We start from the raw sequence: 56026 nt of genomic DNA, 5'->3' as shown, positions 1-56026 counted from the left end.
CCGGGCCGGCGCCATAGAGGTCCGCGCGCGTCAGCGGCAGGCCGGACGGTCCCTTGCGCCGCTTCGAGACCAGCGTCTGGTTGACCAGCGCGCCGCCGCGCTCGAAGGCGAGCGAGCAGCCGGCGAGATAGAGCAGCCACATCCGCGTCCGCTCCGGGCCGATCTCGGCCTCCGCCCTCTCCTTGTTGGCGTCGAGCCGCTCCCACCACAGCCGGGTCGTGCGCTGATAGTGTTCGCGCCAGCCCTCGACATCATGGACCTCGAAGCCATGGCGCTCGAGATTGGCGATCGACATACCGAGATGGTCGAGCTCGCCGCCGGGGAAGATGTAGCGCACCAGCGCGCGATACTCCGCCGGCATCTTGTTGAAGGCCTTCTCAGTCTTCTTGGCCCGGCGCGAGATGCAATGATGCAGATAGAGCCCGCGCGGCCGCAGCAGCCGGTTCACCGCCCGGAAATAGGACGGGTGATTGCGGATGCCGACATGCTCGAACATGCCGATCGAGGAGATCTTGTCGAATTCCCCCTCCATCTGGGTGAAGTCCTTGAGATGAAGCGTGACCTTGCCCTGAAGCCCGAGCTTCTCGACCTTCTCGCGCGCCAAGGCTAGCTGCTCCTCGGCCAGCGTCACGCCATGGGCCTCGACGCCGTAGTAGCGCGCGGCATGGCAGACCAGCGCGCCCCAACCGCAGCCGATGTCGAGGAAGCGGTCGCCGGGCTTCAGGCGCAGCTTCCGGCAGATCATGTCGAGCTTGTCGCGCTGGGCCCGCGCGAGGTCGCCATGGACCTCGGTGAAATAGGCGCAGGTGTAGACCATCTCCTCGTCGAGGAAGAGCCGGTAGAAATCATTCGAGACGTCGTAGTGATAGGCGATGTTGGCCTTGTTGGTCGCCGGGGCCCCGTCGCGCGCGATCTCGTCGCCCTTGCGATGATCGACGGCCTCGGCCGCCTTGCCGGGCGCGAAGATGAAGCGGCGCATCACGTCGAAGATCGCGCTCTTCGGGATGTTGCGCGCGAGCCTGCCCACCTTGCCGTCAGGCCGGGCCGCCGCGAGATCGAAGATCGAGCCGTTCCGGATCGAGATGCGGTCGGTGACATGCAGGTTGAGGAGCGTGTCGAGCTTGGGCTTGCGGATCAGGGCGGCCGGAACGCCGGCATCGGCGATGGCGATGGCGAGCCCGTCGGCAGGCCAGGAGGCGGGCACCGAACTGCCGTCCCAAAGCCGGAAGCCGAGCTTCAGCCCGAGCTTGTCATGCGCCTCCTCCAGAAGGCGGCGCAGGGCGGCGAGCCGCTTGTCATCGTTCGTCATGATCGGCTCCTATTGGCTGCCTCCCTCTGGCAGCCGAAAGCAGTTGGCAATCGCCGCCACCTGCAAACGGACCCGACATAAACCATAACGCCGTGAAGTCATGAGGTTTTCGTATCGGCGCTGCTAGAAGAGATGCGTTCGAGAGGAAGGTGCCATGAAGCCGAAACTGTTTCTCACGCTCATCATAGCGGCCTCATGCTATCTCGTGCAGAATCTCGACGTTTGGGCGCAAACGCCGAACCCCAGCTCACCCCTTGCCGCTCAGTCGGTCGGACGCGGGCAGCCCACACGAATCAACGTCAACTTTCGCATTGAGATCGATGGCGAAACCGGAGACCTGGCGGCCACCGAAAAGGCAAGAAAAACACTTTACAGCCAGGCGGCGCGGGAATGCTCGGTGCTCACCGCGAGCTTCTCTGGCACGAGTTGCCTCATGGAAAACCTGAGCGTCATGTTTCAGAGGGACGGCTCGGTGAACCGGGGTTCGGCATTCCTGAACGGCAACGCCGTTTATCAGCTTCGCGCCGATTGAGACGACAGACATTCCCTTTCACGGTTTCGTCTCAGAAATCGCTGGCGATGCCCTTCACCTCCCAGTCGTCGTAGCGCACCGGTTCAAGCCCGCCGCGCCCGTTGACCTCGCGCTGGCCGGCGACTTCGGCGGCATGGGCATCGATGGCCGCGCGGCGTGCCTCGGCCTCGGCCAGAGCGCGCTTGGCCGCTGGCGAGAGCACCTTCTCCGTCACGGCAGGTGCGGGCGTGGCATCGCTGGCTTTTTCCGGCATGCGGAACATCTCCACGTTTTTGCCTTTTCGCATTTTCGTCACGCGAACCGGCGTCCACTTCGCTCGAAAATGCTCTTGGCCCGGACTTGCAGGATCGGGCCGATGCCCACCACATAGGGCAGGAAACCGGCAATCGCGAGGGTAATCCGCCCTTTTTTCGTACCGGCAAGCGAAGGGAATACGATGAACTACGTCAGGACCGGCATGCTGATGGCGGGTTTGACCGCGCTGTTTCTCAGCGTCGGCTACCTGCTGGGCGGGAGCAGCGGCATGCTGATCGCGCTGATCTTCGCCGCCGGCACCAATCTCTTCAGTTACTGGAATTCCGACCGGCTGGCGCTTGCCGCCCATCATGCCCAGGAGGTCGATGAGCGCAGCGCGCCCGAACTCTATGGCATGGTCCGCGACCTCGCCGCCCGCGCCAACATGCCGATGCCGCGGGTCTATCTGATCCAGGAGGACCAGCCCAACGCCTTCGCCACCGGCCGCAATCCCGAGAATGCGGCCGTCGCCGCGACGACCGGCATCCTGCGCACGCTGACCTATGAGGAACTGGCCGGCGTGATGGCGCATGAGCTCGCGCATATCAAGAACCACGACACGCTGACCATGACGATCACCGCGACCTTCGCCGGTGCGATCTCCTCGCTCGTCACCTTCGGCATGTTCTTCGGCTCGCGCGACAACCGCCCGAATGTCATCGTCCAGATCCTGCTCTCGATCCTCGCCCCGATGGCGGCGGCGCTGATCCAGATGGCGATCTCGCGCTCGCGCGAATACGAGGCGGACCGCCTCGGCGGCGAAATCGCCGGCAATCCCATCTGGCTCGCCGACGCGCTCGCCAAGATCGCGGCCGGCGTCCAGCACATTCCCAGCGAGACAGCCGAGGCCAGGCCTGCTACGGCGCACATGTTCATCATCAATCCCTTGACCGGCGGCGGCATGGATAATCTCTTCTCGACCCATCCCGACACCGGCAATCGTATCGCCGCGCTGATGGAGCAGGCCCGCGCCATGGGCCTCGGCCGCGCCCCGGCGGCGCCGAGCTTCACCGGCCAGGCCTCCGGCAGCCCTTGGGGTTCCGCGCCGCGCCAGCCCGGCCCCTGGGGCTGAGACATGGCCGATCGCATCCCACCCCGCCGCGGGCACCAGCCGCCTGCAGCCGTCGCCGAATCCGACGCGCCGGGCCTGCCGGCACGCCGGCTCGCCGCGACCGTGATCGACGAGGTGCTGCGCGCCCGCGTCGCGCTCGACGAGACGCTGGATCACCTCGTCCCGGATTCCGGGCTCGACGCCGCCGATGCCGGGCTTGCCCGCGCCATCGCGGTCACCGCCTTCCGCCGGCTCGGCACCATCCAGCACGCCATCAACGAGCGGCTGGAACGCGGCAGCCCGCGTCATTCCGGCCTGTTCGAGCCGATCCTGGCCGCGGCCGCGGCCCAGATCCTCTTCCTCGACGTGCCCGACCATGCCGCCGTCGACCTCGCCATCCGCCATCTGCACGAGGATCCGCGCTCGGCCCGCTACACCGCGCTCGGCAACGCCCTGCTGCGCCGTGTCGTGCGCGAGCGCGACGCGATCCTCGCGGATGCCGAGGCCAACCCCTTCCGCGACACGCCGGATTGGCTCGCCGCGAGCTGGCGCGCCGCCTATGGCGAGGAGGCCGCCACCGCGATCGCCTTGAGCCATCGCGAGGAGCCGCCGCTCGACGTCACCGCCAAGGCCGATCCGGCTGTTTGGGCCGAGAAGCTCGGCGGCATCCTGCTGCCGACAGGCTCGATCCGCCTGCGCGAGCGGCAGGCCATCGCGACCTTGCCGGGATATCAGGAAGGCGCCTGGTGGGTGCAGGACGCCGCTGCCGCCCTGCCGGTGAAGCTGATCTCGCCGGCGCCGGGCGAGCGCATCGTCGATCTCTGTGCCGCGCCGGGCGGCAAGACGGCCCAGATCGCGGCGGCCGGCGCCCAGGTCACGGCGCTCGACCGCTCCGGGCCGCGCCTGCGCCGGCTCAAGGCCAATCTCGAGCGCCTCGGCCTCACGGCCGAGGTCGTGACGGCCGATGCGACGAGCTGGCAGGCGGAACCCTTCGATGCCGTCCTGCTCGATGCGCCCTGCAGCGCCACCGGCACGATCCGCCGCCATCCCGACGTCGCCTGGACCAAGTCGGAGGAGGATCGCGACCGGCTCGTCGCCCTGCAGGCCAAGCTGCTCGATGCCGCCGCCGCCTTGACCAAACCCGGCGGCCAGCTCGTCTACTGCACCTGCTCGCTGGAGCCGGAGGAGGGCGAGGCGCAGATTTCGGCCTTCCTTACGCGTCATCCCCAGTTTCGTCGCGCCGGCGCGAGCCCTGCCGAAATCGGCGGTTTGGACGCCGTCATCGACGCAAACGGCGATATCCGCACCTTGCCGCAGCATTTGCCCGGGGAAACGCCGCGCCTATCGGGATGGGCGGGATTTTACGCAAGTCGCCTGATCAGGCTATGATGGAAGCGGGATTCGCGCGGTGGGGACGCCGCGCCTCTTCCGGCATGGTCTGCGCGGCCTCGAGCTGCGCCGGGAACGGAGCTTTCGGGGGATTTGAGCGCCTGGTCTGAGCGTCGGGGATTGGCCCAGGCCGCGATCGGACGGGCGGCGCGGCGCACCCGTGGTCAGCTCGTCGGCGCGACGCGCAGGCTCTGGCCCTTCGGTCGCAAGCCCTCCTCCCGCCTGCTCTTCGCCCCGCACGACCTGCGCACGGCCGACCCGACCACGGCCGGCGATTTCTACGCGGGCTATTACGCCTTCGCCGGCCGCACCGTCCGCACCCACGGTGAATCGCCCTTCGACATCGCGCCGCCGACCGAGGCCTGGGCCGAGGCGCTCTACGGCTTCGGCTGGCTGCGCCATATGCGTGCCGCCGACACCGCCATCGCCCGCGCCAATGCCCGCAGCCTGGTCGAGGATTTCATTGCCCGGCGCCGCGACCGCAACGATATCGCGCGCCGGCCCGCCGTGGCCGCGCGCCGGCTGATTTCCCTGCTCTCCCACTCGCCGCTCCTGCTGGAAGGCGCCGATCACGCCTTCTACGAGCGCTTCCTGCGCCATGTCTCGCGGCTGACCGATCGGGTCAGCCTCGCGCTCGCCGGCGCGGTCGAGGGGGCCGACCGGATCAACGGGCTGATCGCCATCACCCTCGCAGCTGTCTGCCTGGACGGTCAGGATGCCCGCCGCAAGCGGGCGGAGACCTTGCTCTCCGACGAGCTCGACGACCAGATCCTGCCCGATGGCGGCCATCTCTCGCGCAATCCGCGCCTGCTGATCGACTTCCTGCTCGACCTCCTGCCGCTGCGGGAAACCTTCGCCGCCCGTGGGCTGGAGCCGCCGCGCGGCCTGCTGACCGCGATCGAGCGGATGATGCCGCATCTGCGCCTGTTTCGGCACGGCGACGGCGCGCTGGCCCTGTTCAACGGCATGGGCACGACCCCGCCGGACCTGATGGCGACGCTTGCCGCCTATGACGACGCGCGCGGGCGCCCGACCGAACACGCCGCCTATTCCGGCTACAGCCGGCTCTCCGCCGAGCGCAGCGTCGTGATCGTCGATGCCGGCGCGCCGCCGCGCGGTGGCTATTCCACCGAGGCCCATGCCGGCTGCCTCGCCTTCGAATTCTCCAGCGGCGCGCAACGCATCATCGTCAATTGCGGCGCGAGCCGCTTCGGCCCGCTCGAGCTTCGGCTGGCGGCGCGCAGCACCGCCGCCCATTCGACCCTCGTGCTCGACGATCGCTCCAGCGCGAATTTCGGTATGGTGCTCGGCGAGATGCGGGTCGTCTCCGGTCCGGCCGATGTCCGCGTCGCCCGGCAGGACGGCGCGGATGGGCCGGAATGGGTCGCCAGCCATGACGGCTATCGCCGCATCGGCGCGACCCATACTCGCCGCCTGCTGCTCGCCCGCGACGGTGCCTCGCTGGGCGGTGAGGATGAGGTGGCCCTCACCGGCACGCAGACGGCCCTGCCCGCCGCCGCCCGCTTCCATCTGCATCCGCATGTCCGCGCCAGCCTCGTCCGCGAGGGCACCGGCGCCCTGCTCGCCCTGGCTTCCGGCGAGGTCTGGAGCTTCGAGGCCGGCGGCATGACCATCGCGATCGAGGAAAGCCTCTTCCTCGCCGCCGCCGATGGCCGCCGCAAGACCGAGCAGCTCGTCGTCCTCTTCGATGCTGTCGCGACGCCACGGATCGCCTGGCGGCTCAGCCGCATCAGCGCCGCCAATCCCCGCGCCGGCCAGACGCTCGCCGCGGCTCTGGCCGAGCGGCAGGGAACCCTGATCGATCCCGATCACGATCCCGAAGCGTAACGTTCCGGACGGCATTTTTTGCCTTTCGCGGCGCAGCATGATAGCTCGCGCGCGTCTGTCCAAACAGTCGACTGCCTGCTCCTGTCATTACAGCCGGACCTGATCCCGATGCCGAATGAGCTTCGCCGCGTCGAACGCGCGCTCCTTTCCGTTTCCGACAAGACGGGCCTGATCGATTTCGCGCGCGCCCTCCACAAGCTCGGCATCGCGCTGGTCTCGACCGGCGGCACTGCCAAGGCCATCGCCGAGGCCGGGCTGCCCGTCAGCGACGTTTCCGATCTCACCGGCTTTCCCGAGATGATGGACGGCCGGGTCAAGACGCTGCATCCCAAGGTCCATGGCGGCCTGCTCGCCATCCGCTCGCATCCCGAGCACCAGGCTTCAATGATCGGCCACGGCATCCAGCCGATCGACCTGCTCGTCGTGAACCTCTACCCCTTCGAGGCGACGGTCGCGGCTGGCAAGGCCTATGACGACTGCATCGAGAACATCGATATCGGCGGGCCCGCGATGATCCGCGCCGCCGCCAAGAACCACCACGACGTCGCCGTCGTGGTCGAGGCGGCCGATTACCCCTCCGTCCTCGCCGATCTCGAGGCGCAGAAGGGCGCGACCACGCTGACCTTGCGCCGCAAGCTCGCCCAGAAGGCCTATGCCCGCACCGCGGCCTATGACGCGGCGATCTCGAACTGGTTCGCCAATGAGCTGGGCGACACCGGCCCGGCCTTCCGCGCGCTCGGCGGCGCGCTCGCCGAGACCATGCGCTATGGCGAGAACCCGCATCAATGGGCGGCCTTCTACCGCACGCCGGAGAACCGCCCGGGCGTCTCGACCGCACGCCAGGTCCAGGGCAAGCAGCTCTCCTACAACAACATCAACGACACCGACGCCGCCTTCGAATGCGTCGCCGAGTTCGATCCCGCGGCTTCGGCCGCCTGCGTCATCGTCAAGCACGCCAATCCCTGCGGCGTCGCGGCTGGCGGCTCGCTGATCGAGGCCTATGAGCTCGCCTTGCGCTGCGACCCCGTCTCCGCCTTCGGCGGCATCGTCGCGCTGAACCGCAGGCTCGACGCCGAGGCTGCGAAGAAGATCGTCGAGGTCTTCACCGAGGTCATCATCGCCCCGGATGCCGACGAGGAGGCGATCGCCCTGATCGCCGCCAAGAAGAACCTGCGCCTGCTGCTGACCGGCGGCCTGCCGGATGTGCGCGCGCCGGGCCTGTCCCTGCGCACCGTCGCTGGCGGCTTCCTCGCCCAGTCCCGCGACAATGCCGTCGTCGATGACATGGAGCTCAAGGTCGTGACCAAGCGCCAGCCGAGCGAGCGCGAGCTCGCCGATCTGCGCTTCGCCTTCCGCGTCGCCAAGCACGTCAAGTCGAACGCCATCGTCTATGCGAAGGATCTCGCCACGGTCGGCATCGGCGCCGGCCAGATGAGCCGCGTCGATTCCTCGCGCATCGCCGCCTGGAAGGCGGCCGAGGCAGCGAAAGCCGCCGGCCTGCCCGAGAGCCTTGCCAAGGGTTCGGTCGTCGCCTCCGACGCCTTCTTCCCCTTCGCCGACGGCCTGCTCGCGGCGGCGGAAGCCGGTGCCACGGCGGTGATCCAGCCCGGTGGCTCGATGCGCGACGACCTTGTCATCCAGGCTGCGGACGAAGCCGGCCTCGCCATGGTCTTCACTGGGCACCGCCACTTCCGCCATTGACGGCGGGGCAGGCCGCAGGACAGGCTACCCCGGTCGGAGCCTTCCAGAATCCAGCGCTGTCATCCCGGGCGAAGCGAAGCGCAGACCCGGGATCCATGCCTGACCCTCTCTCGGAAGCGCTCCGGCATGGATCCCGGATCGGCGCCGCTTAGCGGCTTGTCCGGGATGACGGCGCGCTTGGGATCGACGGTTGGGCGAGGCATGAGATGACGCGAAATCCCAAGCCCGGCGCGCTGCTCAGGGAGCGCGTCGAACACCAGCATGCACGAGTCTCCTACGTCGAGCTCTTCTTCGACCTGGTCTTCGTCTTCGCGATTACGCAGATCTCGCACACGCTGCTCGAGCATTTCAGCGTGCTCGGGCTGGCCCAGGCCGCCTTCCTGCTCGGTGCCGTCTGGTGGATCTGGATCTATACGAGCTGGGTGACGAACTGGCTCGACCCCGAACGCCCGCCGGTCCGGATCCTGCTCTTCGTCCTGATGTTCCTCGGGCTGGTGATGTCCTGCGCGCTGCCGGAGGCCTTCGGTGCGACCGGCCTCGCCTTCGCCGGCGCCTATGTCACGGCCCAGCTCGTCCGCTCGGTCTTCACGATGGTGAGCCTCAGGGACGCCTCACCCGCGAACTATCGCAACTTCCAGCGCATCACGATCTGGCTGGTCTGCTCGGGCATCTTCTGGATCGCCGGCGGCCTGAGCGAGGGACCGTTGCGCTTCGGGCTCTGGCTGATCGCGTTCGGCATCGAATATGTCGGGCCTGCCGTCGGCTTCCGTGTGCTCGGCCTCGGCCGCTCGCTGACCAGCGACTGGAATGTCGAAGGCGGCCATCTCGCCGAGCGCTGCGCCCTCTTCATCATCATCGCGCTGGGTGAATCCGTGATCATGACCGGCGCGACCGCAGCAAAACTGCCGCCGACGGCCGTCAATCTCACCGCCTTCCTCAATGCCTTCCTGAGCACGGTCGCGATGTGGTGGGTCTATTTCCATATCGGCGCCGAGCGGGCGAGCCAGCATATCGCCCATTCGGAAGACCCCGGCCGGATCGCGCGGATTGCCTATACCTATCTCCACGTCCTGCTGATCGCCGGCATCATTCTCGTTGCCGTCGGCGACGAACTGGTGATCGCGCATCCCACCGGCCATACCGACGGCAGAACGGCCATCGCAGTACTCGCCGGCCCGGCCTTCTATCTGCTCGGGAATCTGCTGTTCAAACGGATCACGGCCGGCTGGTATCCCCTCTCCCATCTCGTCGGCCTCGGCCTGCTCGCGGTGCTCACCCCGGCCTGGACCGTGCTGCCGCCGCTCGGCTTCAGCCTGGCCGCGACCGCGATCCTGATCCTGGTTGCGGCCTGGGAAGCGATCTCGCTGCGGCCGAAGGAAGCCTGACCCATGCATACCATCAAGGTCATCGGCGTCGGCTTCGCGCTGCTCGGCATCCTGCTCGTCCTGGCGCCGCGCCTTTCGATCTCGGCGGGGAGGCCGATTCCCTTCGCGGTGAAGCTGTTCCTGCCGCTCTGGTTCGCAGGCGCGCTGATCAATCTCTGGATCGGCGTTGCTCGGGCAGGCTATACCGTGATGGAGGAAGCGCCGATCTTCCTCATCGTCTTCGGCGTGCCGGCCATCGCCAGCTTGCTGATCCTGTGGCTGACCTCGCGAATTGCCCGATGAGCCTCGAATCCGTCCGCGCCTTCTTCGCCGAGCACGCTCCCGACATCGCCGTCATCGTGACGGCTGAGAGCAGCGCCACCGTCCCGCTCGCCGCTGCCGCTCATGGCGTCGAGCCAGGCCAGATCGCAAAGACGCTCTCGCTGCGCATCGGCGACGAAGTGGTGCTGGTCGTCACCCGCGGCGATGCCCGGCTGGACAACCGCAAGGCCAAGGCCGCGCTCGGCGGCAAGCCGCGCATGCTCGGCCAGGACGAGGTCGAGGCGCTGACCGGCCATCCTGTCGGCGGCGTCTGCCCCTTCGGGCTCGCCACGCCGCTCAAGGTCTATTGCGACATCTCGCTCAAGGCCTTCGACATCGTCGTGCCGGCAGCAGGCTCGACCCATAGCGCACTGCGCATCACGCCTGAGCGCATGGCCGAGCTGACGCAGGCCGAATGGGTCGATGTCTGCCAGGAAGTGGCGCAGGCGGCAGCGGCAGAGTAGAACTCAGCCCATGGTCCGCGCGATCAGCTCCATCGCGGCGGCCGGATTGCGCACCTTGTCGCCGCTGATGACATAGAGAAACACGTCGCGCTTCTCGACCTTGGCCGGTGGGCCAATGGATTCCAGCCCCTCCGGCACGCCGCCTTCCGCCCAGACCCGCGCGGCCTTGGTCCAGCGCGCGAGACCCGCTTCGGAATAGCCCTTCGGCTCGGCCTCCTTCGTCCCCATGATCCGCGCATAGACGAAGGGCGCGGTCACATCGGCGATCTGGGTGTAGTCGGCATCGGCGGAGGTGATCGCAGCGACGCCGTATTCGCGCAGCAGCGCGATGAAGTCAGGCGTCCGGAAGCTGTCATGCCGCACTTCGACCGCATGACGCAGCCTGATACCGTCCAGTTCCTTGGGCAGCAGCTTGAGGAAGGCTTCGAAATCTTCGCGATCGAACTTCTTCGTCGGCATGAACTGCCAGTTGATCGGGCCGAGCTTGTGCCTGAGCTCGGTCAGCCCGCTGGTCAGGAATTTCTCGACCGAAGGCCCGGCCTCGGCCAGGACGCGCCGGTTCGTGCAGAAGCGCGAGCCCTTGAGCGCGAAGACGAAATCGTCAGGCGTCTCCTCGCGCCATTTGGCGAAGCTCTCCGGCTTCTGCGAGCCGTAATAGGTGCCGTTGATCTCGATGGAAGTCAGCTTGCTCGCGGCATATTCGAGTTCGCGCTTCTGCGGCAGGCCGTCCGGGTAGAAAGCCCCGCGCCAGGGCTCGAAGACCCAGCCGCCAATGCCGATATGGATCGCTCCCGCCGCGTTCGCCATGATGTTCCTCCGAAGATGAGCGATTTTGCCTGCGACAGCGGGAGCGCGCCACCCGCTTTCAGACCAGAGCGGATGCTAAGGCGCCAGGCGCGCCAAAGCTGTCAGGATCGGGCGCGTCTGTGGACACCGTCGAGGGATGAGCCATGATCGCTTCATCGCGGATTGGAGCCTTCCGGATGCCGAATGAGGCGGATCGCATCAACCGACATGTCGGCGCTCGGCTCGCGCCGCTGCGGCGCGACGGGCGACACAGGTGTCAACGTGACGGTGTCAGTTCCATCGAATAGTTGGCGTCCAAATGCTTGAGGTAGAGGCTGAACAGCTGCGCCTGGGTGGAGATGTTCAGCTTTTCATAAGCATTCTTGCGGTGCGTCTTCACTGTCGCCAGCGAAATACCGAGTTGGGCGGCTATCGATTCCGATGAGTATCCGCGAAGGACGAACTCCAGCACTTGGCGCTCACGCACGCTGATCTTGCCTTCTCCGAACGCGGCCGGTCCGGCCGAGCTCGTCCGCTGTTCCGAGAGATCATCGCTGGCTCGATTGCGGCGCCAATAGCTGCCAAAGCAAGCGGTCAAGAGGGCCAGCTCGTCCTCGATCGCAATGAGGTCCGCGTCGCTGAAGTCGCCGTTGCTGCGGTAGCGGTATAGCGCGAACTCGACCGTCTCGTCTGGCCCGAGCCGGATGGCGACGTCGATCTCAGCCAGACCTTCCGGCCAATCGCGTGTCACATAGCCGATTTCTTCGTTGCTCGTGACCTTGATCCGGTAGTCATTATAGAACTCGCTTTGGAAGAATATATCGGGCGCGAGATCGCGAATGCGATAGACGCCCGAGGCCAGTCCGTTCCGTTGCGCCTGGAAGAATGGGTTCAGCGCATAGGTCTTCTGCAGATATTCGCGGATGCCCTGCTTGGCCTTGCCGCCCACGAAGTTATCGAAGACGTAGATCGGCGCGAGCTCGCGCCGGTGCACGAAGATCGTCGCGGCATCGAATGCGACACGCTCGCCGAGATGGCTGACCAGCGCTTCTGGAAAATCGCTTCGGTCGATCGCCGTTACGAGCCGGGCCGCACGGTCGTTCATATCCCGCATACGTCTCCATCCGCTCTGCCGACGCTATCCCTCTCTGGGAGGATAGGCGAGATCGAGCCGCTGTCACTAAGAAGCAAGCACGAACGCAAGCCAACCACAGCGGATGACGCACATGAAATATGCACGCATGGTCATCGAGAAGGAAGCGCCGGAGGAGTACGGCTACGACCGGATCCGCTTCAACCTTTCGGAAAGCTCGATCCGCGACCAGAGCCTGCACGAGCTCGGCGCCACCTTCCCGGACCTGACGCTGTTCTACGGCGAACATCGCGGCGAGGCGAGGCTGCGCGAGCTGGTCGCGGGACAGGGCGCGGGGCTGACGCCTGACGATATTCTCATCACGGCCGGCGCGGCCGGCGCGCTTTTCATCATCGCCACGACGCTTCTGTCGCGCGAGGACCATCTCGTCGTTGTGCGCCCGAACTACGCGACGAACATCGAGACGCCCAAGGCGATCGGCTGCGAGATCAGCTATATCGACCTGTCCTTCGAGGACGGCTTCGCACTCGACATCGCACGCGTCGCGGCCGCGATCCGGCCCAATACACGCTATGTCAGCATCACCTGCCCGCATAATCCGACCGGCACCCTGATGCCGGAAGCCGATCTTCGCCGTCTGATCGCGCTCGTCGAGGAGAAGGGCTGCCGCCTCCTCGTCGATGAGACCTATCGCGACCTGTCCTATGGCGAGCAGCTGCCGATCGCAGCCAGCCTGAGCAAGAGCGTGATCAGCGTTTCGTCCCTGTCCAAGGCGTACGGCATCCCGGGCATCCGCATCGGCTGGATCGTCACGCGCGATCCGGCGCTCTACGAGACCTTCCTCGCCGCCAAGGAGCAGATCGGCATCTGCGGCAGCGTCGTCGACGAGTGGCTCGCGCGCACGATGCTGGAAAAGCGCGACGCCTTCCTGGACGCGCTTTCGCCGGTCATGCACCGCCGGCTCGACATCATGCGGGACTGGGCGAAGAACGATCCGCTCATCGAGTGGGTCGAGCCCAAGGGCGGCGTCGTCTGCTTCCCGCGCATGAATGTGGGCGCCGATTTCGACTTCGACGCCTTCTACAAGACTCTGCTGGAGAAGCACGGCACCTATGTCGGGCCCGGTCATTGGTTCGAGATGCCGCGCAGCCATTTCCGGATCGGCTTCCTGTGGCCGCTGGAAGAGGAACTGCGCGGCGGCCTGGCGGCCATCTCGGCCGCCATCCGGGAGACGGCGCCCGGCCTCGTCGCCGCGGCCTGAGAGCCGCCGGCTCGCTGTTCAGGCCACCATCGCCCGCGCCATGGTGGCCAGGACCTCCTCGTGCAGCGTCGGGGTCGCGCAGGCGACGAAACGCGTGCCGGAGGTCAGCCCGAGCGGTCTGCCCTCCCAGTCGCTGATCGCGCCGCCCGCCGCACGGATGATCGGGACGAGCGCGCAATAGTCGAACGGATCATGCCCGCCCTCGATGCCGATGTGGAGCGCACCGCTGGCGAGCCGGGCATAGCCATAGCAGCCCGCACCATAGACGCACCAGGCGACACCCGATCGCACGGCCGCCACCCCGCGACGCTCCCTGTCGTCATAGGGCTCGGGGCTGGAGGTGAACAGCAGGCTCCCTGACAGGGTGCTGCGCTTGGCGGTCGTCACAACCACGCCGTTGCGCAGCGCGGGACTGCCGTCGGCGGCGCTCCAGCGCTCGCCGGTCATGGGATGGTCGATGATGCCGAGCACGGGCATGCCGTTTCGCGTGAGCGCGATCAGCGTCCCGTAGAGCGGAATTCCGGCGATGAATTGCTTGGTTCCGTCGATCGGATCCAGAACCCAGACCCACTCGCTGTCGAGATTCGTGGGCGCGAACTCCTCGCCGAGAATGCCGTGTTCAGGATACTCCGCTGCGATCGCGGCGCGCAGAGCGGTCTCGATCTCGCGATCGATCGCCGTCACTGGGCTGGCGTCGCCCTTGGTGTCGAAAGCGCGGTTCTCGCCCGCGACACGTCGCAGGATCGCGCCGCTGCAATCGGCGAGGCGGTGGGCGAAGGGCAGGAAGTCGGCAGGGTGGGCTTGGGCTGACATGGTCGATCTCGCTGGGCGAAAGACGGTCACCGCTGCGCATAACGACCCAGCCGCGCCTCCAGGCGCGAGACCAGCGTCTGCATCAGGAAGGTCAGGGCCAGATAGATCAGCGCGGCCGCGATGAAGATCTCGTAGGGGGCGAAGGTCTCGGCGACGATAGAGCGGGCGACACCCGTGACATCGAGCAGCGTGACCGTGCTGGCAAGCGCAGTCGATTTCATCAGGCTGACGACCTCGTTGCCATAGGTCGGCAGGCAAAGGCGGGTGACGATCGGCACCGTGACCAGGCGCAGATGGTGGAAGCGGCTCAGGCCCAGCGCCCATGACGCCTCCTTCAGCCCCTTGCCGATGCCCAGCATGCCGCCGCGGATGATCTCGGCGACATAGGCGCCGTTGTTCAGCGACAGCGCCAGGCACATGCACCAGAACGGCTCGCGCAGGAACGGCCACCACGGCCCGCTGCGCACGAACTCTGCCTGAGGCAAGCCGAAATAGATCACGAAGAGCTGCACCAGCAGCGGCGTGCCGCGGAAGAAATAGACATAAGTCTCGGCCGGCCAGCGCAGAAAGCGGGTGGTTCGCGCCCAGCTCGTGACGATGGCGATCACGAGGCCGGAGACCAGCGAGATGCCGAGCAGCTGAAGGGTCATTCCGAGCCCCGCCAGCAGCTGCGGGAAACTCGTCAGCATGAGCGCGATGTCGAAGCTCATCGCGAGACCGTCATGAAATGGTTGGCTCGGCGCTCAAGATGACCGGTACCCAGGGTGATGATCGTCGTGAAGCCGAGATAGATCAGCGCGACCGCGAAATACATGGCGAAGGGCATGGAGTTGGTCGAGGCGGCCATGTCGGCGGTGAACATGATTTCCTGCAGACCGATCACCGAGATCAGGGCCGTGTCCTTGACCAGCGAGTTCATGTGATTGCCGAAGCTCGGCAAGGCGAGGCGCCACATCTGCGGCAGGCGGATCAGGAAGAAGACCTGCAAGCGTCTGAGACCCAGCGCCTGCGCGGCCTCGACTTGCCCGCGATCGACGCCGAGAAAGGCGCCGCGGAAGGTCTCGGTGGCGGCCGCTCCGACGATCAGGCTGATGGCGAAGGCACCGGCCCAGAAGGGCGAGAGATCGACAAAGCGGGTCTGCGGCCAGACGAGCTTTACCAGCGCCGTCAGGGTCACCGCCGAGCCGAAATAGATCAGCAACAGCAAGAGGAATTCCGGCGTGCCGCGGAAAACCACCGTGTAGGCATCGGCGGCGACCTTCGCGGCGCGATTGCCCGACAGCTTGGCGCTTGCCCCCAGCAACCCCCAGATCACGGTCAGGACGAGCGAGACCAGGAAGACGAGGAGGATGACCAGTGTGCCTTGCATGAAGGCCCCGCTCCAGCGCCAGAGCTCCTCGAACATGGTGATCCTCTTGGGTGGCGGGGGCTTGGGATGCTCGGCAGGCGAGCGGCCGCCACAGCAGGCCGGGAGCCGAAAGGCCCAGCTTGCCGTGGCGGGGATCGTCTCAATTGGTCGAGGCGGGCTTCCAGTCGCGCGGATAGATCGGGAACGGGAAGTACTTCTTGCTGAACGTATCCAGCGTGCCGTCCTCGGTCATCGCGGCGATCGCCTTGTCGACCTTGGCGAGCAGCGCTTCGTTGCCTTTGCGCAGGCCGACGCCGGCACCGGCGCCGAACAGCTTGTCGTCGGAGACTTCAGGCCCGACGAAGCCGAAGCCTGCGCCGTCCGGCTTGCTGAGGAAGGCGTCATGCGCCTTCATCGGGTTCGTCATGATGGTGTCGACGCGCCCGGCCTTGATGTCGAGGAACAGCGCTTCAACGGTGTCGTAGCGCATGACGTTGGCGCTCGGCATCTTGGCCTTCAGCCAGTCGTCATAGGTGGTCGAACGCTGCAGGCCGACCTTGATCGACTTGAAGCCTTCCGGGTTGAGCGACCCGTCCGGGTTGAACAAGGCGAGCTTGGCGCCCGTCGGAGCGACGAAGCGGCCGACCGAGATGCGATACGGGCGCGAAAAATCGAGCTTCTTCTGGCGCTCCTCGGTGATGCCCATCGAGGCCACGATGAGATCGAATTTGTTGGCGAGGATCGCCGGGATCATGCCGTCCCATTTCTGGCAGACGAACTCGATCTTGTCGCCGAGGCGCTTGCCGATCTCGTTGGCGACGTCGACGTCGTAACCGGCATAGGCCCCGGTCGAATCGCGATAATTGAACGGGAATGACGTGCACTCGATGCCGACCTTGAGCTCGTCAGCCTGGGCCGTCGTTATCCCCGCCGACAGCCCCATTATCGCTGCGAATAACCATTTGACGCTGATCTTCATGATTGTCCCCTTTTTCTTAGGCGGCAGTCACGGTGCGAAAGTTCGTTTCGAGCTGCAGCCGATACCCGAGACTAATCACCAGATCGGCAATGAACCTATCATCCCAGAGGTTGATGCACTGCAGCAGCCGGGGCACGTCCCGCCACGAGCTCTAGCTTAAGAGGTGTTCGATCCAGTCCGCGAAGACGTGGAGGCGACGCGACAGGCGCCTGCACCTCCGGCGTCGCCCCGGCGACCCTGTACAACGCGATGACAGATTTAGCTTCATCGATCCGTTCGGCACCCGCGCCGCGCCCTGGCCGACGGGTCAATGCCTTGCTCTACGGCATCTTTGCCTGGATCCTCTCAATATCCCCGTGATCGAGGGAGCCTTCTCCGCAACAACGCTTAGCAGTCAAAGCGAACGTTAAGCGTCGCCGTCAGGCCACATCCCTGAGAGCAGGCTGAGCCGGATATCCACGCCGGTGCGCATGTCGCCGGCAGCTGCGGCCGGCGCGTTCATGCCGCTAAGCTTTCAGAGCAGCGCAGGCCGCCGCGATGCGCGCGCAGGCCGCGTGCAGCCGGTCCGTCCCGGTCGCGAAGGAAATCCTGAAATAGGGCTCCAGCCCGAAGGCGACGCCGGGCACGGCCGCGACATTGGCGTCTGAGAGCAGATAGTCCACGAAGTCGGCGTCGTTGGCGATCACCCGCCCATCGGGACGCTTGCGGCCAATCAGCCCGGCGCAGGACGGGTAGAGGTAGAACGCGCCTTCCGGCGTCGCGCAACTCAGCCCCTCGATATGTGAGAAGGCCTCCAGGCAGAGATCGCGGCGTGTCTGAAAGACGGCGTTGCGTTCGGCCAGGAAATCGAGCGGCCCGGTCAGAGCCGCCACGGCCGCCGCCTGCGAGACCGAGCTCGGATTGGTCGTACTCTGCGATTGCAGCGTCGCCATCGCCTTGATGAGTTCTGACGGTCCTCCGGCGAAGCCGATGCGCCAGCCGGTCATGGCATAGGATTTGGAGACGCCATTGACCGTGAGCGTGCGCGAAAACAGGCGGGGCTCGACAGCGGCGATGGTGGCGAACTGCCAGCCATCGTAGCGTAGGTGCTCATACATGTCGTCGGTCAGGACATGCACGGCGGGAAAGTCGAGGAGAACCTCCGCCAGTCCCTTCAGCTCGGCGGCAGAATAGCCCGCCCCGGTCGGGTTGCTTGGCGAGTTCAGGATCAGCCATTTCGTCCGCTGGCTCAGCGCTGCGCGCAGGATGGCGGGGGTGAGCTTGAAGCCGCTAGCCTCGGGGCACAGCGGGATGACCGGCGTCCCGCCTGCCAGCCGCACCATATCCGGATAGGACACCCAATAGGGCGCGGGAACGACCACCTCGTCGCCGGCATCGAGCGTCGCGCACAACGCATTGTAGATCACCTGCTTGCCGCCCGTGCCGACGCTGATCATCGACGCGTCGTAGTTCAGCCCGTTCTCGCGCCTGAACTTGGCAGCGACGGCCGCCTTGAGCTCGGGCGTGCCGTCGACATCGGTGTACTTCGTCGCGCCCTTGTCGATCGCGGCCTTGGCGGCGGCCTTGATATGGTCCGGCGTGTCGAAATCGGGCTCGCCCTGCGACAGGCCGATGATGTCCTTGCCCTGGCGGCGCAGCTCCGCCGCAGTGCGGGTGATGGCGATGGTCGGCGAAGGCTTTACGGCCTTCAGCTTGGAGGAAAGCAGGCTCATCGAAGGCAGTCCTTTGTTGTTTTAAGCGCCGGGCGTCGCGGAACGGACCAGGGCGAGGCGCGGCGGCATGACCGCCGCAGAGCCGCTGCCGATCGTGAACGTCGCGATCAGCGTGTCGAGGCGACGCGTCTCGTCCGCCAGGACGGCGGCGGCGGCCGCGTTCTTCTCGGAGAGCGCGACGTTCTGCTGGGTGATGCCGTCCAGATGGGTGACCGCCTGATTCATCTCCTCGATGCCGTGCGCCTGCTCGTGCGACGCGGTCGAGATTTCGGAGACGGTGTCGGCAACCTGCTTCGAGGCCGCGACGATCTGCTCGAAGGTCGTCCCGGCCGAGCGCACCAGCTGCGCCCCCTGCCCGACCTCCTGCGTCGCCGTCGCGATCAGGCGCCCGATATCCTGGGAGGCCGTGCCGGAGCGCTGGGCCAGGGTGCGGACCTCCGAGGCGACGACGGCAAAACCCTTGCCGGCATCGCCGGCGCGGGCCGCCTCCACGGCGGCGTTGAGCGCCAAGAGATTGGTCTGGAAGGCGATGTCGTCGATCACGCGGCTGATCTTGGCGATCTCCGCGCTGGCCTGCTCGATGCGCTCCATCGCCTGGACCGCATCGCGCACGATCGTGCCGCCCTGGGCCGCGACATTGGCGGCATCGCCGGCGGCGAGCGCGACCGTCGCGGCGAAATTCGCGCTGATCTTCACGGAGGCCGCCAGCTCCTCGGTGGTCGCTGCGGTCTCTTCGAGCGAAGCGGCCTGCTCCTCGGCGCGCCGCGAGAGCTCATCGGCTCCCGCATGGATGTCGCGCGCGGCCGAAGAGACCTGCGCGGTCGAGGACTGGATGCCGGAGAGCACCTGCGACAGGCGTGCGACCATGTCGTCGACCGAGCGGTCGAGTTCGGCGAAACGGCCCTGATGGCGGGTCGCAACAGAGCGCGTCAGGTCGCCCTTGGCGATGGCGGCCAGCGCCTCGGAGAATTCGGACACCACGCGGTCGACGACGGCGTTGATCTCGTTGATGCCGCTGACGAGCTTCTGCATCTCGGCATCGGCATGCTCGATCCTCAGCCGGGCGCTGAAATCGCCGGCCGCGGCGGCGGCGACGACGGCGCCGACATCGTTGACGATGGCGATCATCGATTCCGCGCGGGCCGATCTCTCGGCGGCGGCGGCGCGCTCCTGGGTTTCGAGAGCGCGGACGCGCACGAGATTGTCGCGGAACACCGACAGCGCCGCCGCCATCTCGCCGATCTCGTCCTTGCGCTGCTGCGCCGGGATCGCCGCGTCGAGGTGGCCCTCGGAGATCTCGCCCATCGCCTGGGTGATCTGGCGCACCGGCCGCGCGATCGAGCGGCCGATGCCGAACGAAACCGCGCAGCCGATGAGGATCACGATGGAGACGAGGATCAGTGCGCGGCTGGCCGCGCCAGCCATGGTGCTTTCCATCTCCGGCCCGACGATGGCAGCGCGCTGCTCCAACGCCGCGGCCGAGTGCTTGATCGCGGCGGAGCTGTCTTCGCCAATCTTGAGCAGCGCCTGGGCCGCTTCGGATTGGAGGCCGGCGCCCTTCAGGATCGCGATCTGCGCGATATAGCTGCCGAGCCCCTCATCCAGCGTACCGACCAGGGCCGCGACGCCGCCGATGTCGGCCGCAGCCTTCGCCACCGCGATGCTGGCGAGGCTGGCCTTCGCCGCCGTTTCGGCTTCGTCCAGCTTGCTCGGGTCGAGCGAGAGGCCGAACGCCTCGCCGGCAAGGCGCGCATCGCCGAAGCTGGCCTGCGCTGCGGCAAGCCCCGCCGCGGCGGTGGTGACCGAGCGGTAGCGCTGGAACAGCGCCAGCGAATCGCGGGCCGACGCGATGGCGAACCAGCCCAGCACGGCGGACATCGCCAGAACGAACAGGAATCCGGCGGCGATCCTTGCCTGAAGTGTCACGCGCCCCTGCAATGCCGCCATCTCTATCCCCCGCCCTCATGTCGCCGATGGCGGCGTGACCGCCGCCATCGCAGCCCCCAATGCCGGGCTCAGCCCTTCTTGGTCGCCTCGTAGCGCGCCTTGTTCTCGGCATTGGGCGGATAGAGGCCCGGCAGGGCTGCGCCCTTCTCGACCTCGCTCATGATCCAGCCCTCGAGCCGCTCCTGCTCCGGGGCGAGCTCGACCACCGCGTCGACCAGCGCGGCCGGAATCAGCACGGCGCCGTCATCGTCGACCACGATCAGATCATCCGGATAGACGGCGACGCCGCCGCAGGCGATCGGCTCCTGCCAGTTCACGAAGGTCAGCCCAGCCACGGAAGGCGGCGCCGCGGCCCCCTGGCACCAGACCGGCAGCCCGGTTCCGAGCACGCCGGCAACGTCGCGCACCACGCCGTCCGTGATCAGCGCGGCGACGCCCTTCTTGGCCATGCGCGCGCAGAGGATGTCGCCGAAGATGCCGGCATCGGTCACGCCCATCGCATCGACGACGGCGATGCAGCCTTCCGGCATCGCCTCGATGGCGGCGCGGGTCGATCTCGGCGAGGACCAGGATTCCGGCGTGGCGAGGTCCTCGCGCGCCGGCACGAAGCGCAAGGTGAAGGCGCGGCCGACGAGACGCTTCTGGCCCGGCTTCAGCGGCTTGGTGCCGCGCAGCCAGACATTGCGCAGGCCCTTCTTGAGCAGGATCGTGGTCAGGGTCGCGGTGGTGACCTGCGACAGGATTTCGATGATCTTGGCGTCGTTGGACATGGGGTCGTACTCGCTCGTTGCTTTGCGATGGGATGAAGGGTGATCAGATGCTGGCGATCAGGCCGCCATCGACGCGGATCACGCTGCCGGTGAGGTAGGAGGCCCGCTCGGACGCCAGGAAGGCGACGGTATCGGCATATTCCTCGGGCCGGCCGTAGCGGCCGAGCGGGATCGAGCCGGTGCTCTCCGCCGAGACCTCCTCGACGCTGCGGTTCTCGCGCTTGGCCTTGGCCTCGTCGAGGAAGCGGATGCGGTCCGTGGCGATCCGACCGGGCAGGATGATGTTGCTGGTGATGCCGTCGCGGCCGACCTCGCGCGCCAGCGTCTTCGACCAGCCGACCAGCGAGAGCCTGAGCGCGTTGGAGACGCCGAGATTGGGGATCGGCGCGACCACGCCGGACGAGGTCGAGGTGACGATGCGGCCCCATTGACGTACGCGCATGCCGGGCAGGACCCGATCGGTCAGCGCGATCACCGACAGCACCATGGACTGGAAATGCTTCGCCCAGAGCTCGCTCGGCTGGCCGGAGGCCGGGGTCGGCGGCGGTCCGCCCGTATTGTTGACCAGGATGTCGACCGGGCCGAGCGCCTGCTCGATGAGCGAGACATTGGCGTCGATGACGGAAAGATCCCCGAGATCCCAGAGCAGGGCCTCGGCGGTGCCGCCCACGGCTTCGATCGCATCCGCCGCCCGCTCCAGCGCCGCGGCGTCGATGTCGGCGAGCGCGACCTTCACGCCCTCGCGGGCCAGCGCAAGGCTGATCGCGCCGCCCAGTCCGCCGCCGGCGCCGAGCACCAACGCCGTCTTTCCCGATATGCCGAAATCCATCAGAAACTCCCGATGATGCCGCGTCAGGTCATGCCTGCGCATGGGCGTCGACATAGCCGTCGACGAGATTGAGTCCGAGCAGGAACTCGGAGGTGAAACGGGTGCGGATCAGCGGCTCGACCGGAATCGCGCCCGCCAGGAACGCCTGCTCCTCCGCCCGCGCGGCGACGGCCTCGGCATGCGACACTCTGCGAAAGCACAGGGTGCTGCCCGGCCGGGCCTGCGCCAGGCGACCGAGATCGGGGCCGATGATGGTCGCGATCTTGGGGTAGCCGCCGGTCGACTGCCGGTCCGCCATCAGGATGATGGGCTGTCCTTCGCCGGGCACCTGAATCGCGCCCATGGCGATGCCGTCCGAGGTGATGTTGTAGCCGCGCAGATGGGTCAGCTTCGGCCCTTCGAGGAAGCAGGCCATGCGGTCGCCGCGCGCCGAAACCGTCCAGGGCCCGGCCAGGAAGGAGGCGATCTGGTCGGGGGCGAAGAAATCGTCCTGCGGCCCGAGGATGACGCGGATCGTCTCGGCCGGGCGCTCCAGCAGCGGCGCCTGGATCGCCCCCGCCGCGACCGACACCCTGGCCGGCGTGCCGGTCGCGAGCCTGTCGCCGGCCGCAAGCGCGCGCCCTTCGAGGCCGCCGATGCCTGTGCGCGTATGGGTCGAGGCCGAGCCCAGCACGAGCGGCAGGTCGAGCCCGCCGGCAACCGCGAGATAGCACCAGCACCCGGCCGCCCCGGCCCTGAGCCTCAGCTGGACTCCAGGCTCGAGACGCACAACCACGGCCGGCGGCAGGGCCTGCCCGTCCAGCGTCGCGGAAAAGGCGCCGCCCGCGACCGCGACGGTCAGCGGCGCCTCCTCGGCCGTGATCTCGATGCCGCCCAGCGAGACTTCGATGGCGGCCGCGCCGGCCGGATTGCCCAGCGCCCGGTTCGCGACCGCATGGGCGAGCGGATCCATCGGCCCCGCCCCGGTCACGCCATAGCGCAGATAGCCGTGCCGGCCGCCATCCTGCACGGTGGAGCCCGGGCCTGCCGAGAGGATGCTGAGCGTCCCGGTCATTGCCCCTGCCTCCGGGCCACCACCTCGCCGGCCTCGACGCGCCGGTCGAGCGCGGCGAAGGTCGCGGCATCGATGGGCTCGAAGCGGATGTCGTCGCCGGGCTCCATCAGGAAGGCGCTGGCGCGCTCGGGCGCATAGAGGCGTTCCGGCGTACGCCCGACCACGTACCAGCCGGTCGGCATCGAGAAGGTGGCAATGGCGCTAAGCCCGCCGCCGACGAGCACGACCTTGCTGTCATGCGGCGGGCGCGGCTTCGTCCGCCGCGAGATCGCGATCTCGTCGGGCAGACCGCCCAGATAGGTGAAGCCCGGCGCGAAGCCGTACATATAGGCGCGATAGGTGGCGCCCGCATGGATCTGCGCCGCTTTCTCGGCCGGCATGCCCATGATCTCCGCCATTTCGGCGAGATCCTCGCCATGCGGCGCCTCGTAGCAGCAGGGCACCGTCCACAGCACGGCCTTGCGCGCGCGTGTCTTGGGAGCCGACAGCCGCTCCTCGACCATCCCGACCAGCGCGTCGCGGGTGATCTGCAACGGGTCGTAATGGATCATCAGCGAGCGATAGGTCGGCACCAGCTCGCGCAGACCCGTGGGCGCCGCCTCCGCGAGCGCGGCGTCGAGCGCGAGCACGCGGTCGCTGACTGCCGGGTCGACGCCGCTGCCGAACTCGACGACCAGCGCGGCTTCCCCCGCATCGAGAAAGCGCGGCGTGGCGTCCGAAGCGCTCATGCGAAGGCCGCGAGCGTGATGCCGGCCCGTTCCAGCGCCTTGCGCACATGGCGGGCCATCGTGACCGCATGGCTGGAATCGCCGTGCACGCAGATCGACCTGACCGGCGTCGGCAGGCGCTTGCCCGTCGCGGTGACGATGACGCCTTCGGTGACCATCTCGATGACGCGGGCAGCAGCCTCCTCATGATCGGTGATCATCGCGCCGGGCTTGCTCCGCGCGATCAGCAACCCTTCATCGGTGTAGCCGCGATCGGCGAAGATCTCCTGATAGGTCGTCAGCCCTGCCGCCTCGCCGGCCGCGACCTGCGCGGTCAGCGCCGTCGCCAGCAGGGCGAGGCTGGGATCGACCGCCTTCACCGCTCGCGCGATCGCATCGGCGACCGGGCGCTCCTCGCAGGCGATGTTGCCGAGCGCCCCATGCGGCTTCACATAGCTGATGCGGTGGCCGGCATAGGCCGCCAGCGCCTGCGCCGCGCCGAGCTGATAGGCGACGAGGCGCTCGATCTCTCCGGTCGAGAACGGGATGCGCCGGCGCCCAAAACCCCAGAGATCGGGAAAGCCGGGATGCGCGCCGATCGCCACGCCGCGCTCGCGCGCCACCGTGAACGCCTTCGCCATGATCTCCGGATCGCCCGCATGCAGGCCGCAGGCGACATTCGCCGAGGTGACGATGCCCAGCATGGCCTCGTCGTCGCCGCAGCTATAGGCCCCGAAGCCCTCGCCCAGATCGGCATTGAGATCGACGGACAGCATGGCCCACCCCGCTTGGTTGAATTGCCGAAACCGATGAGGGCGCCGCCGCCTTGCGGCGCCCTCCTTTGCGTCACATGCCGAGATAGGCGCGCCGGATATCCGGGTTGTCGCGCACCTCGACGGCCGTGCCGGAGAGGATCACCCTGCCGGTCTGCAGCACATAGGCACGATCGGCGATCTCCAGGCTCTCGGCCAGGCGCTGCTCGACCAGGAGCACGGTCACGCCGGCCTTGCGGATGGTCTCGACCGCCGCGAAGATCTCGTCGACCAGCTTGGGCATGATGCCCTGCGACGGCTCGTCGAGCATCAGGATGCGCGGGCGTGTCATCAGCGCGCGGCCGATGGCGAGCATCTGCTGCTCGCCGCCCGACAGGGTCGCGGCGCGTTGCGACAGGCGCTCCTTCAGCCGCGGGAACAGGGCGAAGACCTGCTCCAGCGGCTGCTCGCGATCGGCCTTGGCCCGGTGCAGATAGCTGCCGAGCCTCAGATTGTCGGAGACCGAGAGCCGCGGGAACAGCCGCTTGTTCTCGGGAACATAGGCGACGCCACGCTTGGTGATCTCGTGGCCGGGCAGCCCGCTGATCGTTTCGCCGGCGAAGGAGACCGTGCCGGAGCGGGCCTTCTCCATGCCGGAGATGGTCTTCAGCAGGGTCGATTTGCCGGCCCCGTTGGCGCCCGCCACGACGACGATCTCGCCTTCAGCCACCGTCACCGAGATGTCGGAGATCGCGATCAGCCCGTCATAGGCGGTGGTCAGGGAGGAGACTTCAAGCAGCACGGTGTCTCTCCCCCAGATAGGCGGTGATGACGGCGTCGTCGCGCACCACATCCTGCGGTTTGCCTTCTGCCAGCACCTTGCCGAGGTTCAGCACAACGGCGCGGTCGACCAGCGGCATCACGATTTCCATGACGTGCTCGACCATGACGACGGTAACGCCCTGGTCGCGCACCTTGCGCACCAGCTCGACCCCGAGCCGGGCCTCGCTCGGCGTGAGGCCGGTCATCACCTCGTCGAGCAGCAGGAGCTTGGGCTTGGTGGCGAGCGCGCGCGCCACTTCGAGGCGTCGCTTCTCGGGCGGCGTCAGCTCGCCGGCCGGCGCCGGGGCGCGCTGCTGCAGTCCGCAGAAGGCGAGCGTCTCATAGGCGACCCGGCGTGCCGCCGCGCTGCCCGGCTCCTTCGCGAAGGCGCCGACCATGACGTTGTCGAGCACGCTCATCGAGTCGAAGGAGCGCGGCACCTGAAAGGTCCGGGCGATACCGAGCCGGCAACGCGCCGGCCCCGACAGCCTGGCGATGTCCTGCCCTTCGAAGCGGATGCTGCCCTCGTTCGGCGGGAATGCTCCGGCGATGAGGTTGAACAGGGTCGACTTGCCGGCGCCGTTGGGCCCGATCAGGCCGAGGATCTCGCCGCGGCGCACCTCGACCGAGACGTCGGAATTGGCGACCAGACCGCCGAAGCGCCGCGTCACATTCTGGACGTCGAGGAGGATGTCCGTGCTCATGAGCGCGCCTCCGCCTTCTGCCTCTTGCCCTGGAAGAGGCTGAGGATGCCTTCGGGCTTGGCGAGCGCGACGAGCATGATCAGGCCGCCATAGATGATCAGGTCGATGCCCGAGCCGGAGCCGCCGAGATAGGAGCGGGTGATCTCGGTGAGCGGGATCAGGATCGCGGCGCCGACGACGGGTCCCCAGAGCGTGCCGATGCCGCCCAGCACGGCCGGCAGGGCAAAGAGCAGCGAGAAACGGAAGCTCATCACGCTCTCCGGGTCGATATAGGCCAGGAAACTCGCATAGAAGGCGCCGCCGATTGCGGTGAAGAAGGCCGAGACCGCTGCCGCCGCCATCTTCGAGTGGAAGATCTCGACGCCGAGGCTTTCGGCGGCTTCCGGATTATCCTTGACCGCGCGCCACCAATAGCCCCAGCGCGAGCCCTCGATCAGGAAGGTGACGAACCAGGTGATCGCCAGCAAGGCGAGCGCGAGATGGATATAGGGCACCTTGTCGCGCGCGAACTGGAGTGTCGCCCAGCTGTCGGAGCCGAACGGCCACTGGATGCCCAGCGCGCCGCCGACGAAGTCCCAGTTATGGACCAGCAGCAGGCCGATCTCCGCGATGACGATGGTCGCGATCGAAAAGTAATGCCCCTTCAGGCGGAAGCAGGGATAGCCGAGCAGCAGCGCGATGGCGGCCGACAGGATGCCGCCGACCAGCATGCCGCCCCAGGGCACGACGCCATAGGTGACGAAGAGCACCGAGGTGGCATAGGCCCCGATGCCGAAATAGAGCGCATGGCCGAGCGAGATCTGGCCGCAATAGCCGCCGAGGATGTTCCAGCTCTGCGAGACGGCAGCGTAGAGCAGCGTCAGCACGAGTACGTTCTGGAGATAGACGTCCTTGATCGCAAAGGGAGAGACCGCGATCGCCGCGAACACCGCGGCGGCGACGACGAGCTGGTTGCGGCGCCGCGGCAGCATGCCGAAGGCCGGAGGAAGATTCAGGGCTTCGTCCGTCATCGTCACAGCTTTCCGAACAGGCCGCTCGGCCGGATGAAGACGACGCCGAGATAGAGCGCGAAGATGCCGAGGGATTTCATGGCGGGAGGCAGGAACGCCGCGGTGAGCGCCTCGACCAGGCCGACGATGACGCCGGCGACCAGCGCGCCGAAGACGCTGCCGAAGCCGCCGAGCGCCACGGTGACATAGGCGATCAGGCCGAAGGTCGCGCCGACCTGCGGGTGGATGTAATAGAAGATCGCGAGCACCGCGCCGGCAAGGCCGACGAGCGCGGCCCCCAGCCCCCAGCCCAGCGCAAAGACGCGGTTGCGGTCGATGCCGACCAGCGCGACGGCGCCCTGGTCCTCGCGCGTCGCCTCCAGCGCCTTGCCGAAATCGGTTCGCGACATCAGCAGGTAGAGCCCGCCGAAGGCCGCGATCGAAACCAGCCCGCCGAACATCTGCGGCCAGGGCAGGAAGACGCCGCCGAGGTCGAGCGTCTTGCCGCCGAGCCAGGAGTTGCCGATGCTGCGATAGTCGGGCGTCAGGAAGTACTGGGCTGCGCCCTGCAGCAGCGTCGCCAGGCCGAAGGTCGCGAAGATCTGCACCATGCCCTGATTGGCCTTCGCGCGCATCGCGAAGCGGACGATGCCGAGATAGGCCAGCGCGCCGACGCAGAAGAGCACCGCGGCGGCGACAGGGGCGAACAGCACGGGATCGAGCGCGGTGAACAGGAAGAGCCCGAAGACGACATACATCGCCGTCATCAGGAACTCGCCATGGGCGAAGTTCACCACATCCATCAAGCCGAAGATGAGCGAGAGGCCGACTGCGATCAGGGCGTAGATCAGCCCCATGAGCAGGCCGCTCGCAAGCACCTGGAGAAGTGCTTGCGTCGTCATGCCGGATTCCTTCCTGAAGTGAGGGTCAGCCGTTCATCGGCCAGATCGCATCCGCGATCGCGACCTCGCTCGGGAAGATGGTGACGAATTTGTCGCCGAGATATTGCAGCAGAACCGGGCTGGCCTCCGGGTTCTGGCCGTCCGGCCCGTATTTCACGCGCGCCCAGGGCATGATCGTGCTCGTGCCGGGAATGTCGGTGGCGGCGAGCGCGTCGCGGACCTTCGGGCCTTCGAGCGAGCCGGCGCGGTTGATCGCCTCGGCCAGCAGCAGCAGCCCCATGAACTGGCGCGAGGTGTTGTCGTTCAGGTCGCGGGTCGAGCGCGCCTTGAACATGTCGTTGACGGTCTTGATGAACGGGCGCTTCGCCGCGAGATCGAGCGAGAAGCTGGCCCGGGTGATGGCGCCCTTCAGCTTGTCGCCGACGGCATCGTAGGTGACCTGCTCGGAGAAGCCGCTGGCCTGCGCGACGAGGTTCTTCGGCTTGAAGCCGAGCTCCGCCATCGTCTTGACCAGCAGCATCGCGTCGGTGGTGTAGGTCGAGGGCATCAGAACGTCGGGGTCGGCGCTCTTCAGCTGCTGCACCTCGGCCGTCAGGGACGGCGAATTGGTGCGGTATTTGACGTCGGCGGCGATCTTGTAGCCCCGGTCATTGGCGAGCTTGCGCTGCGTGTTCGAGGAATCGACGCCGAAGATCGTGTCCTCGAAGAACAGCCCGACGCTGTCGATCTTCTTGCCCTTCTTCTTCTGCGCGTCGAAGAAGTCAAACATCGCGGCCGAGAACATCTCGTCCTGGGCGGCCGGACGGAAGAAGAACTTCATGTTGCGGCGCTGCAGGCTCGGCGAGGAGGAGTCGGCGCACAGGAAGGGGACGCCGTAGCGCTCGGTGACGGCGCTGACCGTGGCGGAGACGGAGGACTGGTAGCAGCCGATGATGGCCGAGACCTTCTCCTGCGTGATCAGGCGCTCGGCCTCGGCCCTGCCCTTCTGCGGATCGGCCTGGTGATCGGCGAAGACGAGGCGGATCTTGGCCCCGCCCAACGCGGCAAGGCCAGCGCCCTTGGCGGCGACGAGATCGAGCTGGTGGTCGTTGTTGATGATGTCGAGCGCGGTTTCGAAGGCGTTGCGCGCGTCGATGCCAACCTGCGCGCTCGCCCCGGACATCGGGTAGATCACGCCGATGGTGACTTCCTTGGGCGCCTGCGCCCGGGACGTGCCGGGATAGGCCAGCGAGCCGGCGGCGGCAGCGGACACGCCCGCCAGGAGCAATTCTCTACGATTCATGGCTTAAACCCCTCTTTTTTGATGGCTGCGCGGCTCTTTTTCGGCCGGCAGGGTGGTGGTGGTGGAGATCAGATGACGGCGAACTCCGTGTTGCGCCGGTCGGTCACGAGCATGCAGCCGGGCGCATGGGTGATCGCGAAGGGCGGCTTCACTTTGGCGATGACGGATTGCGGGGTCACGCCGCAGGCCCAGAACACCGGCAGCTCGCCGGGCAGCACCTCGACGGCGTCGCCATAATCGGGCTGCGAGACGTCCCTGATGCCGATCAGGGCCGGGTCGCCGATATGCACCGGCGCGCCGTGCACGGCAGGGAAGCGCGAGGTGACCTGGATCGCCCGGATCGCATGGGCCGCCTTGAGCGGGCGCATGGAAACGACCATCGGGCCGCTGAAGGGGCCGGCCGGAACGCAGTCGATGCTGGTCCGGAACATCGGCACGCGCAGGCCGCGCTCGACATGGCGCAGCGGAATGCCTTCGTCGAGCAGCGCTTCCTCGAAGGAGAGCGAGCAGCCGATGACGAAGGAGACGAGGTCGTCGCGCCAATACTGGCCGACATCGCTGGTCTCGGCGACGAGCTCGCCATTCTCCCAGACGCGATAGCCCGGAAAATCGGTGCGGATGTCGAGATCCCGGCCGAGGACCGGCACCAGCGGGCTACCGACATCGGACACGCCGATGATGGGGCAAGGACGCGGATTGGCCTGGCAGAAGCGCAGGAAATCGCCGGCGAGATCGGCCGGCAGGATGGCGAGATTGCCCTGGACGAAGCCGGGAGCCAGGCCCGAGGTCGTTCCCTTCAGAGCTCCGCTGCGACAGGCGAGCCGGACCGACAGGGCCGAGCCGATGTCGAACGCGCCGGCCGCATGCTGCGATGCGGGCATCATCGTCGGCCTGCTCATCGTCTCCGCCATCCCCTCATCCCGTTCGTTGCATCATGGGCGCACCGTCCGGCGCACACGTCCAATCGTGAATCCGTATCGATCGCCATAACAGGCCGTTATGCCGGAAGGCTGGCCGGCTGCCGTCCTTCCGGGCAGACGGGTCCGTGATCGGACAGCCGCGCGGAGGCTCCGCGTCTTGTGCAGCGCATTAAATTTGACGCACCGCGAACAAAATGAAAAATGCGTTTCTCTGCTTTCAGTTTTAAGAAAAACTACAAATGGATACGCGCTTCCTGCAGACCCTGCTGACTGTCGCGGAGACGGGATCGCTCACGCGAACCGCTCGGGCGCTGAACCTGACACCCTCCGCCGTGATGCAGCGGATCAAGGTGCTGGAGGGCGAGATCGGCGCGCCTTTGATCCATCGCTCGGGCAATGCGATGTGCGTGACGGCCGCCTGCGCCGCGATCCTGGAGGATGCCCGCTTCGTCGTCGGCACGGTGTCCCATATCAAGGCAGCAGCGGCGGGGCGCCAGGATGTCGGGCTGCTGCGGGTCGGCGTGATCCACACGGTGCTGAGCGGCCTCATGCCGGATGTGATGCTGGCGCTGCAGCGCAACCGGCCAGGCATCGAGCTTTACATCCTGCCGGGTACGTCGACGGATCTCTATGCCAAGCTGGCCGCCGGTGAGCTCGACACGGCCATCATCGTCCAGCCGGCCTTCGCGATGCCGAAGACCCTGGAATGGACGCAGCTGCGGCAGGAGCCGCTGCTCCTGATCACGCCGCGGGAGACCGCGGAAAGCGACCCCGGGCTGCTGCTCAAGACCGAGCCCTTCATCCGCTACGACCGCAACCATTGGGGCGGCCGCGTCGTCGAGCAATATCTGCGCTCGAAGCGCATCGTGCCGCGCGAATTCCACGAGCTTGATTCGATCGAGGCGATCACCATCCTGGTTCATAGGGGGCTCGGTGTCGCGCTCATCCCGGACTGGCTGCCGCCCTGGCCGCAGGGCGTCGATGTCCGGAAGTTGCCGATCGTGGATGCGCCGAAGCGCTCGATCGGGCTGATCTGGCCGAAGGTTTCGCGGCGTCAGCCCCTTGTCCGGGCCTTTGCCGACGAGGTCCTGTGGGTGGCCGCGCGGCTCGGGATCGACCGAGCTTGAGGCGGGCTGCGAGCTCCGCCTTCAGAAGGCGCGGCTCGCCTCGTAGCTGCGCGCGATGTCCTGGGCGAGCTCGGCCATCGGGCGTGCGAGGCTGCCGCTCAGCGTCAGCGGAAAGGCAGCGGTGAAGACCAGATCCGGCAGGTCCAGCACCGTCTCGACGATACGCAGCCGGCCTTCCTTCAATTCGCGCTGCACCACGACCGGCGGGATCACGCTGACGCCGATCCTGTCGAGCGTCATCTGGACGATGGTCGTCAGAGACGAGTTGCCGAAGATGCGCGGCGGCGGCAGGGACGGATCGTTCAGCGCCTCGCGTAGGCGCGGATAGGGCGCCGTCGCCTTGGGGTAGGTGATCATCGGGAAATTGCGAAGCTCGGCGATGCTGAGCGGCTCCTCGCCGAGCACCATATCCGGGGAGGCGATCACGGCCAGCGAATAGGCGCATAGGTCGCAGCTCGCCATGGTCAGGTCGTCGATCGGGCCGAGCATGAAGGCGAGGTCGAGGTCGCCGCGGGCGAGCAGGTCGCGCATTGCCGGCGACACGTCCACCGTCAGATCGATGACGATGTTGGGATAGACAGCATGCGCGCGCTCCATGAACCGGCTGAGCCAGGTCTGCGCGATGGTCTCCGACACGCCCAGCCTGACGATGCCCTTCATGGCGACAGCCGAGCCGACCTCGGCCAGCATCTCCGTGCGCAGCAGCAGAAAGCGCTCCGCATATTGGACGAGCTTGCGGCCCTGATGGGTCAGGCTGATCGAACGGGCGTTGCGCTCGAACAATTTGACGCCGAGCTCCGCCTCCAGCGCCGCGATCCGCTGCGAGACCGAGGGCTGCGTGGTGTTGGCGCGCTCGGCCGCGCGGCTGAAGCTGTTCAGCTCCGCGACCCAGTAGAACAGCTCGAGGCTGCGGAAATCGGTCATCTCAGGCGGCGCCCCGCTCGCTTGCCGGCCGGCCGATCGCCGCCGGCCGCTCCGGGCAGGCTAGCATGATTGGCCCCTCGCCTGGGACTGCGGCGGCGCTTCACGCATCCGGTTCCAAACATGCGAGGCGATGCCGGACCGCCCCGGTCACTTCACCTGCCGCCAGTCGCCGCGATCGCCCTTCCAGTTGACCGAATGCCCCAGCGCGCGCAGCACCGAGCCCCGCAGGCTGCGCACGAGCCCTTCCCATTCGCGGGCGGAGATGCCGTCGACCGCCGGCTCCGGCGCCATGAACATGCCGTCGACGCCGCCCCCAGCGACGCATTGCTCGATGCAGCGCGTTTCGAGCTCCGGCTCATGGAACACGACCTCGTTCTCCAGCAACCCCGCAAGCGCCGCGATGATGCCGGTCGCGCCCCAGTTCGAGACATTGGAGATCACGAGATGGCTCGCCGCCGTCGCTGCCGCGACGCCGCCCCGGCCGGGAATGCCGCAATCAGCGGCCTTGGGCGAGAAGCCCGGCAGATCCTCGGCAAGCACGCCCATGCCCAGCTCGTTGCCGCCGTCGCCGATACCGATGAAGGGCAGGCCGAGCTCCTTTCCGGTGCGGAACAGATAGTCGAGATCGCCGACCATGCCGTCGAGCGGGCGCCCGCCGAGGCCGTGATAGAGCCCGTTCGCATTGGCGCCGGGGCGCTCGATCGCGATCATCAGGCTCGGCCGCGTCCGCTCCAGCAGATCGTCGCTCACCGCGCGGCAGCCCTCGGCGTCCTTCGGTACCGTGCGGATATAGACCGGGCGCAGGAAGGCGATCGGCTCGATCACGCCCGAGACGGGGAACGGCATCGGGGCGAGGCCGGCGCCGAGGCAGGTCTGGCGCATCATCGCCTCCCAATCCTCGTCGACGACGATGACGCTTTCGACGCCGAGCCCGAGGAACAGCGCTCGCGCCAGCAGCGCCGCGCCGACCGGGCCGTCGGTCTCCGGCACGCCGCCGCCCTCCGGGAAACCGGTGGCGATCAGGACGGGGCCGCCCTTCTCCCTGACCCTGTTCACGATGATCTCGGCCGCGCCCATGCAGATCGGCCCCTGCTGACGCCGTTCGAGCGCGCCGCGGAGATGGTCGATCAGGCCGACGCCAGTCAGGTCGATCGTCATGAAGCGGTCGATCGTGGCGGCGAGGCGACCGTAGAGCGGCGTTTCTTTCGACAGCATGGCGGTTCGGTATCTTTCAGGAACGGAAGGTTTCAGAGCCTCTCTGGACATTCCCTCAACCCTCATCCCGAGCAGCCATTCCGTCAGAAAGGGCGTTCAAAGGAGGCTTGAGGAGGCTCCGGAATCATTTGGAATCATCCTTCGAGAGGCTGCTTTGCAGCTTCTCGGGATGAAAAGTGAGTTTCCAAACAGGAGCTCAGACGGCGATGCACCGGGCGAATGTATCGTGGTCGACATTCCCGCCGCTCAGCACCAGAGCAACGGTCTTGCCGGCGACGTCGAGCTTGCCGGCGAGCGCCGCGGCCAGGGGGGCGACGCCGCCGGGCTCGACCACCAGCTTCAGCAAATCATAGGCGAGCCGCATGGCGCGGCGGACCTCGTCATCGGTGACGGCGACGGCACCGGCCAGCAGCGCCTGGTTGACCGGGAAGGTCACCTCTCCGGGGGTCGCGACCTGCAGCGCGTCGCACAGGCTCCGGGCGCCGGGCGCATTGCTCTCGCGCCGGCCGGACGCGAGCGAGCGGGCGGTGTCGTCGAAACCGGCGGGCTCCACGCAGAACACGCGCGTATCGGGGGAGACGCCGTTCATCGCGATGGCGCAGCCCGCCGCCAGCCCGCCACCGCTGCAGCTCACCGCGAGCATCTCGAGCGAAACGCCGCGCTCGCGAGCCTGCTCGGCGAGTTCCAGCGCGACCGTACCCTGCCCCGCCATGATGTCGGGATCGTCATAGGGTGGGATGATCACGGCGCCGGTGGCGGCCGCGATCTCGGCCCCGATCGTCTCGCGCACTTCCGTCGCGCGATCATAGAGGCGTACCGTACCGCCGAACCGCTCGGCGCCCTCGATCTTGGTGCGCGGCGCGTCCGAGGGCATCAGGATCGTCGCCTTGATGCCGTTGCGGGCGGCGACGGCGGAGATCGCCAGCGCATGGTTGCCCGAGGACCAGGCGACGATGCCGCCCTTTCGCTCGGCCGGGGTCATGCGCGAGACGCGGTTGAGCGCGCCGCGGAACTTGAACGAACCCGTGGTCTGCAGCGTCTCGGCCTTCAACAGGACTTTTGCGGAGAGGATGCGATCAAGCTCGTCATTCGCGATGAGCGGCGTTTTGACGACATGGTCGGAGATCCGAAGAGCCGCCGCTGCGACGTCACGAAACTCGACGCAAAGCCGAAGATCTTCACTGATCTTTACTTGAGGTCTTCCGCTCATTTATTTTATCCCGGCAGTAATTCCCCCAACAAGCTATTTAAATCTGCAAGGCGGTCAAATTCTCAATCGCGATGGGAGTGGATAAGGTCTGCTTATCGATTGGGCGGCGCCGAATTGGACGCTTAGCGCGAACCGTTCAGCTGCACCGCTGGTCGCACGGCGTTGTCAGGTTAACTGCCGCGAGCGCCAAGAGATGGGGCCGCCGCCCCCTCCAACGCGAACCCATGCGCCGCCCAGCCTGGCGGCGCAGGTCGCGGTGTAGCCCGATCAAGCGTCGAGCGATCTACCGGCCAGTCCGTCTTCAGCCCGGCTCTCGAACGATTGTCCGGCATGATCGTAGCTGAAAAGACCAGCCAAACGAGCCCCGAAACAAATCAACATGCATCTGCATACATTTGTACTTGACGTGCGATGTCAGCACGATATGCCCCGGTGAGGCTACGGCGCTGCCTGAGGTCGGTCGAGTCGCTGGAGGTGATCAATGAGCGAGCAGTCTTTCGAACAGAACCGCTCTGAAAAGCTGGCGAGTTTCGTCGCCGGCGCACGCGGACGAGTCTTGCCGGAAGCGGTGCGGGATGCCGGCAGGCAAGCTCTCGTCGACTTCATCGCCGTCTCGGTGGCCGGCCATCAGGACGGCGCCGTCGAAGCCCTCCGCGCGGTCGCCGCCAACTGGAACGCGCCGGGCGGGGCGCGCATCTTTCTAGGTTCGAAAACCCAGCCGGCGATCGCGGCATTGCTCAACGGAACCATGACCCACGCCATGGACCTCGACGACGTGCACTACGCCGGCGGCGGACATCCCAGTGGCCCCTGCTGGTCGGCCGCGCTCAGCCTGGCGGAACATCACGAGGTCGACGACGAGACCGCCCTCCGCGCTTTCGTCACCGGATATGAAGTCATGGCGCGGCTCGGCGGCGGGGGGCAGCAGGGTGTGGGCCGCACGCTTCAGCACCATGGCTTCCACCCGACATCGATATTCGGCCGAGCCGGTGCCGCGGCCAGTGCGAGCGTTCTCCTGGATCTCGACCAGGATCAGGTGGCGAACGCGCTCGGCGTCGCCGCCACAACCGCAGGCGGGCTCGTCGGCTCGTTCGGCACACATTCCAAGCCGTTCCATGCGGGCAAGGCAGCCATGGACGGCGTTATGGCCGCAGAAATGGCGCGTTCGGGCTTCGTGTCCGGGCAGAACCTCTTCGAGCGCGACAAGGGGCTGCTGCCGAGCTTCCTGAAGGGAGCGGAGTTTGTGCTGCCGGAGCTGGACTTCGACGAACAGTGGTACGTCCTGCGCAATGGCTACAAGCGCTTCGCGAGCTGCCGCGCGACGCATGCCGCGGCTGAAGCCGCCCTGAGCGTCAAGGATCAGGTCGGGAACAGGACGGTCACCAGGATCCAGGCCTTCGTCAATCCGATTGCGCTGGTGGCCGCAGGCAACCCCGCGCCCAGAACGGGCCTGGAAGCCCGTTTCAGCACCTATTGCTGCATTGCCATGGGTCTCGTCGGATACCGCCTCTCCGCTTTCGATTTTACCGATGAGATGGTTGCGGATCCGGCGGTTTCGGAACTTCTGCCCAAAATCGAGTGCATTCCCGTCAAGGGACAGTCGGAGGTGGCCGCGAAGCTGCTGATCGATCTCTCGGACGGGCAGCAGATGGAGGCCTCGGTCGATATCGTCCTCGGTCACCCCGACCGGCCGCTGAACTGGGCTCAGATTCAAGACAAGTTCGAAGGGCTTGTCGCGCCGGTTCTGGGAGACGAGAAGGCAGACGAGCTGTTCAAGGCGGTCACGGGCTTCGCCACGAACGACAGGCTGTCTATTCCAAGAATTTCCGCCTTGCTTGAGGCCCGGCAGCACTGAAGCCCATCCCGCCTGGGCCGCCTCTCAGAGCGGCTCAGGCCCGTGGCATCTTGGCCGGTTTCGGGCATCCGTGCTAACCGCACTGCTCAGGCTCGGCGGTTGCGCCGAGCCTCTGTCCGGCAGTGGCCGGCGTCTCGGCCCGGCCGATGCGCGCCGTCAGGCGATGAAAGGTTTGCAGGTTGGCGAAGCCAGTCAAAGTCCGGACCAGCGGCAAACGGCGACCAACTTCGGCCGACACGACCGATCATCAGATCAGCGGCAGCGGCGATCTGGCCTCCGATATCCAGATCAAGGTGCGCGATGCCATCCGCAAAGGCACGCTCCCCATCGGCGAGCGCGTCACGGAGGTCGATCTCGCGGCCCGTTTCGGCGTGTCGCGGACGCCCGTGCGCGATGCCATCCTTCGTCTCGAAGCCGACGGCTTGCTGACGAACGAGCCCCGGCGCGGGTTGATCGTCTCCAACCTCAACCATCAGCAGGTGGTCGAACTTTATTTTATGAGGGAGGTGCTCGAGGGCGCAGCAGCGCGCCTGGCGGCCCAGAGCGCCAGCGACATCGAGCTGGAAACGATCTCCGCCCTGAGCGCGCTCGAATCCGAGCCGGGCGTAACCCTGGACGCTCTCAGCGATATAAACGTCAAAATCCACAACATGATCGCGCTTGCCGCGCATAACCGCTATCTGCTCCGCAGCCTGACGCAACTCGGCATCACGATGTCCCTCTTGCCGAGTCTCCTCGCAATGGGCGATCGCGCGCGATCTGCGGCGTCGGAGCATCGCGCCATCGTCGCGGCATTGTTGGAGCGCGACAGCGAGCGAGCCGAATCCGCCGCCCGCGCCCATGTACGGTCATCCTTGCAGCACCGTCTGTTGCAGACGATCGGCAGGCTACAGAACTAGACGAAACTCCCAAGAGAGCATCAGGCCGCGAGGGGCGCCGGCCGGTCCGGAATTTGGGCGAAGGCGATGCCCTCCAGGATTGGCTTTGTCGTTCTGAGCACCGCGGCGGTGGCTGCGCCTTCCCGTCGGTCGATGACGACCTCGATGCGCCCCGACGGATGCTCGATCGTCACGCTGCGGGGCAGGCTGTCCCCTCCGACGAGACGATGCGCCAGCGTGCCCGGCGTGCCGCAGGCCGTGCCGAGACCGACGGCGCCGGTCACGGCGAAAGCCTTGTGGCAGGAGTGCGGCATGAAGTAGCGCGCCGTGAGCGTGCCGCCTTTCTGCGGCGGGCCGATCAACACGGGTTTTGGAATGACGAGGTTGGACACGTCTCCCAGCCCCATTCGCCTGCCGGCTTCCAGTCGGATCCTCTCCAGACGATTCATCAACGACCGGTCGCCATCCAAGTCCGCCGGCAACTCGCCGCCGGTCTTCCCCAGCGCGGTGGCTTCGATCACGACCAGAGGCATCGCAGCGTCGATACAGGAGACTTCGACGCCGTCGATTCTGTCGACGGCCGATCCCGTCGGCAACAGCATTCCGGTCTTGGCGCCAGCGACGCCTAGAAATTCCAGTTCGACCGGCGCACCGCTGCCGGGAACGCCGTCGATGACCGTGTCGCCATCGTAAGTGGGCCGCCCGTCAGGGGTCAGCACCGTGGCGGCGATGAGTTGGCCGGTGTTGACGTTGTGAATGACGACGCGTGTGCGGCCGATTTGGCCCTGAACGAGTCCCTTCTCTATGGCGAAGGGCGCAACCGTCGACAGCATGTTCCCGCAGTTCGGGGAGGTGTCGACGATCCTTTCGATGACCTCCACCTGGGCGAAGAGATAGTCGACATCGGCGCGGGGGTGAGTCGATGGCCCCACGATGGCGACCTTGCTTGTCAGAGGGTTGCCGCCACCGAGCCCATTGATCTGAAGCTCATTGCCCGACCCCAGGACCGACAGCAAAATCTCGCCACGCAGAGTGGGATCGGCCGGCAGGTCGGAAGCGAGGAAAACAGGACCGCGCGACGTGCCGCCGCGCATGAGTGTGCATGGAATGCGAAGTTGGGTCGCCATCGCGGCTCCTTCCAGCAGCTTCCGCCGAGATCGACGGCAACTGGAAAAGCGATATCTGCCACCCCCATCATGTTGTGAAATGCAAAAATTTCGATCATTGATCGGCAATGCGCATCAATTTTGAACTGCTCGATATCCGCGCCTTCCTCGCCGTGCTCGAGCTGGGCGGCTTTCACAAAGCGGCTGAGATGCTCAACATCTCGCAGCCCGCCCTGTCCCGTCGCGTGCAGGCGCTGGAAGCCGCGGTCGGCGCGCCGCTGCTGGAAAGAACGACGCGCAGAGTCGGACCCACGAGCGTCGGCCGGTCCTTCGCGCCGCTGGCCCGTCGCCTGCTCGACGAATTTGAGGAATCTCTGCTCGGCATCACGGGTGTCGCCGGGCGGCAGTACGGTCAGGTCACCATCGCCTGCGTGCCGACGGCCGCCTTCTACTTCCTGCCACGCGCCATCGAGTCGTTCAGCGCGATCTATCCGCTGATCCGCTTTCGTATCCTCGATCTGTCCGCAAATGACGGCCTGGAGAGCGTGGCACGGGGCGAGGCCGAATTCGGCATCAATCTTCTCGGCAGTTCGGACCCTGACCTGGCTTTCACACCGCTCGTCGAGGACCCATTCGTCCTCGCATGCAGGCGTGATCATCCGCTCGCCGCTCGGCAGGAGCTGGCCTGGAAGGATCTTGCCGACCAGACGCTCATCGGGGTCAGCCGCGCCAGCGGCAACCGCATGATTCTGGAAAGCGCTCTCGCCAAGGAGGGCGTGGGGCTGACGTTCAAGTTCGAAGTCAACCACCTGACGACGTCGCTCGGACTGGTCGAGCGCGGTCTTGGCGTCTCGGTGCTGCCCCGGCTCGCGACGCCACCGCAGGATCACCCCGTCATTGCGACGAAGGCAATCGGCGCACCGCCGGTATCGCGAACGATCGGCCTGGTCGAGCGGCGGAAAGCGCGCCTTGCACCTGCGGCCCAACGCTTCAGGGACATGCTGATCCACACCTGGAATGCGAACCCGCGATCGAACTTTCTATAATTGATAGGGATATCGCATCAATCGGATCAATTATCGCATTTCTCAAATTCGCCCTTTGCGTTGAAAGAAGCTCCGATAACGGGGCCACCAGCCGCCCTGACTTTGGGAGGGACGAATGATGCATCTGACTCGCAGGAGCTTGGTTCTGGGCGCGGCTTCTCTGGCGGCAGGGAGCGCGCTCAGCACCGTCGCACGGTCGCAGGCTGCCTTTCCCACGCGGCCGATGAAGTTGCTTGTCCCCTATGCGGCAGGCGGCGGAACTGATGCCATCGCGCGGCTCGTTGCGCAGGGCATCGGTGAAAAGCTCGGCCAGTCCCTGGTCGTCGAGAACAACGGCTCGGCCGGTGGCAATCTCATCACCGCACAGGCCGCCTCCTCGCCGCCGGACGGCTACACGGTCCTGCTGGCCAACCAGGGACCCATGGTCGTCAATCCCCACCTGTTCAAAAATGTCCGGGTTGACCCGCTGACAGCCTTCGATCCGGTCACTCTGATCTCCGATACGCCGCTCGCGTTGGTGGTGGCATCGAAATCATCGTTCCAGACCGCGCGGGACCTGATCGATCACGCGAAGAAGAACAACGGGAAGCTCACCTACGGTTCTGCCGGCAACGGTTCGGCGAGCCATCTCGCCACCGTCCTGCTCGCCAGGACTGCAGGATTCGATGCGGTCCACGTTCCCTATCGCGGGGCCGGGCCAGCTTTGACGGACCTCCTCGCCGGACAGACCGACTTCATGGTGACGACCGTTCCGTCGGTGCTGGGTCTGATCGAGGGCAAGTCCGTGCGGCTGCTGGCCGTCACAAGCCCGCAGCGCACCAAGCTCTTCCCCGAGACTCCGACCGTGGCCGAACTCGGCTGGCCGGATTACCGGGCAACGGCCTGGTACGGGCTCGTCGTGCCGAAGGGCACCCCGGAGTTCATCGTCAAGGCTCTTCGTGACGCCACGGTCAGCACGATCAACAACGACACGATCAAGGAGCGCCTGCGCAACGAAGGCGCGGAGCCGATCGGCAACGAGCCGGCAGCCTTCGCCGAGATGATGCGTGCCGAATCCAGGCGCTGGGCAAAGCTGGTCAAGAGCGCGAACATGTCGATCTGAAACGCCGCAAACGCCTGACGTTATCGGGCCTGGCAGGATCGCGCCTTGCGATCCTGCGCCTTTGCCGACGCCGCCGGCCGCACATCGGCTGCAAGGCGGCATGGCGTTGCGCATGTTCGACTGTCCGCATGCTTTCCGCGAGTGGTGTCGCTGGCCAGCCGCGCTCCTGACGCGCCACAGGCCGCTTCTCCCGATCAACTCGGCGGCCCCGCCTCCCGAGGCCGAGCCCCCGCCCGACTGCGCCCTCCGACACATCGTTACCGAGCGCGGCAGCTGCCTGTTCGCGACAAATTGAGCTCTATTGAATTCATTTGCATGCAGAAGTAGACAGACTCGCTCTGCCGCGCATATCGGTACAGCGCACACGGTTGTCGTCGCCATCTGGTCTCTCGGAGAATTGCGGATGCTGGTCCAGCACATTGCGGAGCGTTCCGTTGCCCTCGATCCGCACAGCTTCGATCCGATGGCTCGCAAATGGGCCAAGGACGCCATCGCGGACATGATCGGCTGCGCCCTGCTGGGCGCACGGACAGCGACGACGGACATCGCGCTGGCCACCTCACCGAATGCCGGGGATTGCCTCGTGCTCGGCCGTAAGGCACGGATCGGCCGCCTCGAAGCAGCCTATGTCAACGCCACGTCCGGCCACGCGCTCGATTACGACGACACGAGCAAATCGCTCTCCGGCCACCCGACCGTCATCATCATCCCGGCACTGCTGGCCCTCGCCGAGCAGCGCGACGCGACAGGAGCCGAGCTGCTCGACGCCTATATCGTCGGTGTCGAGACCGCGACCCGCATCGCGCGAGGCGTCAATTTCCATCACTACGAGAAGGGGTGGCATCCGACGGCCACGCTCGGAATATTCGGCGCGGCTGCGGCCTGCGGGAGGCTGCTCGCCCTCCCCGCCGATAGGCTCGCCCATGCGCTGGCGACGGCCGCATCCTTCGCCAGCGGCGTCAAAGCGAATTTCGGCACGCAGACCAAGCCGCTGCATGCCGGCTTTGCCGCGCGCAACGGGCTGTTCGCCGCTCTTCTCGCCGCGGGAGGCGTGCCGGCTTCGCCAGAAGCCTTCGAGCATCCCCAGGGATTTCTCGAGGTCTTCAACGGCACGGGCCATTTCAACGCGGACCGCATGCTGGAAGCGTGGGGGCAGCCGCTCGATCTGCTGGCGCCGGGGATTTCCATCAAGAAATACCCGTGCGTCTACAGCGTGCATGGTGCGATAGATGCGGCCATCGAACTCCGGCGCCGCGAGAGTTTGACCGCCGACAGCATCGCCGCGGTGACAGTGCGGATGCACCGCAGACGCCTGCTGCCGCATGTACGCAACCCCGCGACCAGCGCGCTCAACGCCAAGTTTTCGATGCCCTACGCGGTCGCGCGAGGGTTGGTGAACGGCGCCGTGACGCTTTCGCATTTCGAGGATGACGCGCTCTACGATCCGCAGGTCACGCGCGTGATGGAACTCATCGGCGTAGACGAGCATAGCGACGACGCCAACGACTATGGCGCCGAAATCGTCGTCGTCCTGAGCGATGGCACCCGCCTCACTGCGTCGGTGTCTTCCCCTCTCGGCCGTGGGCCGGAAGCCCCGCTGCCGGACGGCATGTTGCGGGCGAAATACACCGATTGCGCCGGCCGCGCGCTGACGGCCGCAGGAATCGAAGCCAGCTTCGACATGCTCATGCGGCTCGAAGATCTCGACAGCGTCCGTGAACTGACCGCGCTGATCCAAGAATCCAGCTGCGTCTGACCGGCCCGGCCCAGCCTTTTGAGCGACGAGGACTCCATGAGCTTCGCATTCGAACTTGCAGGGCGCGCCAGCGCCATAACGCTCGATACGATGCCGCCGGAAGCGGGCCGCGTGGCGGCGCGCGCCTTCGCGGATACGATCGGGACCGCGCTGGCCGGATGCCGGGCAGGCTTTCTTGACGGCATCGAGCGCGCGCTGGAGATTGCTGCCGATGCCGGCCCCGCGACCAAGATCGGCCGCCCCGGGCGCTGCCACCCGCTGCAGGCCGCTGTCATCAACGGTACGGCGGCGCATGCTCTCGACTTCGACGATTGCAGCACCACCATGGGTGGTCACCCTTCGGCGCCGGTCGTGCCCGCGCTGCTTGCGCTCGCGCAGGATCGCGGCTCTTCCGGACGAGCTGTCCTGTCGGCCTATCTCGCAGGCGTCGAGCTGGAATTGCGGCTCGCCAGGGCGGTGATGCCGCATCACTACGAGAAAGGCTGGCATCCGACCGCCACGCTCGGCGTATTCGGCGCCGCCACGGCGAGTGCCCATCTGCTGGGCCTCGATCCGGAGCGCATGGCCACGGCACTGGCGATCGCGGTATCGATGGCAAGCGGCCTCAAGTCCAACTTCGGGACGCCGATCAAGCCCCTCCATGTCGGTCAGGCCGCCTATAACGGGTTGCTCGCTGCAACACTCTCCGAGCAGGGCGTCACGGCCAGCCATTCAGCCTTCGAACACGAATACGGCTTCTTCAACGTGTTGAACGGCGCCGGAACCTTCGATCCGCAGAGGGCGCTTGGCGACTGGCTGACTTCGCCGGACGTTCTCTCACCCGGCATTGCGATCAAGCAGCACCCCTGCTGCGGCAGCGCACATTCCGCCATCGATGCGGCATTGACCCTGCACCGCCGGCACGGTCCCTTCAGGTCCGGTGAGATCACGGCGATCGAGACCTGGACCCACCGGCGCCGGCTCGCCCACACCGATCGCCCCCGGCCGAAGACCGGGCTCGAAGCGAAGTTCAGCGTCCAATTTTTGACCGCCAAGGCGCTGACGGCCGGCATCGTCCGCCTCGGCGACTTCGACGACAGCACCTTCCTCGACGCCGATACGGCGTCCCTTGCCGCTCTGACTCGGTCCAACGCCCATGACGAGCCGAACGAATATCTCGGCCGCGTCAAGGTCACGCTCGGCGACGGACGCGTCGTCGAAGCCTCGGCCTCGACCGAGTTCGGCCGCGGGCCGCTCAATCCGATGTCGGACGACGAGCTGGAGGCCAAGTTCGTCGATTGCGCCGGCGCGAGCCTGGACGAGGAGCGCGCTCGCAGCCTGTTCCGCGCCATTCTCGCGCTCGATCAGGCGCCCAGCATCGAAGACATCATGACCGCGACCCAGCAAGGATGAAGACGATGCTCAAAATCTACGGACGCCGCGATTCATCGAATTGCGCGAAGGCCTTCTGGGCCCTCGACGAGCTCGGGGTGGGCTACGAGCTGATCGCATGCGGCGGGCGGTTCGGCGGCACGGACGCGATCGATTACCGCGCGTTCAACCCGCATGGGAAGGTGCCGACCGTCGTCGATGATGGCGCCGTCGTCTGGGAATCGAATGCGGTTCTGCGCTACCTGGGCAATCGCTACGGCAAGGGGACGATCTGGCCGCCGGACGCGGCAGGACGTGCGAGCGCCGACCAGTGGATGGATTGGGGGGCCACCGCCTTCGTGCCGGCGATGGGCAAGATCCGAACCGCCTTGAAGGCCGAGGACGCGGCGGCGGCGGAAGCGGCTCTCAAGGCGTTGACGGCCCACGCCGCGCTGCTCAACCGACATTTCCAAGCAAACGACTATCTCGCCGGCCCGTCCCTGACACTGGCGGACATCGCCCTGGCACCCGCTGTCCACCGCTGGTTCCTCGTCCCGCTAGCCCGTCCCGATCTGCCGTCACTGGCAGCCTATCGCGAGCGTCTCGCTGGCCGAGACGGATACAGGCGGCATGTCGCGGAAGCGCTGAGCTGATGAAACCGCGGCATGCGCCGGCATGACCGCCGTTCAACCGCGCGTACCCGTGCTCGCATGGGCGCGCAGCATGATGCTCATGCGATGCTGCTGCGACGAGCGCACCTGAGCCTTGATCAGGCTTTCCGCAGCCAGCCCGTCCCGGCGCAGCAATGCTTCGGTTATCTCGCGGTGCTGCCGATGCAATACGGCCGCACGGCCGTTCTCGCCGATCAGCGTCGGCAGCAGCGACATCGTGACCGAGAGCTGGTTGAGGCTGCGCAGCAGGTAGCGATTATGCGATGACAGGGCCAGCAGATGGCGGAAATTGCGGTTGATCTCGGACATCCGCTGGACGTCATCCAGGGCGCCGGCCTCGGCCTCGACAAGCCCCGCGAACGTAGCAAGCTCGATCTCGCTGGCCGCCTGCGCAGTCAGCCGCGCCGCGGCGCCTTCGAGCACTTCGCGCATGAAGTAGAGCTCGACAATCTGTTGATGGTCGAGATCGGTGACGATCAGGCCGCGGCGCGGCTCGTTGGTCAGCAGGCCATCGGTCTCGAGCCTGGCGATGGCTTCATGCACCGGGGTCCGCGACATGCCCAGGATCGTTGCCAGGCCGATCTCCGTCACGCGCTCGCCGATGGCGAGTTCGCCCTTCTGAATGAGGGCGCGGATGCGCTCATACGCATCAAAGACGAGGTCGCGACCTCCGGTCGACGCCCTTTTCGGCAACTTGGTCATCGTCTGTCTTCGGCTCCGTTATGCCGCACCCCGACCGCAGCCCGATCAGCTTCTTCCTTCCTATGCAAAAGGACGCCGCCTGAACAGGCGACGCACAGCGACAGAAGGAAAGGCCGCGATAAATTTGATTGCACTCTGTAAAATGCAATTGTATGCATTTACATGCCGAATGTCGAGAAGCGCGCGCTTCTGTCCGTGCTCGCATCGGCTCGTCAGGAAAGAGTGACGCATGAGCCTTTCGCCCCCATCCGACATCGCCTCGAGCCAGCCCGCCGCCGCGACGGACGGCCACCGGAACCGCAGGCTCGGCCCGGATACCGTCATCTGCCATGCCGGGCGCGATCCCTCGGCGCATTTCGGCGTCGTCAATCCACCGGTGTTTCATGCCTCCACCATCCTGTTTCCGACGCTGGCGGCGCTCGACGCCAAGGCCGAAGCGAAGGTCCGCTACGGTCGGCGCGGAACGCCGACGACCTTCGCGCTGGAGGATGCGGTCTCGGCGCTGGAAGAGGCGGCCGGCACGGTGCTTACCCCGTCCGGCGCCAATGCCATTTCCACGACGCTGCTCGCCCATCTGGATCCCGGCGATCACGTCTTGATCGCCGACAATGTCTACGGGCCCTGTCGTCACTGCGGTAACGACGTCCTGCGCCGCTTCGGCGTCGAGGTCGAATTCTACGATCCGCTGGTCGGCTCCGGCATCGACAGGCTGATCAAGCCGAACACGCGGCTGATCTGGATGGAGGCGCCTGGATCACTGACATTCGAGATGACGGACATCACCGCCATCGTGGCCGCGGCCAGGCCGCGAGGCATCGTAACCGTCGTCGACAACACCTGGTCCGGCGGCGTTTTCTTCAAGCCGCTGACGCTGGGCGTCGACATCTCCGTCCAGGCCGGCACGAAATATATTTCAGGTCATTCCGACCTGATGCTCGGCACGATCTCGTGCTCCGAGACGAGCTATGAGCGCGTGAAAGGGTTCGCGCAGCGGCTCGGCATCTGTGTCGGCCCGGACGATGCCTATCTCGCGCAACGAGGTCTGCGCACCATCTCGGTCAGGATGCGGCAGCACCACGCCAACGCGCTCGAACTGGCCAACTGGCTTGCAAATCGGCCCGAAGTGACGCGCGTGATGTATCCGGCCCTCCAGACCGACCCCGGCCACGAACTTTGGAGGACGCATTTCACCGGCGCGTCCGGGCTGTTCGGCTTCGTCATCCGCGAGACGGACCGCCGGCGGCTGGCGGCGATGGTCGACGGTCTGCGCCTGTTCGGCATGGGATCGAGCTGGGGCGGCTATGAAAGCCTGCTGCTTCCCACCGATCCGCGCATCCTGCGTTCGGCCACGACCTGGCGCGAACCCGGCCAGTGTATGCGCGTGCATGTCGGCCTCGAGGACGTTTCCGACCTGATCGACGATCTCGAACGGGGTTTTGAGCGGCTCGGTCGCTGAACGAGGAACCTCGCACGCCTATGCGCAGGGACATGCGGATGGCGGCGTCGCTGGTCGCCGCGCTCCGCAGGGCCGCATCATAACAAGGGGAGTCAGAATATGCGTTTCGCATTCGGTTTCGCCGGCGCCATCGCCGCCCTTCTCTGCACCACCATTCTTCCGGCCGAGGCTGGCCAGGGCGACACGCTCAAGGCCATTCGCGAGCGCGGCGAAGTCCTTTGCGGCGCCCATCCGGGCCGCTACGGCTTCGCCGCTCCCGACGACAAGGGGCGCTGGTCCGGCTTCGAGGTCGATCTTTGTCGGGCGCTCGGTGCGGCGATCTTCGGCAGCGGTGAAAAGGTCCGCTTCGTCGCGCTGTCGAGCCAGCAACGATTCCCCGCTATTCAGGCCGGCGAAGTCGACGTGCTGGCGCGCAATACGACGGCGACCTTGACGCGCGATACCGCGCTCGGACTCAACTTCTCGCCGCCGGTCTTCTATACCGGCCTCGGCTTCATGGTCCGCAAGGATGCCGGCGTGAAGACGGTCGAGGATCTGAACGGCGCCACCATCTGCATGGCGCCCGGCAGCACGACCGAACAGGCCGTCGCCAGGCTCTTCACCCAGCATGGGCTCAAATACACGCCGATCGTGATCGAGAACAACAAGGAGCTCGCCAGCGCCTATGTTGCCGGCCGCTGCGATGCACTCGCCAAGGATCGCGACGCGCTGCCGGGCGTACGGATGTACGACGCGCCGCAGCCTGAGGAGCATGTCATCCTCGAAGGGACCTTCTCCAAGGAGCCGCTCGCACTCGCCGTCCGGCACGGTGACGACCAATGGTACGACATCGTGAAATGGGTGATGTACGGCCTGATGGAGGCCGAAGAAAACAAGGTAAGCCAAGCCAATGTCGACGAGATGACGAAGTCCAAGGACCCCTATGTCCAGGACCTTCTCGGCGTCACCGGTGATTACGGCCCCAAGCTCGGGCTCGACAAGAAATGGCTCTACTGGGTCGTCAAGTCCGTAGGCAACTACGGGGACATCTACGAGCGCCACTTCGGCGACAAGACGAAACTGCCGCTGCCGCGCGGACACAACAAGCTCTGGACCGAGGGCGGGCTGCTCTACGGGCTCCCGGTCAAGTGACGCGTCCGCGCCGCGGGGTAACAAGACATGACGAGCATTGACCGGAGCCTCGCGGCCAGCGGGCCGACACGGGCCGATATACGCGCCCGGCAGGCCGCAAAACCGCCCCGCCGCAGGCTGAGCTGGGGCGACCCTTTCACACGGGGCTTGATCTATCAGGCCGGCCTCGCGGTCTTGCTCGCGCTCGGCATCTATGCGCTCTACAGCAACGTCTCCGAGAACCTCCAGCGGCAGAACATCGCCACCGGCTTCAGCTTCCTGGAGCAGCTGGCGCGGTTCAATATCGGCGAGTCGCCGATCCCCTATAGTGCCAGCGACACCTATGGCCGAGCCTTGCTGGTCGGCGTACTCAACACCCTCCGCGTCGCCGCGGTCGCCATCGTGTTCGCCACTGTGCTCGGCGTCGCCGCGGGCGTGGCCCGGGCCTCGCGCAATGTGGTGATTTCGACGCTCGCCGGCACCTATGTGGAGCTGGCCCGGAACGTGCCGATCATCCTGCATGTCCTGCTGTGGTCTTCGATCATCCGTAACCTGCCGCCGCCGCGGCAGGCGCATGATCTGCTCGGCATCGGCTTCATCAGTAACCGCGGATTGACAGTGCCCTTGCCCGGCTTCGGCACCTCCGGCGGGACGATCATGATCGCTCTCGGCGTCGCCGTGCTTTCCGCATTCGCCGCGGCGCGGTTGGCACGCCGCTATGGCGAGCGCACGGGGCGATATGTCGAACCGATCGTACCGGCGCTGGCCGTGCTTGTCGCGCTGCCGCTTCTGACCTGGCTCGTAACGGGCGCCCAGTTCACGCCCGATATCCCGCAGCGACGTGGTTTCGGCTTCACGGGTGGTTTGACGCTCTCGCCCGAGTTCTTCGCTTTGGCCATCGGCCTGACGATATACACCGGCGCCTTTATCGCCGAGATCGTTCGCGGAGGCATTCAGGCTGTGCCGAAAGGCCAGGTCGAGGCGGCACGCGCGCTCGGTTTGCACCCATTTTCGATCATGACCCGCATCGTCCTGCCGCAGGCGCTGCGCGTGATCGTGCCGCCGCTGTCGAGCCAGTTCCTCAGCCTGACCAAGAACAGCTCGCTGGGCGTCATCATCGGCTATCCCGAACTCGTGAACATCGGCAACACCGTCATGAACCAGACCGGACAGGCGATGGAAATGGTCACGATCATGATGCTGATCTACTTCACGCTGAGCCTGATCACCTCGCTGCTCATGAACTTCTACAACAGCCGCATTGCGTTGAAGGGGCGCTGAGATGGCCAATACACTTCAGCCGCTGGTGAGCGGCCGCCGCAACGCTCTCGACTGGTGGCTCCGCGAGCGTGTATGGCCTTCGCCGTTCCACATCTTGCTGAGCTTTGCGACCCTGGCTCTGGTGGTACCGATCTGTGTCAAGATCGCGAATTGGGCGATCTTCGATGCCGTGTTCGTCTCCACCGGGCCTGAGAGTTGCCGCGATGCTGTCGGCGCCTGCTGGGCGGTGATCGCGGAAAAGCACCGGGTCATCCTGTTCGGGCTCTACCCATTCGACGAGCAATGGCGCCCGACCCTGGCCGTGGCCATCTACCTGATCACCGTCATCGTCACGCTGACGCCGCGGTTCTGGTCGCTGCGCCTGCTGGTCCCGCTCTGGACGAACGCCGTCTTCGTCATCGGCGCGCTGATGTATGGTGGAATCGGGCCGCTGCGCATCGTGCCGACCACCGAATGGGGCGGCCTCGCCCTGACGATGATCATGTTCTCCGGAACCGTGATCCTCGGCTTCCCGATCGCGGTGCTGCTCGCGCTCGGCCGGCGCTCGCATCTGGCGCTGCTGCGCTCCGTCAGCGTCGTGCTGATCGAAACGCTGCGCGGGGTGCCGCTGATCACGATCCTTTTCGTCGCGGTCAATGTCTTCCCGCTGTTCCTGCCGGCCGGCACGAACGTCGACAAGCTGTTGCGCGTAACCATCGGCATCGCGATCTTCTTCGCCTGCTACCAGGCCGAGACGATCCGCGGAGGCCTGCAGGCCGTGCCGGAGGGGCAATATGAAGCCGCCAAGGCCCTGGGCCTGCGCTATTGGCAGATGACCGGCCGCATCATCCTGCCTCAGGCCCTGCGCATCGCCTTTCCGGCCATCATGAACCATGTCATCGCCGCGATGAAGAATACGTCGTTCGTGATGATCATCGGCTTGTTCGACATCCTGACTGCAACAACGGCAGTCATGCAGGACCCGGTCTGGCGGAAATACTATGTCGAAGCCTACACCTTCGTCGGCTTCGTCTACTTCGCCTTCGGCTTCGCGCTTTCGATCTATGCGCGCCTGATGGAACGCCGGATGAACAAGGGGTATGTCTCGTGAGCGCTCTCGCAAATCATGTGGAAGAGGCACGCCAAGCGCCATCGCTTGCCGTCAGCATCCAGGGGTTGTGCAAATGGTATGGCTCCGTCCAAGTCCTGCATGATGTCGATCTCGAGGTCGCCACCGGCGAGAAAATCGTCATCTGCGGACCCTCGGGCTCCGGAAAATCCACACTCATCCGCTGCATTAATGGCCTCGAGAGCCATCATGCAGGCCGCATCGTCGCCAATGGCGTCGAGCTTGACGGGCGCACCCGCGGCTTGGAGGCGATCCGCCGCGAAGTCGGCATGGTCTTCCAGAGCTTCAACCTGTTTCCGCATCTGACCATCCTGGAGAATCTGACGATCGCGCCGATGCTGGTGCGCGGCACGCGCCGGCGGGAAGCCGAGGCTCTGGCCATGAACTATCTCGAGCGCGTCCATATTCCCGAGCAGGCACGGAAATTCCCGCTTCAGCTCTCAGGCGGGCAGCAGCAGCGCGTCGCCATCGCGCGGGCGCTGTGCATGCAGCCGAAGATCATGTTGTTCGACGAGCCGACCTCGGCGCTCGATCCCGAGATGATCAAGGAGGTGCTCGACGTCATGCTGGAACTCGCCGACACCGGCATGACGATGCTGGTCGTAACCCACGAGATGGGCTTCGCGCGCACGGTGGCGGACCGCGTCGTTTTCATGGCCGACGGCCGGAAGGTCGAGGAAGGCGCACCGAATCGCATCTTCGACCACCCGCAAACCGAACGAGCCCATGCATTCTTCAGACAGGTCCTGAAGCATTGAGATGTGTCGACCAGCGCACGCGCTGACGCGTCGCCGCTGGTCGATGCGGGCCGGAACCGGCCTATGGGCTCGACAGCGCCGCCTTGCGCTTGCCCGGCCGCCCCGAAAGGCGCGGCCGGGAGGCGAAGCCCGACCCCCGAGCTTACCTTGAGCCCCTATTTGGCAAGGCCCTTCCTGGCCAACCAGTCGTCGATCAGCTGAGCGACCTCCAAATTGTTCTTGTCCATCATCATCATGTGCGAATTGCCTTTGATGCCGACGGAAGGAAGATTCACGACATCGACCGAGCCGCCGGCCGCCTTGATGCGATCGCCGAAATCGGTCGCGGTCTTGCGGATCGTCGGCCAGCGCGAATCCTGCTCGATATAGTCGCCGAAGAGCATCAGTACCGGGATGTCCTTCAGGACATCGGCCTTGGCCGGGTCGCCGATACCCGCAGGCTCGACCGCGACAAGCGCCTTGACCTTGTCGGGGCGGGCCTGCGCGACCTTAAAGCCGAACTGCCCCGCCTGGCTGTGGAAGGCGATCACGCAGGGGCAGACCTTGTCGACCTCGGCGATATAGGCATCGATGATCATCTGGTCGGTGCTGGTCCAGCGCGGCACGATCTGTTTGACGAAATTGTCGTAGCCCTCGGCCGGAAACTGGCTGCCCGGCAGGTATTTGCGCTTGGCGGGGTCGGGGTTGAAGCCGCCCGCCGGCTCCCCGATGCGGAAGCGCTCGAACGGGTTCGCGGTCGTGAGGAAGAGCGGCTCTCCGGGGATGACGTCCGGATACATCGCCCAACTCGAACGCCCACGCTCCACGGCATCCGAGTTGTAGACCGACCACCCCTTGCGCAGGAAAAACTCGAGCCAGCCCTCCCGGCCATCGGGCGTCGTCTCGAAATTCACGCCGGTCATGCCCCCGCCATGCCAGAGTAGCAGAGGCACCTTGCCCCGCTCCTTCTGCGGCAGAAAATACTGAACATACATCTGGCCGGTCTGATAGGTGCCGTTCGGATCGAACTTGGCCGGTGTGCCACCAGGCGTGAAGACGACTTCCTTGACCTGGCGTCCTGAAATTTCGACGAGTTTTCCGCCGACATGAAACGAGCCCATCGCCCGTAGGGCGAGCGGTTCCTGCATGGTTTGCGCGTGAGCCGCTCCCCCCAACCCCAAACCGAGCCCAAATGCAGCCGTCACGAACTTACGAAACATGAAACCTCCCTGCTCAAGCCTTTATGGCAGACATCGCCGACCGGTTTTCCCAATCGGACGGCGAGCATGGGGGGTGTCGGTGTTGAGCAGAAATGCAAATACCGAAGCGATTGATCCTCGATGCGGATCGCTCGCAAGAGTGCAACCGGATACAGCATCGATCGCACGGTCTGTGCCGACGCCTCCGGCCGGCCGGAAGGTCGGCAAAAGCAGAGCTTGCTTTTTCGACACTGGTCGAGCTCGGTTTGCCGATCTTCAATCGAGCCGATCAGGCAGCTTGAAAACGCCCGCGGCTTTGGCGCAAAGCCTGTCTTCCACGCAAATCTCGAGGCTGCGCGGATCGCGCGTCCGACCCGCTCGCGCAGCGAGACCAGGAGTTCACGGAATCGAGCGACCTCGGTCAGATTGGTCGGTGGCCCATGACCGGGGATGACCGTCTCCACATCGAGGGAGAGCGCCGTCGAAAGACTTCCTCGCCATGACCCCGTCCGGCGCATGCCGGACGGTCTCTTCGCCCCTATCCCCATCTCCTGCCGCGAGACGCTCCGATGCCCACGCAAAGCCAGTCCGGCGCCCCGGCGAAATCGGGCGAGCGCTCGCCGTCCCGGCAGGCCCTGCGCGGGCTCGACGCTCTGAACTTCTTCCTCGCCGACGTGCGCGACGGGTTGGGGCCCTATCTCGCGATCTATCTGATCGCCGTGCGCGGCCCGGAGCAGGGCTGGAACGAGGCGACCGTCGGTCTCGTCATGACCATCGCCGGCATCGTCGGCCTGCTCGCCCAGACCCCGGCCGGAGCGCTGATCGACAAGGGCCGCCACAAGCCGGCGATCGTCATCGCCTCCGCGATCGCGGTCACGCTGTCGTGCCTGGCGCTTCCCTTCATCAGCAATTTCTACCTGGTCGTCGGCACGCAATCGGTCGCCGCGATCGCGGGCGCGATCTTCCCGCCGGCGCTGGCTGCGATCACGCTCGGCCTCGTCGGGCCGAAGCTGTTCTCCAAGCGCATCGGCCGCAACGAGGCCTTCAACCATCTCGGCAATGCGGCCTCGGCCGCGATCGCAGGCGTGACCGCCTATTTCTTCGGGCCGATCGTGGTGTTCTGGCTCATGGCCGTGCTCGCAGTCCTCAGCATCGGCGCCATGCTGATGGTGCCGGAGAAGGAGATCGACGACGATCTCGCCCGCGGTCTCGACGAAGCCGTCGACGACGAGAAGCCCTCTGGCCTCAAGGCCCTGCTGCAGAACCGCCATCTCATGCTGTTCGCGCTGCTCTGCGCCATCTTCCACCTCTCCAATGCCGCGATGCTCACCTCCGTCGGCCAATTGCTCACCCGCGTTGCCGGCAAGGAACAGGCGACCTCGCTGATCGCGATCTGCATCGTCGCGGCGCAATGCGTCATGGTGCCGATGGCGATCATGGTCGGCGCCAAGGTCGATGACTGGGGCCGCAAGCCGATCTTCCTCGTCGGCTTCGGCGTCCTGGCGCTGCGCGGGGCGCTCTATGTCGTCTCGGACAACCCGTTCTGGCTGGTCGCCGTGCAGGCGCTCGACGGGGTCGGCGCCGGCATCTTCGGCGCGCTGTTCCCGATCGTGGTGGCGGACCTGACGCGAGGCACCGGCCGCTTCAACGTCTCGCAAGGGGCTGTGGCGACGGTCCAGGGCGTCGGGGCCTCGCTCTCCGCTTCGCTGGCGGGGGTGATCATCGTCACCGCCGGCTATTCCGCCGCCTTCGTCACGCTCGCGGTCATCGCGGCCTGCGGCCTCGTCCTCTATCTCGTTGCCATGCCGGAGACGCGCGGCTATGAGCCGCCGACCGACCACGGCGCCCGCCCGGCGCCGGCGGCGCGAGAGAGAATGGCCTGATCTCACATGACCGGCTGGGGCCTCAACGCGACGCAGATCCTCGCGATCGCGATCTTCCTCGCGACCTATGTCGCCATTGCGATCGGCCGGATGCCCGGCTTGCGCGTCGACCGTGCTGGGGCGGCGCTGATCGGTGCGGCGCTCATGGTCGGCTGCGGCGTGCTCTCGCTCGAGGACGCCTATCGGGCGATCGACCTCGACACCATCACGCTGCTGCTCGGCATGATGATCGTGGTCGCCAATCTGCGGCTCTCGGGCTTCTTCCGCATGGTGACCGGCTGGGCCGCCGGCCGGGCGCGGCATCCGGTGCTGCTGCTTGCGGTCGTGGTAATGACGACCGGCGTGCTCTCGGCTTTCCTCGTCAACGACGCGATCTGCCTGGTGATGGCGCCGATCGTGATCACGCTGACCCGCGCGCTCGACCGCAACCCGGTGCCCTATCTCATCGCCGTGGCGCTCGCCTCGAATGTCGGCTCGACGGCGACGATCACCGGCAACCCCCAGAACATGATCATCGGCAATCTCTCGGGCATCTCCTACGGCGCCTTCACCGGCGCGCTGCTGCCGGTCGCGGCGCTGGGGCTGCTGGTGACGATCCTGTTCGTGCTCCTGCTCAATCCGCGCGAGTACATGACGCGGCAGGCGCTGCGCAGCGTCACCGTTCCCGCTCACTATCATGGCTGGCTCGCGACGAAGGCGGCGCTGGTGTCCGTGGCGATGATCGCCCTGTTCTTCCTCGGCCAGCCGGTGGCGAAAGTGGCGATCTGCGCGGCAGCGCTCTTGCTGCTCACCCGCAGGATCGAGCCGCGCAAGGTCTATGCCGAGATCGACGGGCCGCTCCTGCTGATGTTCGCCGGGCTCTTCGTCGTGGTGCGGGGGCTTGAGCACGCCGTGTTGACGCCCGACCTGCTGGCGCAGGCCACCCGCCTCGACCTCGGCAACACCGCGATCCTGACCGGCGTGACGGCGATCCTGTCCAACCTCGTCAGCAACGTCCCCGCGGTTCTCGTGCTGAAGCCCTTCGTCGAGCATCTGCACGATCCCCAGCGCGCCTGGCTCGTCGTGGCGATGGCCTCGACGCTCGCCGGCAATTTCACGCTGCTGGGCTCCGTCGCCAACCTGATCGTCGCCGAGCGTGCCGCCAAGGACGGCATCACCATCGATTTCTGGACCTATTTCAGGATCGGCGCGCCGCTCACCCTCGCGACGCTGGCGATCGGCGTTTTCGTTCTCTCGTAGTCTCAATCAACGGTTTCATCTTACATGGGCATCGGAAATTTCAGATTGAGCAACGGCGCAGTCACATCGGGGCGGCCAATCCAGTCTGCGAAATCGCGATGAGCGTCCTGCCACTGGAGTACCCGTAGGGACGGACGAGACGTCAGCAGCACGGCAGATCCAGCAGGCGCGGACAAAACGAATTCTGCGGAGCTGTCCAGCATGCGGTCAATCGCATGAGGGCTCTCACGCGATGCGTGGCGTGGCTGATCGAGCAGGTTGCAGAAACCCTGCCTGAGAAGTGCTGCGATTCTGTATTGAGCTGATGAGGCGAGCAGCCGGAACCGAGTCACGGTTCCCACCATTCCGTTGCGATCTTTGAGACAGCGCCACGGACCCGAGCGCGATGCGCCAGGAGCCGACGTCGAAGCTTCTGCCCTGAACCGGACATTCGTGATCGATTGGGATGAGCGCGCTTCTCGGCTGGCCGTGGACGCTGACGGCTCGCTCCACGCCACTTTAAGAGCGCGCCGAAAAGCGCTCCAGCACCGCAGTCAGGTTATGGCTTTCGCCCCGAGCCTCATCGAGCACGAGCCGGCTCTCGAGATCGTCGAAATGCTTCCTCATCTGAGCGACCGCACCTGTCTTGTCCCCGCGAGCCACCGCTTCGATGATCTGACGATGATGATCGGCGCCGCACTGATCGCCGTTCTTTCGTCGGTATAGGGCATCGACCAGCGAAATGCGGGCGAGAACTTTCTCCGGCAGTTCAAGCAGCACGGGATTCCCGCTGAGCCTGGCCCGCTACGTCGGCGCCTATCGGCTCAGCACTGAGCGCGCACGGATGTTTCCGATGTGGCAGGCGGCGCTGGCCCATGCGCTACTTCTCGACCATGACGGCCTCAACGGCCGGCAGATGGCGGCGGGGGCGCGATCGATGGCGCGAACCCTCGCGCTGTTGCTCGCCGACGCCCCTATCGGCACCCGCCGACCTTCTGCAGAGCGCGGCGCGCCTCTACGCGAACAGGAGCGGCCCAGTCGGGAGCTCTAAATCATGCCGGCCGCGCGGCCTGAGGCGGGCGGGAGCGGTGTGGGTGCTGATCGCGGCGATCGTGCTGACGCCGGGGGCGGGAACGGGGCGAGATGTTT

General features: G+C 66.3%; 52 protein-coding genes and 1 pseudogene (1 of these 53 cut by a window edge). 24 read left to right on the top strand and 29 right to left on the bottom strand.

The window, feature by feature from the left end; genetic code table 11:
- A protein-coding gene (locus AB6806_RS22670; protein WP_370955596.1) for a class I SAM-dependent methyltransferase crosses the window boundary here: on the bottom strand, nt 1-1309 show its 5' portion. 50 nt of this gene lie to the left of the window's left edge; the window shows 1309 of its 1359 coding nt (coding positions 1-1309); the start codon lies at nt 1307-1309; its stop codon lies beyond the left edge, outside the window.
- Between the two features lie 154 nt (nt 1310-1463).
- Here AB6806_RS22670 and AB6806_RS22665 point away from each other — a divergent pair, with 154 nt between their 5' ends.
- Nucleotides 1464-1841: a hypothetical protein gene (locus tag AB6806_RS22665; protein WP_370955595.1), complete on the top strand. Its 378-nt coding sequence runs from the start codon at nt 1464-1466 to the stop codon at nt 1839-1841.
- A gap of 31 nt (nt 1842-1872) precedes the next feature.
- Here AB6806_RS22665 and AB6806_RS22660 read toward each other — a convergent pair whose 3' ends face one another.
- Nucleotides 1873-2094 carry a DUF1674 domain-containing protein gene (locus AB6806_RS22660; RefSeq protein WP_133561012.1) on the bottom strand — a complete coding sequence of 74 codons (222 nt, stop codon included), beginning with the start codon at nt 2092-2094 and terminating at the stop codon, nt 1873-1875.
- 183 nt (nt 2095-2277) lie between these two features.
- Here AB6806_RS22660 and htpX point away from each other — a divergent pair, with 183 nt between their 5' ends.
- From htpX to AB6806_RS22625, 7 genes are all read left to right on the top strand, one after another.
- Nucleotides 2278-3207 carry a zinc metalloprotease HtpX gene (gene htpX / locus AB6806_RS22655; protein ID WP_038362723.1) on the top strand — a complete coding sequence of 310 codons (930 nt, stop codon included), beginning with the start codon at nt 2278-2280 and terminating at the stop codon, nt 3205-3207.
- A 3-nt stretch (nt 3208-3210) separates the two neighbouring features.
- The gene (locus AB6806_RS22650; RefSeq protein ID WP_370955594.1) at nt 3211-4575 is read left to right on the top strand and encodes an RsmB/NOP family class I SAM-dependent RNA methyltransferase; all 1365 of its coding nucleotides are present in this window, start codon (nt 3211-3213) and stop codon (nt 4573-4575) included.
- A 93-nt stretch (nt 4576-4668) separates the two neighbouring features.
- Nucleotides 4669-6423, top strand: a complete 1755-nt coding sequence (locus AB6806_RS22645) for a heparinase II/III family protein (protein WP_370955593.1) — start codon at nt 4669-4671, stop codon at nt 6421-6423.
- Between the two features lie 108 nt (nt 6424-6531).
- Nucleotides 6532-8124, top strand: coding sequence for a bifunctional phosphoribosylaminoimidazolecarboxamide formyltransferase/IMP cyclohydrolase (gene purH, locus AB6806_RS22640; RefSeq protein WP_142022755.1), 1593 nt, complete (start codon nt 6532-6534; stop codon nt 8122-8124).
- A 206-nt stretch (nt 8125-8330) separates the two neighbouring features.
- The gene (locus tag AB6806_RS22635; RefSeq protein WP_142022754.1) at nt 8331-9509 is read left to right on the top strand and encodes a low temperature requirement protein A; all 1179 of its coding nucleotides are present in this window, start codon (nt 8331-8333) and stop codon (nt 9507-9509) included.
- A 3-nt stretch (nt 9510-9512) separates the two neighbouring features.
- Nucleotides 9513-9791 (top strand): hypothetical protein, encoded by a 279-nt coding sequence (locus tag AB6806_RS22630; RefSeq protein ID WP_370955592.1) that lies wholly within the window; start codon nt 9513-9515, stop codon nt 9789-9791.
- Nucleotides 9788-10273 carry a YbaK/EbsC family protein gene (locus AB6806_RS22625; protein ID WP_142022752.1) on the top strand — a complete coding sequence of 162 codons (486 nt, stop codon included), beginning with the start codon at nt 9788-9790 and terminating at the stop codon, nt 10271-10273. The genes AB6806_RS22630 and AB6806_RS22625 overlap by 4 nt, the downstream gene beginning before the upstream one ends.
- A gap of 3 nt (nt 10274-10276) precedes the next feature.
- Here AB6806_RS22625 and AB6806_RS22620 read toward each other — a convergent pair whose 3' ends face one another.
- The gene (locus tag AB6806_RS22620; protein WP_142022751.1) at nt 10277-11080 is read right to left on the bottom strand and encodes a DUF72 domain-containing protein; all 804 of its coding nucleotides are present in this window, start codon (nt 11078-11080) and stop codon (nt 10277-10279) included.
- Nucleotides 11081-11336: 256 nt separating this feature from the next.
- A complete protein-coding gene (locus AB6806_RS22615) occupies nt 11337-12164 on the bottom strand; it encodes a LuxR family transcriptional regulator (RefSeq protein ID WP_185748005.1) in 828 nt (275 codons plus the stop codon).
- Between the two features lie 121 nt (nt 12165-12285).
- Here AB6806_RS22615 and AB6806_RS22610 point away from each other — a divergent pair, with 121 nt between their 5' ends.
- Complete coding sequence (locus AB6806_RS22610; protein WP_113254323.1) at nt 12286-13413, top strand: aminotransferase class I/II-fold pyridoxal phosphate-dependent enzyme; 1128 nt, start codon at nt 12286-12288, stop codon at nt 13411-13413.
- Between the two features lie 18 nt (nt 13414-13431).
- Here AB6806_RS22610 and AB6806_RS22605 read toward each other — a convergent pair whose 3' ends face one another.
- The 17 genes from AB6806_RS22605 to AB6806_RS22525 all read right to left on the bottom strand — a co-directional run bounded on the left by AB6806_RS22605 (nt 13432) and on the right by AB6806_RS22525 (nt 29907).
- The gene (locus tag AB6806_RS22605; RefSeq protein WP_133561031.1) at nt 13432-14226 is read right to left on the bottom strand and encodes an inositol monophosphatase family protein; all 795 of its coding nucleotides are present in this window, start codon (nt 14224-14226) and stop codon (nt 13432-13434) included.
- A gap of 26 nt (nt 14227-14252) precedes the next feature.
- Entirely contained in the window at nt 14253-14936 is a 684-nt protein-coding gene (locus AB6806_RS22600; protein WP_142022749.1) for an ABC transporter permease, read from the bottom strand.
- Nucleotides 14933-15631: an ABC transporter permease gene (locus tag AB6806_RS22595; protein WP_142022748.1), complete on the bottom strand. Its 699-nt coding sequence runs from the start codon at nt 15629-15631 to the stop codon at nt 14933-14935. Before AB6806_RS22595 ends, AB6806_RS22600 begins: the two co-directional genes overlap by 4 nt.
- Nucleotides 15632-15734: 103 nt before the next feature.
- A complete protein-coding gene (locus tag AB6806_RS22590) occupies nt 15735-16553 on the bottom strand; it encodes a transporter substrate-binding domain-containing protein (protein WP_112761629.1) in 819 nt (272 codons plus the stop codon).
- Nucleotides 16554-17059: 506 nt separating this feature from the next.
- Nucleotides 17060-18265 (bottom strand): pyridoxal phosphate-dependent aminotransferase, encoded by a 1206-nt coding sequence (locus AB6806_RS22585; protein WP_142022747.1) that lies wholly within the window; start codon nt 18263-18265, stop codon nt 17060-17062.
- Nucleotides 18266-18286: 21 nt separating this feature from the next.
- Complete coding sequence (locus AB6806_RS22580; protein WP_051987902.1) at nt 18287-20212, bottom strand: methyl-accepting chemotaxis protein; 1926 nt, start codon at nt 20210-20212, stop codon at nt 18287-18289.
- 68 nt (nt 20213-20280) lie between these two features.
- The gene (locus tag AB6806_RS22575; RefSeq protein WP_142022746.1) at nt 20281-20982 is read right to left on the bottom strand and encodes a ribonuclease activity regulator RraA; all 702 of its coding nucleotides are present in this window, start codon (nt 20980-20982) and stop codon (nt 20281-20283) included.
- Between the two features lie 43 nt (nt 20983-21025).
- Nucleotides 21026-21811: an SDR family oxidoreductase gene (locus AB6806_RS22570; RefSeq protein ID WP_142022745.1), complete on the bottom strand. Its 786-nt coding sequence runs from the start codon at nt 21809-21811 to the stop codon at nt 21026-21028.
- Nucleotides 21812-21839: 28 nt separating this feature from the next.
- Nucleotides 21840-22865 carry a 5-oxoprolinase subunit C family protein gene (locus tag AB6806_RS22565; RefSeq protein ID WP_142022744.1) on the bottom strand — a complete coding sequence of 342 codons (1026 nt, stop codon included), beginning with the start codon at nt 22863-22865 and terminating at the stop codon, nt 21840-21842.
- Nucleotides 22862-23593, bottom strand: a complete 732-nt coding sequence (locus AB6806_RS22560; protein ID WP_142022743.1) for a 5-oxoprolinase subunit B family protein — start codon at nt 23591-23593, stop codon at nt 22862-22864. Before AB6806_RS22560 ends, AB6806_RS22565 begins: the two co-directional genes overlap by 4 nt.
- Complete coding sequence (locus AB6806_RS22555; protein ID WP_142022742.1) at nt 23590-24348, bottom strand: LamB/YcsF family protein; 759 nt, start codon at nt 24346-24348, stop codon at nt 23590-23592. Before AB6806_RS22555 ends, AB6806_RS22560 begins: the two co-directional genes overlap by 4 nt.
- Before the next feature lie 70 nt (nt 24349-24418).
- Entirely contained in the window at nt 24419-25126 is a 708-nt protein-coding gene (locus tag AB6806_RS22550; RefSeq protein WP_370955591.1) for an ABC transporter ATP-binding protein, read from the bottom strand.
- On the bottom strand, nt 25116-25850 hold the full coding sequence (locus AB6806_RS22545; protein ID WP_142022741.1) for an ABC transporter ATP-binding protein: 735 nt from the start codon (nt 25848-25850) through the stop codon (nt 25116-25118). The genes AB6806_RS22550 and AB6806_RS22545 overlap by 11 nt, the downstream gene beginning before the upstream one ends.
- Nucleotides 25847-26860 (bottom strand): branched-chain amino acid ABC transporter permease, encoded by a 1014-nt coding sequence (locus AB6806_RS22540; protein WP_142022740.1) that lies wholly within the window; start codon nt 26858-26860, stop codon nt 25847-25849. The genes AB6806_RS22545 and AB6806_RS22540 overlap by 4 nt, the downstream gene beginning before the upstream one ends.
- A gap of 2 nt (nt 26861-26862) precedes the next feature.
- Nucleotides 26863-27741, bottom strand: a complete 879-nt coding sequence (locus AB6806_RS22535) for a branched-chain amino acid ABC transporter permease (RefSeq protein ID WP_038362683.1) — start codon at nt 27739-27741, stop codon at nt 26863-26865.
- Between the two features lie 25 nt (nt 27742-27766).
- Nucleotides 27767-29023 carry an ABC transporter substrate-binding protein gene (locus AB6806_RS22530; RefSeq protein WP_038362681.1) on the bottom strand — a complete coding sequence of 419 codons (1257 nt, stop codon included), beginning with the start codon at nt 29021-29023 and terminating at the stop codon, nt 27767-27769.
- A gap of 68 nt (nt 29024-29091) precedes the next feature.
- Nucleotides 29092-29907, bottom strand: a complete 816-nt coding sequence (locus AB6806_RS22525) for a putative hydro-lyase (RefSeq protein ID WP_370955652.1) — start codon at nt 29905-29907, stop codon at nt 29092-29094.
- A 275-nt stretch (nt 29908-30182) separates the two neighbouring features.
- On the opposite strand from AB6806_RS22525, the gene AB6806_RS22520 reads away from it, so the two are divergent.
- A complete protein-coding gene (locus tag AB6806_RS22520; RefSeq protein WP_112761620.1) occupies nt 30183-31070 on the top strand; it encodes a LysR family transcriptional regulator in 888 nt (295 codons plus the stop codon).
- 21 nt (nt 31071-31091) lie between these two features.
- Here AB6806_RS22520 and AB6806_RS22515 read toward each other — a convergent pair whose 3' ends face one another.
- The 3 genes from AB6806_RS22515 to AB6806_RS22505 form a co-directional block, all read right to left on the bottom strand.
- Nucleotides 31092-31994: a LysR family transcriptional regulator gene (locus tag AB6806_RS22515; RefSeq protein ID WP_112761619.1), complete on the bottom strand. Its 903-nt coding sequence runs from the start codon at nt 31992-31994 to the stop codon at nt 31092-31094.
- A 147-nt stretch (nt 31995-32141) separates the two neighbouring features.
- Nucleotides 32142-33209, bottom strand: a complete 1068-nt coding sequence (locus AB6806_RS22510; protein WP_133561053.1) for a glutamate cyclase domain-containing protein — start codon at nt 33207-33209, stop codon at nt 32142-32144.
- A gap of 196 nt (nt 33210-33405) precedes the next feature.
- Nucleotides 33406-34419 carry a threonine ammonia-lyase gene (locus tag AB6806_RS22505; protein WP_142022738.1) on the bottom strand — a complete coding sequence of 338 codons (1014 nt, stop codon included), beginning with the start codon at nt 34417-34419 and terminating at the stop codon, nt 33406-33408.
- Nucleotides 34420-34900: 481 nt separating this feature from the next.
- Between AB6806_RS22505 and AB6806_RS22500 the strand changes: the two genes are divergently transcribed.
- Entirely contained in the window at nt 34901-36274 is a 1374-nt protein-coding gene (locus AB6806_RS22500; protein WP_142022737.1) for an MmgE/PrpD family protein, read from the top strand.
- A 179-nt stretch (nt 36275-36453) separates the two neighbouring features.
- Nucleotides 36454-37173 carry a GntR family transcriptional regulator gene (locus AB6806_RS22495; RefSeq protein WP_197062741.1) on the top strand — a complete coding sequence of 240 codons (720 nt, stop codon included), beginning with the start codon at nt 36454-36456 and terminating at the stop codon, nt 37171-37173.
- Between the two features lie 20 nt (nt 37174-37193).
- Here the strand turns inward: AB6806_RS22495 and AB6806_RS22490 are convergent, their stop codons facing one another.
- Nucleotides 37194-38279: a 4-oxalomesaconate tautomerase gene (locus AB6806_RS22490; RefSeq protein WP_370955590.1), complete on the bottom strand. Its 1086-nt coding sequence runs from the start codon at nt 38277-38279 to the stop codon at nt 37194-37196.
- Nucleotides 38280-38386: 107 nt separating this feature from the next.
- On the opposite strand from AB6806_RS22490, the gene AB6806_RS22485 reads away from it, so the two are divergent.
- The 5 genes from AB6806_RS22485 (at nt 38387) to AB6806_RS22465 (ending at nt 44165) form a co-directional block, all read left to right on the top strand.
- A complete protein-coding gene (locus AB6806_RS22485) occupies nt 38387-39304 on the top strand; it encodes a LysR family transcriptional regulator (protein ID WP_038362676.1) in 918 nt (305 codons plus the stop codon).
- A gap of 139 nt (nt 39305-39443) precedes the next feature.
- Nucleotides 39444-40406, top strand: a complete 963-nt coding sequence (locus AB6806_RS22480; protein ID WP_370955589.1) for a Bug family tripartite tricarboxylate transporter substrate binding protein — start codon at nt 39444-39446, stop codon at nt 40404-40406.
- A 403-nt stretch (nt 40407-40809) separates the two neighbouring features.
- Nucleotides 40810-42162 (top strand): MmgE/PrpD family protein, encoded by a 1353-nt coding sequence (locus AB6806_RS22475; protein WP_142022981.1) that lies wholly within the window; start codon nt 40810-40812, stop codon nt 42160-42162.
- 36 nt (nt 42163-42198) lie between these two features.
- Nucleotides 42199-43554, top strand: coding sequence for an MmgE/PrpD family protein (locus AB6806_RS22470; protein ID WP_142022735.1), 1356 nt, complete (start codon nt 42199-42201; stop codon nt 43552-43554).
- Nucleotides 43555-43559: 5 nt separating this feature from the next.
- Nucleotides 43560-44165 carry a glutathione S-transferase family protein gene (locus AB6806_RS22465; protein WP_142022734.1) on the top strand — a complete coding sequence of 202 codons (606 nt, stop codon included), beginning with the start codon at nt 43560-43562 and terminating at the stop codon, nt 44163-44165.
- Nucleotides 44166-44198: 33 nt separating this feature from the next.
- On the opposite strand, the gene AB6806_RS22460 is transcribed toward AB6806_RS22465, so the two are convergent.
- Nucleotides 44199-44885, bottom strand: coding sequence for a GntR family transcriptional regulator (locus AB6806_RS22460; RefSeq protein ID WP_038362668.1), 687 nt, complete (start codon nt 44883-44885; stop codon nt 44199-44201).
- 229 nt (nt 44886-45114) lie between these two features.
- Between AB6806_RS22460 and metC the strand changes: the two genes are divergently transcribed.
- From metC to AB6806_RS22435, 5 genes are all read left to right on the top strand, one after another.
- The gene (gene metC / locus AB6806_RS22455; protein WP_142022733.1) at nt 45115-46341 is read left to right on the top strand and encodes a cystathionine beta-lyase; all 1227 of its coding nucleotides are present in this window, start codon (nt 45115-45117) and stop codon (nt 46339-46341) included.
- Nucleotides 46342-46440: 99 nt separating this feature from the next.
- Entirely contained in the window at nt 46441-47472 is a 1032-nt protein-coding gene (locus tag AB6806_RS22450; protein WP_142022732.1) for an amino acid ABC transporter substrate-binding protein, read from the top strand.
- Between the two features lie 27 nt (nt 47473-47499).
- Complete coding sequence (locus AB6806_RS22445; RefSeq protein ID WP_370955588.1) at nt 47500-48732, top strand: amino acid ABC transporter permease; 1233 nt, start codon at nt 47500-47502, stop codon at nt 48730-48732.
- 1 nt (nt 48733) lies between these two features.
- Nucleotides 48734-49822 (top strand): amino acid ABC transporter permease, encoded by a 1089-nt coding sequence (locus AB6806_RS22440; RefSeq protein ID WP_142022730.1) that lies wholly within the window; start codon nt 48734-48736, stop codon nt 49820-49822.
- Nucleotides 49819-50598, top strand: coding sequence for an amino acid ABC transporter ATP-binding protein (locus AB6806_RS22435; protein ID WP_081925342.1), 780 nt, complete (start codon nt 49819-49821; stop codon nt 50596-50598). The genes AB6806_RS22440 and AB6806_RS22435 overlap by 4 nt, the downstream gene beginning before the upstream one ends.
- A gap of 155 nt (nt 50599-50753) precedes the next feature.
- Here the strand turns inward: AB6806_RS22435 and AB6806_RS22430 are convergent, their stop codons facing one another.
- Nucleotides 50754-51725, bottom strand: a complete 972-nt coding sequence (locus AB6806_RS22430; protein WP_142022729.1) for an alpha/beta hydrolase — start codon at nt 51723-51725, stop codon at nt 50754-50756.
- A gap of 53 nt (nt 51726-51778) precedes the next feature.
- Nucleotides 51779-52294, bottom strand: coding sequence for an MBL fold metallo-hydrolase (locus AB6806_RS22425; protein WP_142022728.1), 516 nt, complete (start codon nt 52292-52294; stop codon nt 51779-51781).
- A gap of 51 nt (nt 52295-52345) precedes the next feature.
- On the opposite strand from AB6806_RS22425, the gene AB6806_RS22420 reads away from it, so the two are divergent.
- Nucleotides 52346-53659 (top strand): MFS transporter, encoded by a 1314-nt coding sequence (locus AB6806_RS22420; protein ID WP_370955587.1) that lies wholly within the window; start codon nt 52346-52348, stop codon nt 53657-53659.
- Nucleotides 53660-53665: 6 nt separating this feature from the next.
- Nucleotides 53666-54898 (top strand): anion transporter, encoded by a 1233-nt coding sequence (locus tag AB6806_RS22415; protein ID WP_142022726.1) that lies wholly within the window; start codon nt 53666-53668, stop codon nt 54896-54898.
- Between the two features lie 498 nt (nt 54899-55396).
- Here the strand turns inward: AB6806_RS22415 and AB6806_RS22410 are convergent.
- Nucleotides 55397-55666: pseudogene (locus tag AB6806_RS22410) on the bottom strand (FCD domain-containing protein); the annotation flags it as partial.
- Nucleotides 55667-56026: the final 360 nt, after the last annotated feature.

It is taken from the genome of Allobosea sp. RCC_152_1 (assembly GCF_041360765.1).
In the GTDB taxonomy this organism is placed as follows: domain Bacteria; phylum Pseudomonadota; class Alphaproteobacteria; order Rhizobiales; family Beijerinckiaceae; genus Allobosea; species Allobosea spartocytisi.
Note: the sequence above shows the minus strand (reverse complement) of the source record. Positions and strands in the feature narration are given on the sequence as shown.

What these genes read in the sequence shown, in the direction of transcription:
- AB6806_RS22665 (WP_370955595.1), top strand. Translation starts at nt 1,464, where the DNA reads ATGAAGCCGAAACTGTTTCTCACGCTCATCATAGCGGCCTCATGCTAT.
- AB6806_RS22660 (WP_133561012.1), bottom strand. Translation starts at nt 2,094, where the DNA reads ATGCCGGAAAAAGCCAGCGATGCCACGCCCGCACCTGCCGTGACGGAG.
- htpX (WP_038362723.1), top strand. Translation starts at nt 2,278, where the DNA reads ATGAACTACGTCAGGACCGGCATGCTGATGGCGGGTTTGACCGCGCTG.
- AB6806_RS22650 (WP_370955594.1), top strand. Translation starts at nt 3,211, where the DNA reads ATGGCCGATCGCATCCCACCCCGCCGCGGGCACCAGCCGCCTGCAGCC.
- purH (WP_142022755.1), top strand. Translation starts at nt 6,532, where the DNA reads ATGCCGAATGAGCTTCGCCGCGTCGAACGCGCGCTCCTTTCCGTTTCC.
- AB6806_RS22635 (WP_142022754.1), top strand. Translation starts at nt 8,331, where the DNA reads ATGACGCGAAATCCCAAGCCCGGCGCGCTGCTCAGGGAGCGCGTCGAA.
- AB6806_RS22630 (WP_370955592.1), top strand. Translation starts at nt 9,513, where the DNA reads ATGCATACCATCAAGGTCATCGGCGTCGGCTTCGCGCTGCTCGGCATC.
- AB6806_RS22625 (WP_142022752.1), top strand. Translation starts at nt 9,788, where the DNA reads ATGAGCCTCGAATCCGTCCGCGCCTTCTTCGCCGAGCACGCTCCCGAC.
- AB6806_RS22620 (WP_142022751.1), bottom strand. Translation starts at nt 11,080, where the DNA reads ATGGCGAACGCGGCGGGAGCGATCCATATCGGCATTGGCGGCTGGGTC.
- AB6806_RS22615 (WP_185748005.1), bottom strand. Translation starts at nt 12,164, where the DNA reads ATGAACGACCGTGCGGCCCGGCTCGTAACGGCGATCGACCGAAGCGAT.
- AB6806_RS22610 (WP_113254323.1), top strand. Translation starts at nt 12,286, where the DNA reads ATGAAATATGCACGCATGGTCATCGAGAAGGAAGCGCCGGAGGAGTAC.
- AB6806_RS22605 (WP_133561031.1), bottom strand. Translation starts at nt 14,226, where the DNA reads ATGTCAGCCCAAGCCCACCCTGCCGACTTCCTGCCCTTCGCCCACCGC.
- AB6806_RS22600 (WP_142022749.1), bottom strand. Translation starts at nt 14,936, where the DNA reads ATGAGCTTCGACATCGCGCTCATGCTGACGAGTTTCCCGCAGCTGCTG.
- AB6806_RS22595 (WP_142022748.1), bottom strand. Translation starts at nt 15,631, where the DNA reads ATGTTCGAGGAGCTCTGGCGCTGGAGCGGGGCCTTCATGCAAGGCACA.
- AB6806_RS22590 (WP_112761629.1), bottom strand. Translation starts at nt 16,553, where the DNA reads ATGAAGATCAGCGTCAAATGGTTATTCGCAGCGATAATGGGGCTGTCG.
- AB6806_RS22585 (WP_142022747.1), bottom strand. Translation starts at nt 18,265, where the DNA reads ATGAGCCTGCTTTCCTCCAAGCTGAAGGCCGTAAAGCCTTCGCCGACC.
- AB6806_RS22580 (WP_051987902.1), bottom strand. Translation starts at nt 20,212, where the DNA reads ATGGCGGCATTGCAGGGGCGCGTGACACTTCAGGCAAGGATCGCCGCC.
- AB6806_RS22575 (WP_142022746.1), bottom strand. Translation starts at nt 20,982, where the DNA reads ATGTCCAACGACGCCAAGATCATCGAAATCCTGTCGCAGGTCACCACC.
- AB6806_RS22570 (WP_142022745.1), bottom strand. Translation starts at nt 21,811, where the DNA reads ATGGATTTCGGCATATCGGGAAAGACGGCGTTGGTGCTCGGCGCCGGC.
- AB6806_RS22565 (WP_142022744.1), bottom strand. Translation starts at nt 22,865, where the DNA reads ATGACCGGGACGCTCAGCATCCTCTCGGCAGGCCCGGGCTCCACCGTG.
- AB6806_RS22560 (WP_142022743.1), bottom strand. Translation starts at nt 23,593, where the DNA reads ATGAGCGCTTCGGACGCCACGCCGCGCTTTCTCGATGCGGGGGAAGCC.
- AB6806_RS22555 (WP_142022742.1), bottom strand. Translation starts at nt 24,348, where the DNA reads ATGCTGTCCGTCGATCTCAATGCCGATCTGGGCGAGGGCTTCGGGGCC.
- AB6806_RS22545 (WP_142022741.1), bottom strand. Translation starts at nt 25,850, where the DNA reads ATGAGCACGGACATCCTCCTCGACGTCCAGAATGTGACGCGGCGCTTC.
- AB6806_RS22540 (WP_142022740.1), bottom strand. Translation starts at nt 26,860, where the DNA reads ATGACGGACGAAGCCCTGAATCTTCCTCCGGCCTTCGGCATGCTGCCG.
- AB6806_RS22535 (WP_038362683.1), bottom strand. Translation starts at nt 27,741, where the DNA reads ATGACGACGCAAGCACTTCTCCAGGTGCTTGCGAGCGGCCTGCTCATG.
- AB6806_RS22530 (WP_038362681.1), bottom strand. Translation starts at nt 29,023, where the DNA reads ATGAATCGTAGAGAATTGCTCCTGGCGGGCGTGTCCGCTGCCGCCGCC.
- AB6806_RS22525 (WP_370955652.1), bottom strand. Translation starts at nt 29,907, where the DNA reads ATGATGCCCGCATCGCAGCATGCGGCCGGCGCGTTCGACATCGGCTCG.
- AB6806_RS22520 (WP_112761620.1), top strand. Translation starts at nt 30,183, where the DNA reads ATGGATACGCGCTTCCTGCAGACCCTGCTGACTGTCGCGGAGACGGGA.
- AB6806_RS22515 (WP_112761619.1), bottom strand. Translation starts at nt 31,994, where the DNA reads ATGACCGATTTCCGCAGCCTCGAGCTGTTCTACTGGGTCGCGGAGCTG.
- AB6806_RS22510 (WP_133561053.1), bottom strand. Translation starts at nt 33,209, where the DNA reads ATGCTGTCGAAAGAAACGCCGCTCTACGGTCGCCTCGCCGCCACGATC.
- AB6806_RS22505 (WP_142022738.1), bottom strand. Translation starts at nt 34,419, where the DNA reads ATGAGCGGAAGACCTCAAGTAAAGATCAGTGAAGATCTTCGGCTTTGC.
- AB6806_RS22500 (WP_142022737.1), top strand. Translation starts at nt 34,901, where the DNA reads ATGAGCGAGCAGTCTTTCGAACAGAACCGCTCTGAAAAGCTGGCGAGT.
- AB6806_RS22490 (WP_370955590.1), bottom strand. Translation starts at nt 38,279, where the DNA reads ATGGCGACCCAACTTCGCATTCCATGCACACTCATGCGCGGCGGCACG.
- AB6806_RS22485 (WP_038362676.1), top strand. Translation starts at nt 38,387, where the DNA reads ATGCGCATCAATTTTGAACTGCTCGATATCCGCGCCTTCCTCGCCGTG.
- AB6806_RS22475 (WP_142022981.1), top strand. Translation starts at nt 40,810, where the DNA reads ATGCTGGTCCAGCACATTGCGGAGCGTTCCGTTGCCCTCGATCCGCAC.
- AB6806_RS22470 (WP_142022735.1), top strand. Translation starts at nt 42,199, where the DNA reads ATGAGCTTCGCATTCGAACTTGCAGGGCGCGCCAGCGCCATAACGCTC.
- AB6806_RS22465 (WP_142022734.1), top strand. Translation starts at nt 43,560, where the DNA reads ATGCTCAAAATCTACGGACGCCGCGATTCATCGAATTGCGCGAAGGCC.
- AB6806_RS22460 (WP_038362668.1), bottom strand. Translation starts at nt 44,885, where the DNA reads ATGACCAAGTTGCCGAAAAGGGCGTCGACCGGAGGTCGCGACCTCGTC.
- metC (WP_142022733.1), top strand. Translation starts at nt 45,115, where the DNA reads ATGAGCCTTTCGCCCCCATCCGACATCGCCTCGAGCCAGCCCGCCGCC.
- AB6806_RS22450 (WP_142022732.1), top strand. Translation starts at nt 46,441, where the DNA reads ATGCGTTTCGCATTCGGTTTCGCCGGCGCCATCGCCGCCCTTCTCTGC.
- AB6806_RS22445 (WP_370955588.1), top strand. Translation starts at nt 47,500, where the DNA reads ATGACGAGCATTGACCGGAGCCTCGCGGCCAGCGGGCCGACACGGGCC.
- AB6806_RS22440 (WP_142022730.1), top strand. Translation starts at nt 48,734, where the DNA reads ATGGCCAATACACTTCAGCCGCTGGTGAGCGGCCGCCGCAACGCTCTC.
- AB6806_RS22430 (WP_142022729.1), bottom strand. Translation starts at nt 51,725, where the DNA reads ATGCAGGAACCGCTCGCCCTACGGGCGATGGGCTCGTTTCATGTCGGC.
- AB6806_RS22425 (WP_142022728.1), bottom strand. Translation starts at nt 52,294, where the DNA reads ATGCGCCGGACGGGGTCATGGCGAGGAAGTCTTTCGACGGCGCTCTCC.
- AB6806_RS22420 (WP_370955587.1), top strand. Translation starts at nt 52,346, where the DNA reads ATGCCCACGCAAAGCCAGTCCGGCGCCCCGGCGAAATCGGGCGAGCGC.
- AB6806_RS22415 (WP_142022726.1), top strand. Translation starts at nt 53,666, where the DNA reads ATGACCGGCTGGGGCCTCAACGCGACGCAGATCCTCGCGATCGCGATC.